The organism is Acinetobacter sp. YH01009, assembly GCF_013420765.1.
In the GTDB taxonomy this organism is placed as follows: Bacteria; Pseudomonadota; Gammaproteobacteria; order Pseudomonadales; family Moraxellaceae; genus Acinetobacter; species Acinetobacter amyesii.
In genome coordinates, this window is the sequence record NZ_VOYE01000022.1 from 1 (window position 1) to 43,782 (window position 43,782).

The 43,782-nt window shown below is 37.7% G+C and carries 38 protein-coding genes and 1 pseudogene; 11 read left to right on the top strand and 28 right to left on the bottom strand.

Translation table 11 applies throughout. From position 1 onward, the window contains the following. Positions 1–701: 701 nt before the first annotated feature. The gene (locus FTT76_RS16045; RefSeq protein ID WP_180008126.1) at positions 702–1,097 is read right to left on the bottom strand and encodes a hypothetical protein; all 396 of its coding nucleotides are present in this window, start codon (positions 1,095–1,097) and stop codon (positions 702–704) included. 265 nt (positions 1,098–1,362) lie between these two features. On the opposite strand from FTT76_RS16045, the gene yddG reads away from it, so the two are divergent. Further along, complete coding sequence (yddG, locus tag FTT76_RS16050) at positions 1,363–2,286, top strand: aromatic amino acid DMT transporter YddG (protein WP_180008125.1); 924 nt, start codon at positions 1,363–1,365, stop codon at positions 2,284–2,286. A 23-nt stretch (positions 2,287–2,309) separates the two neighbouring features. On the opposite strand, the gene FTT76_RS16055 is transcribed toward yddG, so the two are convergent. The 14 genes from FTT76_RS16055 to FTT76_RS16120 all read right to left on the bottom strand — a co-directional run bounded on the left by FTT76_RS16055 (position 2,310) and on the right by FTT76_RS16120 (position 20,705). Further along, complete coding sequence (locus tag FTT76_RS16055; RefSeq protein ID WP_180008124.1) at positions 2,310–3,608, bottom strand: MgtC/SapB family protein; 1,299 nt, start codon at positions 3,606–3,608, stop codon at positions 2,310–2,312. Positions 3,609–3,883: 275 nt separating this feature from the next. Beyond that, positions 3,884–4,771: a DMT family transporter gene (locus tag FTT76_RS16060; RefSeq protein WP_180008123.1), complete on the bottom strand. Its 888-nt coding sequence runs from the start codon at positions 4,769–4,771 to the stop codon at positions 3,884–3,886. Positions 4,772–5,012: 241 nt separating this feature from the next. Continuing rightward, positions 5,013–6,641, bottom strand: a complete 1,629-nt coding sequence (locus FTT76_RS16065) for a long-chain-fatty-acid--CoA ligase (RefSeq protein WP_180008122.1) — start codon at positions 6,639–6,641, stop codon at positions 5,013–5,015. A 403-nt stretch (positions 6,642–7,044) separates the two neighbouring features. Further along, a complete protein-coding gene (locus FTT76_RS16070; protein ID WP_306669436.1) occupies positions 7,045–7,791 on the bottom strand; it encodes an OmpA family protein in 747 nt (248 codons plus the stop codon). Between the two features lie 20 nt (positions 7,792–7,811). After that, entirely contained in the window at positions 7,812–8,771 is a 960-nt protein-coding gene (gene tagF / locus FTT76_RS16075) for a type VI secretion system-associated protein TagF (RefSeq protein WP_078190765.1), read from the bottom strand. A gap of 57 nt (positions 8,772–8,828) precedes the next feature. Continuing rightward, positions 8,829–12,659 carry a type VI secretion system membrane subunit TssM gene (gene tssM / locus FTT76_RS16080; RefSeq protein WP_180008120.1) on the bottom strand — a complete coding sequence of 1,277 codons (3,831 nt, stop codon included), beginning with the start codon at positions 12,657–12,659 and terminating at the stop codon, positions 8,829–8,831. A gap of 28 nt (positions 12,660–12,687) precedes the next feature. Further along, positions 12,688–14,133 carry a hypothetical protein gene (locus FTT76_RS16085; RefSeq protein ID WP_180008119.1) on the bottom strand — a complete coding sequence of 482 codons (1,446 nt, stop codon included), beginning with the start codon at positions 14,131–14,133 and terminating at the stop codon, positions 12,688–12,690. Positions 14,134–14,135: 2 nt separating this feature from the next. Further along, positions 14,136–15,128 (bottom strand): type VI secretion system baseplate subunit TssG, encoded by a 993-nt coding sequence (tssG, locus tag FTT76_RS16090; protein WP_180008118.1) that lies wholly within the window; start codon positions 15,126–15,128, stop codon positions 14,136–14,138. Continuing rightward, entirely contained in the window at positions 15,092–16,900 is a 1,809-nt protein-coding gene (gene tssF / locus FTT76_RS16095; protein ID WP_180008117.1) for a type VI secretion system baseplate subunit TssF, read from the bottom strand. Before tssF ends, tssG begins: the two co-directional genes overlap by 37 nt. A 15-nt stretch (positions 16,901–16,915) precedes the next feature. Beyond that, positions 16,916–17,392 carry a type VI secretion system baseplate subunit TssE gene (gene tssE, locus FTT76_RS16100; protein WP_078190770.1) on the bottom strand — a complete coding sequence of 159 codons (477 nt, stop codon included), beginning with the start codon at positions 17,390–17,392 and terminating at the stop codon, positions 16,916–16,918. Between the two features lie 70 nt (positions 17,393–17,462). Beyond that, positions 17,463–17,966 (bottom strand): type VI secretion system tube protein Hcp, encoded by a 504-nt coding sequence (locus FTT76_RS16105; protein ID WP_078190771.1) that lies wholly within the window; start codon positions 17,964–17,966, stop codon positions 17,463–17,465. Positions 17,967–18,013: 47 nt separating this feature from the next. Continuing rightward, complete coding sequence (tssC, locus tag FTT76_RS16110) at positions 18,014–19,498, bottom strand: type VI secretion system contractile sheath large subunit (RefSeq protein WP_180008116.1); 1,485 nt, start codon at positions 19,496–19,498, stop codon at positions 18,014–18,016. After that, a complete protein-coding gene (tssB, locus tag FTT76_RS16115) occupies positions 19,491–19,994 on the bottom strand; it encodes a type VI secretion system contractile sheath small subunit (RefSeq protein ID WP_180190631.1) in 504 nt (167 codons plus the stop codon). The genes tssC and tssB overlap by 8 nt, the downstream gene beginning before the upstream one ends. Before the next feature lie 15 nt (positions 19,995–20,009). Further along, entirely contained in the window at positions 20,010–20,705 is a 696-nt protein-coding gene (locus tag FTT76_RS16120; RefSeq protein WP_180008115.1) for a hypothetical protein, read from the bottom strand. 373 nt (positions 20,706–21,078) lie between these two features. Here FTT76_RS16120 and tssH point away from each other — a divergent pair, with 373 nt between their 5' ends. From tssH to FTT76_RS16150, 6 genes are read left to right on the top strand one after another with little or no spacing between them, the layout of a single operon-like run. After that, complete coding sequence (gene tssH / locus FTT76_RS16125; protein WP_180008114.1) at positions 21,079–23,751, top strand: type VI secretion system ATPase TssH; 2,673 nt, start codon at positions 21,079–21,081, stop codon at positions 23,749–23,751. A gap of 19 nt (positions 23,752–23,770) precedes the next feature. Next, a complete protein-coding gene (tssA, locus tag FTT76_RS16130; protein ID WP_180008113.1) occupies positions 23,771–24,901 on the top strand; it encodes a type VI secretion system protein TssA in 1,131 nt (376 codons plus the stop codon). 5 nt (positions 24,902–24,906) lie between these two features. Then, a complete protein-coding gene (gene tssK / locus FTT76_RS16135) occupies positions 24,907–26,271 on the top strand; it encodes a type VI secretion system baseplate subunit TssK (RefSeq protein WP_168379484.1) in 1,365 nt (454 codons plus the stop codon). 9 nt (positions 26,272–26,280) lie between these two features. Next, on the top strand, positions 26,281–27,084 hold the full coding sequence (gene icmH, locus FTT76_RS16140) for a type IVB secretion system protein IcmH/DotU (protein WP_168379485.1): 804 nt from the start codon (positions 26,281–26,283) through the stop codon (positions 27,082–27,084). 12 nt (positions 27,085–27,096) lie between these two features. Next, positions 27,097–27,768, top strand: a complete 672-nt coding sequence (locus tag FTT76_RS16145) for a hypothetical protein (protein ID WP_168379486.1) — start codon at positions 27,097–27,099, stop codon at positions 27,766–27,768. Beyond that, positions 27,765–28,721, top strand: coding sequence for a M15 family metallopeptidase (locus FTT76_RS16150; RefSeq protein WP_180008112.1), 957 nt, complete (start codon positions 27,765–27,767; stop codon positions 28,719–28,721). Before FTT76_RS16145 ends, FTT76_RS16150 begins: the two co-directional genes overlap by 4 nt. A gap of 45 nt (positions 28,722–28,766) precedes the next feature. On the opposite strand, the gene FTT76_RS16155 is transcribed toward FTT76_RS16150, so the two are convergent. The 9 genes from FTT76_RS16155 to FTT76_RS16195 all read right to left on the bottom strand — a co-directional run bounded on the left by FTT76_RS16155 (position 28,767) and on the right by FTT76_RS16195 (position 34,210). Further along, complete coding sequence (locus FTT76_RS16155) at positions 28,767–29,528, bottom strand: alpha/beta fold hydrolase (RefSeq protein ID WP_180008111.1); 762 nt, start codon at positions 29,526–29,528, stop codon at positions 28,767–28,769. 176 nt (positions 29,529–29,704) lie between these two features. Further along, the gene (locus FTT76_RS16160) at positions 29,705–30,589 is read right to left on the bottom strand and encodes an MBL fold metallo-hydrolase (RefSeq protein WP_180190632.1); all 885 of its coding nucleotides are present in this window, start codon (positions 30,587–30,589) and stop codon (positions 29,705–29,707) included. Further along, the gene (locus FTT76_RS16165) at positions 30,589–31,008 is read right to left on the bottom strand and encodes a DUF6691 family protein (protein ID WP_180008166.1); all 420 of its coding nucleotides are present in this window, start codon (positions 31,006–31,008) and stop codon (positions 30,589–30,591) included. The genes FTT76_RS16160 and FTT76_RS16165 overlap by 1 nt, the downstream gene beginning before the upstream one ends. Positions 31,009–31,010: 2 nt before the next feature. Beyond that, the gene (locus FTT76_RS16170) at positions 31,011–31,424 is read right to left on the bottom strand and encodes a YeeE/YedE family protein (protein WP_180005525.1); all 414 of its coding nucleotides are present in this window, start codon (positions 31,422–31,424) and stop codon (positions 31,011–31,013) included. Between the two features lie 241 nt (positions 31,425–31,665). Then, the gene (locus FTT76_RS16175; protein WP_180008109.1) at positions 31,666–31,911 is read right to left on the bottom strand and encodes a hypothetical protein; all 246 of its coding nucleotides are present in this window, start codon (positions 31,909–31,911) and stop codon (positions 31,666–31,668) included. 40 nt (positions 31,912–31,951) lie between these two features. Continuing rightward, on the bottom strand, positions 31,952–32,683 hold the full coding sequence (locus FTT76_RS16180) for a zeta toxin family protein (protein WP_180008164.1): 732 nt from the start codon (positions 32,681–32,683) through the stop codon (positions 31,952–31,954). 27 nt (positions 32,684–32,710) lie between these two features. After that, positions 32,711–32,971 (bottom strand): hypothetical protein, encoded by a 261-nt coding sequence (locus tag FTT76_RS16185; RefSeq protein WP_078193376.1) that lies wholly within the window; start codon positions 32,969–32,971, stop codon positions 32,711–32,713. Positions 32,972–33,445: 474 nt separating this feature from the next. Continuing rightward, positions 33,446–33,838, bottom strand: a complete 393-nt coding sequence (locus FTT76_RS16190) for a hypothetical protein (protein ID WP_180008108.1) — start codon at positions 33,836–33,838, stop codon at positions 33,446–33,448. A gap of 3 nt (positions 33,839–33,841) precedes the next feature. Next, positions 33,842–34,210, bottom strand: coding sequence for a hypothetical protein (locus tag FTT76_RS16195; protein ID WP_180008107.1), 369 nt, complete (start codon positions 34,208–34,210; stop codon positions 33,842–33,844). Between the two features lie 1,118 nt (positions 34,211–35,328). On the opposite strand from FTT76_RS16195, the gene aroQ reads away from it, so the two are divergent. Genes aroQ through accC form a run of 3 tightly spaced genes read left to right on the top strand, consistent with a single transcriptional unit; the run spans position 35,329 to position 37,595 of the window. Beyond that, the gene (gene aroQ / locus FTT76_RS16200) at positions 35,329–35,784 is read left to right on the top strand and encodes a type II 3-dehydroquinate dehydratase (RefSeq protein WP_078190789.1); all 456 of its coding nucleotides are present in this window, start codon (positions 35,329–35,331) and stop codon (positions 35,782–35,784) included. Between the two features lie 15 nt (positions 35,785–35,799). Beyond that, on the top strand, positions 35,800–36,216 hold the full coding sequence (gene accB / locus FTT76_RS16205; RefSeq protein WP_078190790.1) for an acetyl-CoA carboxylase biotin carboxyl carrier protein: 417 nt from the start codon (positions 35,800–35,802) through the stop codon (positions 36,214–36,216). 17 nt (positions 36,217–36,233) lie between these two features. Further along, entirely contained in the window at positions 36,234–37,595 is a 1,362-nt protein-coding gene (gene accC / locus FTT76_RS16210) for an acetyl-CoA carboxylase biotin carboxylase subunit (RefSeq protein WP_078190791.1), read from the top strand. A gap of 71 nt (positions 37,596–37,666) precedes the next feature. Here the strand turns inward: accC and FTT76_RS16215 are convergent, their stop codons facing one another. After that, complete coding sequence (locus FTT76_RS16215; protein WP_078190792.1) at positions 37,667–38,149, bottom strand: hypothetical protein; 483 nt, start codon at positions 38,147–38,149, stop codon at positions 37,667–37,669. 251 nt (positions 38,150–38,400) lie between these two features. Between FTT76_RS16215 and FTT76_RS16220 the strand changes: the two genes are divergently transcribed. Then, positions 38,401–39,831: a GGDEF domain-containing protein gene (locus FTT76_RS16220; protein WP_180008106.1), complete on the top strand. Its 1,431-nt coding sequence runs from the start codon at positions 38,401–38,403 to the stop codon at positions 39,829–39,831. 24 nt (positions 39,832–39,855) lie between these two features. Here the strand turns inward: FTT76_RS16220 and FTT76_RS16225 are convergent, their stop codons facing one another. The 3 genes and pseudogenes from FTT76_RS16225 to FTT76_RS16235 form a co-directional block, all read right to left on the bottom strand. After that, positions 39,856–41,016, bottom strand: coding sequence for an MFS transporter (locus FTT76_RS16225; protein WP_180008105.1), 1,161 nt, complete (start codon positions 41,014–41,016; stop codon positions 39,856–39,858). 246 nt (positions 41,017–41,262) lie between these two features. Continuing rightward, entirely contained in the window at positions 41,263–43,233 is a 1,971-nt protein-coding gene (locus FTT76_RS16230) for a choline BCCT transporter BetT (RefSeq protein ID WP_180008104.1), read from the bottom strand. 433 nt (positions 43,234–43,666) lie between these two features. After that, positions 43,667–43,782: pseudogene (locus tag FTT76_RS16235) on the bottom strand (IS5/IS1182 family transposase); the annotation flags it as partial.

Sequence of the window (43,782 nt, forward strand, 5' to 3'; positions counted from 1 at the left end):
TGAGGATCAGAAAGCTTGTTTGAATCGATGTATTTCATCCGCAGATTATGCACGAATGCTAAGAAATCCGGAGTGCAAATATTAACCAAAAAGAAGATCGTTTTTTGATTTATGAAAGAGATCTAATAAGATTGGCTAGCAATTGATTAATCCATGCTTTGGAGAAAATAAAAGATTTTGATTAGGCCCACCTCATATCCAAGTAAGTTACTTAATTTTTAGTGACTTATGGTGGTCTGCCTTAAGAATCTTTATGCAATAGAGCCATAAACGAGCAAAACTCTACAAAATATTAAAAAAAATATTTACTTATAATTTTTAAATTTTACTCTTCACTCAACAATGCAATATATTGAAAATAAATAAATTACAAAAATATAGATAAACCTAATATAATATTCATAAACTTCAGTTTCTTTTTTTATCTTTCCGATCAACAAATAACTCCCATTATAAATTAGATCAACAAAGATAATAAAAAAAACTACTGCACCAATAAAACTCCAGAAACCTATCCCAAAAAAGTAATACTTTATTAAAAAAATCAAAAATTCAATAATAAAAAAAATAGCTATAATTAGCCTTTTACAATCGTGATAAACTCTAATTACAAATTTATCCATTATTGTTCCTTTTTAAACTATCGATCCATCTCATTACGAACTGCATCATTATTTACTTCTTCAGTAGACATCAATTATTTAATACACATTGCGGCGGTAATGACCTGCTTTACGCAGTGTATGCAGTTGTTCAATGCCCAGTATCTCTTGCAAAGTGGCATCTACCGCTTTGGCCATATTCAAACTGCCGCAGATATAGAGACAAGCCCCTTGCTCTAGCCAATCAATCAATTCAGCTTTTTTTACAACTAGGACATCTTGCACATACTTTTCAGCAAATCCATCACGAGAAAATACCCGATCGATTTCTGCAATTTTACCTTGGTTTTGTAATTCATGCAGTTCATCAGCAAAAATTGCATCGAAAGCTTGTTGACGCTCACCATAAATTAACCAGTTTTGACAGTGCTCTTTTGCGACACGTTGCTTAAGATGTGAAAGCAAACCCGCCATTCCTGAGCCATTGCCAATCATAATTGCCGACTTAACGCCCTCTGCTAAGTGAAAATTTGGATTCGCACGAATATAGGCATGAATACATTGTCCAAGTTTTAAATCGTGCGTTAATAAGCCAGAATCTAAACCTAGTTCATCGCCATGCTGCTCTTGACGTACGACGAGCTCTAAATCTTTTTAATTAAATAGAGTTTGATAATTTCACGCTTATACTAAACGACTGAATAAAGACTATAATAAAAATTAAAAATTCATTCGCCATTTGCGAAATCTTCGAGCAATCATGTCCAAAAATCTTGCAACGCTGATTGGATTCAGTGCAATCTTACAATGGTCTTCTATTGTTGGTTTACTTAAGAAAATTAGTTTCAGTATTGGCCCTGATCTTGCTGTGCTCTTTATGTATACCTTGAGCGCAATTATTCTATTGCTCTTATTTAAAATTCCAAACCTTAAACTGGTTCCGCGCCAATTTTTGATATACGCCACCCTTTTATTTGTGATTTATGAGTTGTGTTTTTCGTATGCCATTGCTTTGGCTCAAACAGCTCAACAAGCGATTGAAATCAGTTTGGTCAATTATTTATGGCCGAGTCTGACAATTGCCGCGTTAATATTATTTAAAGAATTAAAATTTAACTTTTTCGTAATCATTGGTTTAGCCATTAGTTTGGGCGGCATTATTTTAATCCAAACTGGTAACGGAAGTTTTAACTGGTCTACAGTCTTTACCAACATTCAGTCCAATCCCTTTAGCTATTTTCTTGCTTTTATGGGCGCGAGTTTATGGTCACTCTATTGTGTGATTACACGTAAATACAGTCATGGGCATAACCCTATTTCATTCTTTTTCGTCGTGATCACCATTGTGCTATGGCTAAAAATGTTGATATTTCACGGTATCCCGCGAATGCCTGCCGTAGACTTACATACCGGTAAGTATATGTTAATCGTGTCCATCGTGACCGCATTGGGTTATGCAGCGTGGAATGTAGGTATTATAAAAGGCAATATTACGATATTGGTAACTTTATCGTATTTTAGTCCGATTTTTTCTTCGGTTATTTCAATGTTTATATTACAGACACCACTGAGTTTAAGTTTTTGGCATGGTGCCATTTTGGTGACATTAGGTTCGCTGGTATGTTGGATTTCAACCAGTTGGCCACAAATTAAAGCCAGATTAATGCAATTGCGCCATGAATAATAAGAAGCAGTCACTTGGCTCATTTATCTTAAACTGAATAGCAAAACCGCGATTAGGCACAGCATATGAAGTAACTGTGTTGGTGCAAAATATAGAAAATATTTCCAGCCACCTGTGAGAAATGCATTCACACATTTTGAAATCGCATGGGCTGATAATCCAATCACCACAGCATAAACCAATGTTAAATTGTCGATATTACCTTGCATCACCACGGTTGCCATAGCTGCATGGACTTCAAAGAGTGATGCTAATAATGTCCCTAAAATTAAGCCTTTATCACCTAAAGCGAGATTTAATCCATAAACAAGTGCTTGGATCAAAGTAAGCGTGATGGCAATGATTGCCGCCTGTTTTAAGCTAAACATTCGACTATCAGTATTTTCTAACGGCACTGTTTCATTCGCCTCTACACGAAGCATTTCAGGTTCTGACTCTTTATTATGCTGAACTTGAGATGAGCCATAAATCAGATATAACGCAGTAAGGACCAATATCAAGATGCCGACGATACTTGGTATAACTAATATTTTAAACCAAGCAAAACTCACCCCAAGGACAATGATCAAAAGTTGAACCAATGTCGCAACACATGAAAAAAGTCCTGCCCCTGCATTACTTTTGGCACTGGCTTTTCCTGCTCGCACTTCCATGCCTAAGCTTGCGATTGTTGCTGTGCTCGACACAAAACCTGATGCCAAGGCCGATAAGATAATCGCTTTATCAGAAGATAGAAGCCGCTTGGCGATGTGCGCTAATGACTGCACCACCAAGATCAATATCAGTAATTTTAAAATCACATAGGGATTTAATACAGAACCCCAATAGGCCTGATTCGGCGTTAAAGGTAAGGCAATTAGGATCAATGCCAGTAAAAATACACCATCTCTTAACTCATAGTCTTTGATCCAATGTGCTGCAAAATGATGTAAGCCTTTTTTTCCAACTAATATGAGGGTCAACACCACAGCCAAACACGCAGCCAATGGAATATTAAATACACAAGCAGCGCCGATTAAATAGGTCATAACAAAAGCTAGTTCTGTGGTTGTGCCAATATCTTGTTTTTGCTGGCTTAATCCATAATAGCTAAACACACTGACGACAATTGCACCGATTACACCAACAGCTAAATGGATTAAAAAACACAATGCTCCAAACAGCGCACAAATGGTAAATGAGCGTAAACCGGCAAAGCTCTGTTCACTGTCCAAATTGTTGTTACGTTGACGCTCCAAACCGATGAGCAATCCACAGCCTAAAGCCGAAGCTAAAATAGTTAACAACGCTGGGAAGGATAATGTTTGTATGAGTATTTCCAAATTTAAGCCCTCCCATCAATACATTGTTTATTTTGGCAATATAAATAAAAAATAATATAAAAATTTAACGCTAAAATTTGAAAAAAACATATAAATTGAACAACTTGAGAATTTTCAATCATGTTCAAAGTTTAGTCATACTTTAAATCATAAACAATTCCATGATAAATATCCTAGTGGACATCAAATATTTCTCATCTTTTAATTAAAAAAAATATTCGAAAATCTGACTTAAATTCGGACTTTTTTACCTTCATGTCTGTTTAAAGCACACATTAAGCCCAAATCACCATAATCGCCGCAATCACCACTAGGGCTAAACCCCAATGATCAGTTCTTGCGAGTTTTTCCTTAAAGAAATAGGCAGAGATTAAGAGGCTAAATAATATTTCGATTTGACCTAGGGTTTTGACAATCGCAACCGTTTGCATACTCATAGCAGTAAACCAGCCCAAGGATGCTAGAAAGCTACAGACACTAACGCGAAAGGTCAGACCTACTCTCTCCCACATGGCAATGAGCGTTTTACGGCTAAATAGACTGAGGTACAACAGCATAATCACACATTGAAAGCCAATTACACTCAACAACACCCACGCCGCACGATGCAAAGTCGGTAAATCACTTAGCTCTAAACTGGCTTCACGAACCAATAAAGAGGTAATTGCAAAACTTAATCCACTTCCTACACCGATGCATAAAGTTGGCAGAGATAATTTTTGTCGTTGAGAACCTTTGCTTAAAAGAAAAACGGCAACACTACCAACCAAAACACCAATCCAACCAAATAAACTTAAATGTTCACTTAAGAAAATCACTCCAACAATGGCCGCAAAGATCGCTTCACTTTTCGCTAAACCGACGCCGATGGCATAATTCTTTTGTTTAAAAAGCAACACCATTAAAATCGTCGCTAAAATTTGACTTAGCCCTGCAATCACCACATAAACCCAAAACATAGGTGTAAATGTGGTCACCTGAGTCACAGGCTGTTGCTGGTACAACACGAACAAATAAATACAGGCAAATGGGAGCCCAAAAATAAACCGTGCAAGGGTGACACCATACACATCAACAGTGGTACTGAGTTGCTTTTGAAATGCATTGCGCCATGACTGCATAAAAGCAGCCATTAAAGTGAATAAGATCCAAACTGGAAACATAAGAAAGGTGGTTTAACGGTGGATGCCTCATCAATTTACGCTTTTATTGAATTGAATGCGACCCAACACGGCTAGATTATTCATTGAACTTGGTTATAGATTCGTTGAAAAAAATTTATTTAAAAACCTGATATTAAGAACTTGGTATGTATCGAAAGGTAAGTTTTTATAAAAAAATGCAAAGGCATATCACCTTTGCATTTTGCACTTTACCAACATTTAGTTAGCGACTTACGTTAAGTTAGCTTTCAAGTAGTACAGCACCAAATTGCTCACGTAGATCTTTTTTCAGCATTTTACCTGTTCCACTCAAAGGAATAGCATCCACGAAAATCACTTTATCTGGCACCTGCCATTTAGCGACTTTATCTGCATAGTAATCCAAAATTTCTGTATCAGATAAATCGACATCTGGCTTTTTAATCGCAATCAATACAGGACGCTCATCCCATTTCGGATGGGTCGCTGCAATCACTGCCGCCATTGCAATTTTAGGATGTCCCATAGCTAAATTTTCTAACTCAACAGAAGAAATCCATTCGCCGCCCGATTTGATCAAATCTTTTGAACGGTCACTAATTTTTAAGAAACCATCTTCATTCAGCGTAGCAATATCCCCGGTATCAAACCAACCATCTGAGGTTAATGCGGACTCTGTTTTGCCAAAGTAATTGCCAATAATCCAATGCCCTTGGATTTGTAAATTACCTGTCGTTTCACCATCACGTGCAACTTCATATGTACCGCTTTCTTCATCGGTAATACGTAAATCGACCCCAAATGGTGGACGACCTTGTGACAAACGCACTTGTAATTGTTCTTCTTCAGATAATAACAAATGTTTGGCTTTAAACTGGTTTGAAGAACCTAATGGACTGGTTTCGGTCATGCCCCAAGCATGAATCGTTTCACAGTTAAATTGCTCTTTAAACACTTTCAACATCGCAGGTGGGCAAGCAGATCCACCAACCACATTACGCACTAAACTTTCGAGCTGACTACCTGCTTGTTGCGCAGCATTGATTAAACCCTGCCAAATCGTTGGAACACCCAATGCAACGGATACTTTATAGTCATCAATCATTTGCGTCAGGCTTGCTCCATCTAAACCTGGGCCTGGCAGCACTAAGGTGCAACCCACCATAGCCGCAGCATATGGCGTACCCCATGCATTGACATGGAACATCGGCACAACAGGCATCATAATATCTCGCGCTGAGATATTTAATGAATCTGGCATACAAATCGCATAACTGTGTAAGACTGTTGAACGATGACTATACAACACACCTTTAGGATTGCCTGTGGTACCCGAGGTATAACATAAAGAACTAGCCGATAATTCATCTAATTCTGGCCATGTATAGTCTGCAGATTGCCCCGCGATAAGTTCGTCATAAAATTTAACATCTGGCACAGCTTCGACAATCGCTGCATCTGGTGCATCTAAGCAAATAAAGTGCTCAACAGATTTTAATAAAGGTTTTACTGCTTTGATTAAAGGCAAAAAAGTTTTATCAAATAACATGACACGATCAGATGCATCATTGATGATAAAAATTAATTGTTCAGGAAATAAACGTGGATTAATGGTGTGACATACATAACCACTACCTGAAATAGCGTACCAAGACTCTAAGTGACGATGGTTATTCCAAGCGATGGTCGCAACACGATCCCCTAAATTTAAACCGAGTGATGCAAGAACATTGGCAAATCGTTTTGAATTTTTATGGACTTCACCCCAAGTGGTTTTCGTAATCGTCGAGTCTGTATTTTTTGAAATGACTAAACTATCCGCATGATAGCGACCCGCATGTTCAATCATGCTACTAATCAAAAGCGGTTTAAACATCATATTACCAAGCATTCTTTGCTCCCACATTCATCCATATTGAGTTGTTGTTTTTCCGCACTGTCCTGCAGATTTTTTAAAACTTTGCACCATGTCAAAAGTGATTATTCTTTATCGACAAGGTTAAAGCAGTAGATATGAAACGCATATCCAAAACTGATTCTTATGTTTTAACCTTAATTGATTTTAGAATCCACTGTTTTATTGCTCAAAATATGAATGCTTTAGTGGTATAAAATGCAAAAATTAAAGCTTTAGACCTATTCAAAATATAGTCTTATTTAGTTATAACATTGCTGCTTTAAAAATGTCGTTTTCAGTTATCAAATAATCGACTGAGTCAATTGGCATAAAAAAACCCAGTCTAGATACACTGGGTTCATTCATTGCATTAGCCGTTGCAGTTAAGTTGAAAAAGTTACAGTACTTCAAACTCAATACGACGGTTTTTCTTACGGCCTTCAGGCGTAGCATTGTCTGCTACAGGCTTATTTGAGCCCATCCCTTCAGTACTTAAGTTCGCCGCTGCAATATTTTTTGAAATCAGGTAGTTTTTAACTGCATTAGCACGTTCTTGGCTTAAACTTAAGTTTTTCTCAGGATTCCCCGAGCTGTCTGTGTGACCAATAATTCGTACTTTTTTCCCACCGACGCGATTCAGTGCGACAACCATTTCATCTAAGATCTGTACCCCAGATGGCGCTAAAATAGCACTTCCCGATTCAAATTCGATAATACGATTACGTAAAGCCGCATCAATAATAGCCTGTTCAGCCTGATTGACAGAAAGCTGTGCATTGAAACGAAAAGGTGCTGTGACCAAAGACTGAAACTTGGTGGTCGTTGGTTGGATATCATTTTGATTTGACATCTTGCCACTTAAATCGACTTGCGTTCCGCGTACAGAGAGTTTCCCCTGTTTTACTTTTTTTAAGTCATCATTAATCATTTGGCTTACGCTATTGCCCCAACCATTGGGTGCTGTAACCGCTCGAACCTGAATTTTATCAACCACATTTGCCTGACCATAGGTCAAATAGGCTTTATTTAATATTTCTTGCTTGGTTGCTTCATTCGGTACAGCACCTTCAATCACAATAGGCTCTGCCCAAAGCAAAGTCGAACAACCTAAAATGTACACACTCGCAAGAAATTTGGGCAACATTGGTAAGATTCTTTGCATCATTATTCTTCTATAAAAGTCTGTCTAAAAAGTTTAATGCCATGAATAAGGCTGATCTGGCGCTCACTCAAAGACTGTTCCAAAACGGCTAAGCCTGCATTTTGTTCAAGATAAGGATCAATCCAACTAGCATCAATCAAGGAAACCCAATGATCACTTTGCATGTTTTGGGTAAATACATCACTCAGCGCTGTAATATCAGCGCCTTGAAAACCAAACAGTAAAACTGGCGAATCACTGTGTAGGATGCCAATGAGTAATTCAGCATCTTGGTTTTCGACAAAGCGACTAATTAAATTGACCCAAAAAGCCGCAATTTCATAACAGTAACTAATATTATTGATCGGTAAGATCAACACTTTATTCAACCGAGACGTGCCCTGATGAATAATCGGTTGTAGCAGCAAACCGAGACCAATCATGCTTTGCGCCAACTGATAAGGCGTAAAATTCAATAAACGTGCAAATGAATGCAACGTATGATGCTCATAAAAAGAAGAGGTTTCTTCTGTCCCGAACACTTGAATTTCGTTATTCAGTTTGCCTAATTTATCGAGCAAAATATCGGGATCGCGAATAGAACGCATCACTCGGTTACGCTGATATAAGTCAATTAAGGTTTGTTTATAACGATAAGGTGCATACAAAATATTATCGAAAGGATCATCGATTTCTAGCAGATGAGCGAGCACCATTGGAAATTGACGCTTTGAACTGTCTTCACTGCTAATCAAATTGGCAACCAAAAAACGCTTATCTTTTGGACTGGCAATAAAGAAATCTAATGAAGGCAGTGAGTTATACGCTGCATTAAAATTGTCTGAACGCATAGCGAACTCAAGCGCCTCCGTGATCCACTGATCGATTAACTGAATCAGTGAATATTGTTCACGGCTCTTTAAGAAGTCACCACGAGCTGGACATTTCCCATAATACAGCGGTGTCGTTCTCACTTCATACATTGTCACACTCCTTGTTCTTTTGCACGAATGCCACCGCTCTCATTTTTAAATTCATCATCATGGTGTTGCTGTTCCTTGTACAACACTCATCGGTGAAGTCGCTGGCGCTACAGGCGCTTGTCCTGCAGGCATCGTTTGCGCTGCGACGACACGAACACCTTTATTCGTCACCACTTGATCAACAAGAGTCATACCTGAATAGCCTGAACCTGTAGTTGGGCCAGATGCGTTACCACTGATTAAACGGAAGTTCACTTTAACAAACACTTTTGGATTTTGTTTGCTACGCCACACCATTTCAAATGAATTACCATTTTGTGTACGCTGAGCGCCTTCAACCAATCGGTTAATACCATATTCACCCGGCTCATCAAAAATCGTATGCGTTTGACCTTCCAAGTCAATTGCAGTAATACGTGCACCCGGAATTGCCCCTTTATTTGGCCAAACGAAGTTCACCCATTGCTGAACACCGTTTTCATACACCATACGCTGACCATCAATATCAATGGTATATGAAAGCAACTGTGTATTTTCTAATGGGAAGAACTGGAAGTTCGATTGATTGGTTGCCGCAGGTGCTGCTTGACTCAATTCCCCTGTAGCAACGCCATTACTTGGCGCAACATAGCGTTGGAAATTCGCTACGAATTGTGGATTTAAACCAATGCCCAAATCTTTCCATGTTTTCGTGGTTAAGGTATAGCCACGACGAATCACTAATGGATCTAAATATTCTTTTACAAAGCGAGCGATACTTCCGTTTTCACCAAAAATTTGGCTAATTTCATTACTGGTCGCTTGTAAAGTGGCATTACTGTTAAATGGATATTTAGGTGCAAGATTGGTTGTAAAAGGTTGATACGCCTGCATTGCCCACAACTTATTAATTTCGTTTTGAGCTGGGATCAGTAATACTTCAAATGACTGGGTCACTGGCTGCATAAAGAGTTTTTGAATCAACTGCTGATCTAATTCATTCAGACCCACAGACATTTTTTCATCCACAAATTTTTGCGTGCTATTAAAGACAGAGCTTTGATCATTGATGGTTTGTTTCACCAATGTCATGCTTGCAGGCCCCATATCACCGCCACTCTTCAAGTCATTGAACTTACTGCGCACTTGACTCAAAGACAACATGTATTCATCTAAAATAGATTTGTTTTGCTGATCATCACGTTTACGAACCAGTTGATAGAACACATCAAACTCTTTTGCGATAACACCTTGACCGGCTTTAGAAGCAACTTGCTGTGCCTGCTGCGCATCATCACGGCTGAGAACTTTACGTTTAAACCACGCAATAAAGCCTTTCTGAGGTGCAGCCAGTTCTGCTTGAACAATTGGATTATCCCAGCTGGTTTCTTTCGCTATACGGTCGACCACTTTACGAATTGGCGAATTTTCAGGTTCACCTAAAATATCGATAAAACGTGACTGCTGAGCAACATCAGCACCCTTGCCATAATGTACTGCATTTAAGAATTTACGCCATTCAGCGATATATTCCTGCTTATAAAGTTCGGTTAACTGTTTACTGATCTGGTCTGGACTACCACTAAACGTCAGGTCATCAGAGCGATTGGTATTGAGTACCCAATCTTGAGTATCCGTCGGATTATTCGCAGCTTGGTTAATCGCATCTTTTACATAATCATTCCAAGCTTGGTAAGTAAAAATACCCGGCAAGGCATAACTACCCAACATGCTGTTTTGGCCTGTTTCACCTAATATTTGCTTCACTGTCACCGCAGGGAAACGTACCGAACCACGCATTTTAATTTCATTATAAACGCGGTCGCGTGCAGGAATACCCATGGTAACAGCCGTCAATAATTGACGTGTTTGATCAACCAATAAAGGATCAGATTCCATTTGCGGGAACGCAGGATCAGCAGCTAAAGTCATCGCATAAGATAAAACTTGTTCTGCTTTTTGAATCATTTCCCCACGTGGCATTTGACCACGATTTGAATCTAACCATGAACGCCAGAAACGAGTAACTTGGTCACTCAAATGGCTCGATTCCATATATTTATGATTGCTCATCATCAAATACGCCTTCAGTGCATTGTAGGCATCCTGAGGATTAGTATCCGATGGTTCTAAATAGGGCTGATTTGATTTCACAGCTTGAGTGATTTGCACATTGACGTGATTTTCTTTCAACGTCGCTTCATTGGCTTTAACGCGCTGTAAGTACTGCGCCATATTTTGCTGAGATGGTGCCAATACAATTTGTTGAATACCTCGTAAATACTCAACTTTGAGTTTTTCACGAATCTTATTCCCTTGGTATAAACCAAAGCTGTATTTTAATGGACGATCTTCATCAAAATGATCGAGTTGTTGTAAATGCCCTTGTAATATCAGTAATGCATCCAATTGAGTTGAAAGTTCACTTCCGCTACGGCTTTCCATTTGCACAACTTTATCTAGGTCTGCCTGAACTTCCGCCACGAGTTGTTGGTTATTACGATACGACCAAACCCACAACCCAAGCACCACAGCAACCAATAACAATGCAGCAATAAATGCCATAAAGCGCTGACGTTTACGTGCAGGATTAATATGTTGTTTAACCAGATTTTTATCTTTTAAAATGACGGTTGAAAATAGTCCTTTTAAGAAATAACCATGATCTTGCGAAACAGAATTCGTAGGAATGCCAAACTCACTATCCGTACTTTTCACCAAATGAAAATCTTCAGCGATTTGCTCGGTCATTGGACTTTCAATCACACCTTCTTGCAACGCACTGGTGAAATAGAACCCACGGAATACTGGTTTAAACTGATAAGGGTTGTCTTGAAACAACGTACCAATAAACGTTTTTAACACTGGCTTTAAACTTTTAAACTCAAGTGGAAATGTCATTACACTTGGAGAAATATTTTGCGAATGACGACGACTCAAGTGCGTAGTACTGACGCTCTTCAAACCATCATATAAAATTGAATAATGCTTTTCGAACATCTCAACAGCATGTTCGGATGAGTCTGGATCATAAGGTAGCGTTGCACCCCAAACTTGATCAAATTCATCCTTATCATAACAATCAAAAAATTCTGTAAAGCCAGCAATCAAATCCATTTTTGAAAAAACGATATACACTGGCGCAAAAATTTCTAAACGTTCCGTCAAATCCTGTATACGTGCGCGTAAGTTTTTGGCTAATTTGATTGATTTTTCAGGACTTTGACTAACAAGCTCCGCCACAGAAACAATCACGATTAAACCGTTAATTGGTGCTTTAGAACGGTTTTTCTTTAGAATATTTAAAAAGCCTAACCATTCTGAATGGTCTTCGGCATAAACTGAATATCGACCTGCGGTATCGAGTAACACACCATCTGTAGAGAAAAACCAATCGCAGTTACGAGTACCACTTAGACCTGCCGACACCATTTTCTGATGAGTTTCTTCAAATGGAAATCTAAGACCAGAATTATAAATCGCTGAACTTTTACCCGCTGCTGGGTTACCAATCACCATGTACCAAGGTAATTCATATAGGGCTGCATTCCCCTTTTTGTCGCCGAGTTTTGATTTACGGATAAGTTGAATCGAGTCTTTCATTTGCTGATTGATCAGCGCAAGTTCTTCTTTATTTTTTTGTTTACCGTATTCAGCTTCATTATCCTTGGCAATCGCCTCAGCAAGTTCTTCGCCTTGCTGTTTATGACGATAATGCTGTACTAATTCATATATACCCCACAGAATTAATCCGAGAATATAAACAGCAACCACAATGTAAAAAGTCTTTTGCGGAATCGAATTATGCATAGCCACAATGGCCACAAAAAATGACAAAGCCACCATCGCTTTAGGATTGGTGACGTACTGCCAAACATAACCGAGGATCGTATAAAATAGTGTGTTCACAATGTTCTCAATTTCGTCTTAATTCTAATTAAACAGTTTCTTGTTCAAGTTCATCTTCTACTGAAAATGCTTGAATAAAAGCAAATGTCGATTCTTGGTCTGTGCTATAAATCATGGCAGTTAACTCTTCTGGCAAGTGCATACCCAACATGAATCCAAAAATTTTTGCCAATTGCTGGGTATTTCCAAGATTCTGTTTTGTATATAAAAAATGATAGGTTTCAATCGCGGTTTCATTAAATTTATACTGTAATTTTTTCACCACTTTCATATCCGTTGCATCATCTAACATCAATAAAAAGGGTTGTTCTTGATCATACTGATCTAAATTATTCAGTGCTTTAAGCTCTAAATGACGTTTCAACTCAGGCTCATGTGCCACCACTTGTAGCACTTTATTTGGAGTTAAACCTCGAACTTGAACGTCTGAAGCAGCCAAACACCAACTCGATGCAAACTCTGCAGCAATGTATTTTTCTTGTAACCACATCTTTTCATCAATCCATTCTTGGTCGATTTCAGAGTCAGCATTCAGAATCAAACTGACTTCAAACTTTTGTTTTGAAATCATCTCTAAAATGCTTAACCATTCTGAATAAGCGACTTGAGTGCCGATAAAATGTGGCTCGATATGAATTTGTTCGGGAATGATCGAAAATCCGTCAGAAAGATACTGCTGAATAATCTGGGCATAATCATCATTCCATTGATGAATCAAATTATCAGCAAGCAAAATATGGACATTTAAACGATTTAAACGTGAAACTTGCTGTGCATTGTTCGCCAAATGTTCTGGATGTTCATCTTGCGTATAATCTGGATCCACCCAACCCGGATGCATACGGTACTGATATGCCAATTCACTATCATAAAAGAGTGCTGATTGCTTCAGATGCTCAGCAATTAAAAATAGACTTTCAACGTGTTGCTCTAGTTGTTGCTGAATAAGTGACTGGATTCGTTTTTCACGCATGGTGATGGCACTATATTCATCATCTGCTTCTTCACTAGTAAGTTCATCTAAATCTTTAATTCGAAATGAAAGAACAGGCAAACCGTATGCATTGAATAATTTATCATCGAGTTCAGGACTTTTGAATTGTTGAATATCTTGGATAATTTGTTCGTTTTCACCAAAACTATGCCAAGCCGCTGAAGAATAAACATTTAAACGAAATTGCTGTACATCGACAGGCTTTGGTTTTGCTTGTTCAATGGCCTCAAGTTGTTGTTGCTCAGCTTGTTCTTCTGCACGTTTTTCAGCTTCAAGTTTTTTTTCTTTTTGATGTTGAATGCCCTTGTAAAGCAAATAAGGCGACAAAATAATTGCACATAAAGCGACAGGAAGAAGTAGAAAATAGGTGACCAGATCAAAAGCTGTCGGGTCATAGCCTGTATCTCGCCAGTAAAAAATCACGAAAGCAGTACACAAAATAAAAAGCGTACTAAAAGTTCCAATTATTAATTTCAGCATTATTATAAATTCCCCATTAAGGCATAACAGGTTTCTGTATTATCGACCTGTTTATTCGGCTGTAAAAATGCTCCCTGAGCTAAACCAATTCCGCTCAAAGAATTTAAACACACCGGTTTTATTTCTTCTTTTTGTAAAATTAAGCGCACATCCACCATTAATGTTGGACTGCACCAAGTTTGAATCATTTGTTTTAATTTTAGGCTGCGTGCCTGATTCGGTAAAAATGTTAAATAATCTTCATGATTTAAAGGTCCAATCACGATTTCAATTTTTTCGTCAATCTGTTGAATCTTCTCACCACAAAAAGTATTCAGCCCCAATAAGCTCGGCTGAGATCCACCTAAACATATTCTCTGATCTTCTTCAAATACAAAAGTTTCAGGGATAAATTCTCGAATATCAAATTTCTGCTTAAAGATACAATTCAGCATGGTTTTTAATGCATAAGCTGTATTGTTTTGCCCCTGCATTAAACCTGAGAATTCAGCAAAATAATCATCTAAATCTGGCTGATCATGCTGGCTACTGATATAACCATTTAATGCATGTAAAATATCAAGATAGTGATTATCCTGCTCGATTTCATAACGAATAGGTAAATGATAATTTAAACTGGCATCAACATAATGTGCTGTTAATTTATGATTAAACAGCCCTAAAAACTTTTGTGTTTCGTGTCGCTGATGTCGCCCGCTGAGCTTAATCTTATTGGTATAGCTATAAGGTAATGCACCTTGAATACCCGTTAAACCCACCATTAAATTTGTCAGTTCAACTTTCTCATCGTTGAACTCTAAACTTTCAATTTCAGTGTTCGGGAAGTTCAAATTAAGTGAACTATTAAACTCAAAGTCATTGGCCCAATGGACTTGAGCTGCTCCATAAGGTGCATGTCTTAACAAACGAGTAGCTTGAACAAACTCGTAGGCTTTCGGTTCTTGGAAAAGTCCGTCAATTACAGAGCTTTCTTGCCACCAACGTTCTGCACGCATTGGTATAACTCCTGTTGACTATTTGCATCAAAAACCGAGACATCGACAAAGCTGTTCATATTGACTTTTAAATTAAAGATATGTGCCAGTAATTGACTAAATATATACAGGCTATGTCCTCTAAATATATCCGCATCGATATCGAGCTGTACTTTTAAACCTCTGACAAATAAGGGAAACGGTTTACTATCCACAAGTTTCTGCGTGGTAGAAAACTGAATATTTTTTATGGAGTCGATAATAATTTGGTTTTCTTTCGATTTAGGTAAATTATACAATTCCAAAAGTTCTTTAATATGAGAGACCGCATCGCCTTTCATTAAAGACATATTATTCAAAGATAAATGTGAAATGACCCGCCACTGTTCTTGTTTATTTTGCTCAAAATAATACGGTAACGACGGTCGTTTGAGCATCAGAGCACGACGTGCCAAATTACTATCATTCAGAGTTAATGCATTTTGATCTTTATTATAACTTTCGTAAGGTAACTCACGATTACTACATAGTAGTTCAGTACTAATAAAATCGGACTGAGTGCTATGTGGGTCTAAAGCACGAGATATGATTGAATAGTTTAATTCCTGATGTTTATTCTTCATCTGCTGCGGATTTAAACTATAAAAAAACTGGACTTTATCCTGATGATAATGACTCATTGCAAAAAAAGGCAGTACCGGATAATACACTTCATCTTGGTTACTTTTTTCACGCACCATATTCATTTTTAAAATGCTATAGGCTTGAAAATATTCAGGATGGTGTGCATCTGTCACCAATGGATATTCCATTCGCTTATGATTAATCTTTTGCGGCTCTGCTTGTTTATTGAAAAGATTAACAATTGGTGTAGCAAACAATTTAAAATTTGCAGCATTTAATTCAGAATAATTTCGAATCGCTGCTTGATCATTTAAATTGAGTTTAAAGTGCATTTGAACATCAAATTCACTATGTTCTAAACTTAAAAACTTAATGAAATCTAAATTTAGATTTAACAAATTGAATTTTTCAGGAACACAAAAATATTCCATCAGTAAACGATATGCATGATGCGTATGTTGATCGATAGGTAGAACACTTTGAACTTCTTCAAAGCCCATAATTTCAAATGGATTGGCAATATCAAAAATGTGCTGCCCTACACGAATCGAAAAACTTGTAGTGGATTTAAAAATACTATCCAAAACCTGCAAAGGAAAATTAGAAATAGCGTCTAAAAAGATCGGCAAAGTTTCATTTTTGAGTAAAGCGTGCTTATTCGAAAAAATTTCAAATCCTAAGCTCAATGTGGCATTTTGATTTAAATGCATATGTGCCGATGGATGAGTTTTGAAATTGAGCTGTTTTAATTGAATCGGTAATAATGTGACTTCTTGTACCGTCTGATATTCACATTGAACACCGCGCGTACTTTTGGCTTTTAGACTGGTCGCCTTTGGAATAACGTGTCGATCTGTTAATTGCTTAATTTTATTTATATCTTCGAAGCTCACCACAGAACATGCAGGAAATGGTTTTAAATATTGAGGAAACATCACCTCAAAAATTGAACGGGTAAAAACGTCATAACTATCTGCAAGTTTTTTATCAATCCGTGCAGAAATTAGAGAAAATGCTTGAATTAAACGCTCAATATGCGGGTCATCTATTTGTTCTTGGTTTAAAGACAAACGCTGGGCGATTTTGGGGTATTTACTGGCAAACTCACGGGACTGTTGTCCAAATTCCTGTAGTTGTTTTTCGTAATACGGTAACAGCTCTTCAATCACAGATAACCCACTTCATTAAGCTCTTGGAGAAATAACATATTGTTGTGTTGTTGGTTTTAATAAGGCATCAAAAATAACTGGTTCGTATAAAGGATGAATATTTAAATATGCCTGAATACTTAAACATAGTGCCCCCATATTATGACCATCCATGAGCATTTCGACTCGAATCTGTTTTAAACGCGGTTCATGTGCAGCAATCGATTGCTCAATTGACTGGCAAATTTTGTCGCGATCCGATGGATTTGCTGTCGATAAGCCCACAAAATCGATAATGCCAAATTGCAAAATAGATTTTTTTGCTAATGGAAAGTCATCAATCAGTTCATCTAACTTTGCCACCCGACTATTGAGGAGATCCTCTAAATCCGAAGCAACAGATTCACGAAGTTCTTGCAAAGACAGACCTTGAGTCTGCTGAGCATCTGCTGGTAATAAGCGGTCAAATAATGTCGTTCTAAAACCATAAGGATAAAGCTGATCGAGATTCATATCTTCTTATAAATATTTAAAAAAATGAAAATAGAGGCTACCCAAGTAAGCCTCTATCTGAATCCATCTATTACGCTGCGTATGAAGCAGTGTTGTTAGATAATGACCACTTCTTAGTAACAGCACCTTTCGCAGTACCGTTAATATCTTGTTGGTTATATGTCCACTCTACTGCAGCATATTTCAAACCAAATGATTCGTGTGGAACACCTTCATCATTTACAGTTGGTGTCACGCTAGAAACCAACACATGTTTCAGTTTGATTTGAAGATATTTAATGCGTTTGTCGCCATTCGCACGGTAAAAATCAATTTGAACTTCATCAAATGTATAACCTGCTGAACATGCTTCCCAAAGTTTAGGGCTTGTCGCATCTAAATCTTTAACAAAAACCATGTCAGAATGTTCTACACGTTCTGCGGTGTGACCACCCACACTTGAAGAAGTCGCAGATTTAGGTTGACGGATGTTATGCGTCCAAGAGTTAACTTCTAACCAACTCTTGTGCTCTGCATCACGAGATTCGCCGTCTACTTTGTACTTACCACGAAATTGAATGTATATATCTTTCATTGTTCTGAATACCTATTTATTTAAAGTTATTATAGTGTTGACCCAAATTAATTTGAGGACTGAGGTAACTCGGTCACAAGTCGTAATGAAACAGACAACTCATCCAACTGGAAATGTGGTCTTAAGAAAACCACAGATTTGTAGTGACCAGGCAAAGCTGGATTTTCTACAACTTTTACAGAAGCTTCACGCAATGGATACTGAGCTTTAGCTTCTTGAGATGCACCATCATCGAGTAATACATATTGCGATAACCATTCATTTAAGAAGGTCTCAACATTACCAGCTGATGCAAAACTACCCACTTTGTCACGCATCATTGCTTTTAAATAATGTGCAATACGTGAAACTGCCATGATGTATTGGATCTGGCTAGACAATGCAGAGTTTGCATTTGCCGAATCGCTGTCATATTTTTTAGGTTTTTGCGTCGATTGCGCACCGAAAAATGCTGCATAATCCGTATTTTTGCAGTGTACCAACGGAATAAAACCAAGGTCACTCAGTTCTTTTTCACGACGGTCAGTAATGGCAATTTCAGTTGGGCATTTAAAGACCACTTCGCCATCATTGGTTTTGAACGTATGGACAGGCAAGCCTTCAACTAAACCACCACCTTCTACACCACGAATCGCAGCACACCAACCATGCATATCAAATGCATTGGTTAAACGCGTACCAAAGGCATAAGCCGCGTTCATCCATAAATATTCATTATGATTTTCACCTGAAACTTCTTCAACGAAGTTAAATCCTTCAGTGGCAATGCCTTCTTTTGGATCATATGGCAAACGACCCAATACACGTGGCATTGTCAACGCAACATAACGTGCATCGTCACTTTCACGGAATGAACGCCATTGTACATATTCTGCTGTTTCAAAGATTTTAGATACATCACGCGGACGATCAATATCAGTAAAAGACTCTAATCCCAACATATTCGGACTAGCAGCCGAAATAAACGGTGCATGTGCAGCCGCAGCGACATGTGAAATTTGCTCAAGCAAATACATATCAGATGGAGTACGGTCAAACTCAAAGTCACCAATCAATGTTGCATAAGGCGCACCACCGAATGATCCATATTCTTCTTCATAGATTTTTTTGAACAACGTGCTTTGGTCAAAATCGGTCGCACCTTGGAAATCTTTAATCAATTCTTTTTTCGTCGTATTTAACATACGAATTTTTGTTAAAGAATTTGAAGGTGTTTCTTGGCAGAAATAATACAAACCACGCCATGTCGATTCAATTTTTTGAAATTCAGCATGGTGCATGATTTTACTTAACTGAGATGAAATCAACGCATCAATTTCAGCAATACGCTTATCAATTGATAAAGTCATATTGTCTGAAACGGTGATGGTACCTGCCATCACTTCTTTAGCAAGTTCACCAATCAAACTTTTTGCACGATCATGTTCTTGATCTGTACGCGCGATACGACTTTGTTCGACAATTGAATCTAAAAGTGAATATTCTTCGGTTGCTTCAACGTTTGCAGCAGTTGCAGTATTATAATTACTCATTTTCTGCCTCCACGCTCAACTTACGAATTTGATCAGTGTTATGTAACACTTCATCCAATAAATCTTCTAAGCGTTCATTATTTGAAATTTTATTACGCAAGTCAGACAGACGCTCGCGCGCAGCAACTAACTTTTGTAGTGGATCAACCTGTTGTACAACTTGCTCAGGAGTAAAATCGGCCATGCTCTTAAATGTAAGATCTACCGACATTTTTCCACCGTCTTCAGTCAAGGTATTTTCAACTTGAAAATTAGCACGTGGCACTAAAGACTCCATGACTTCATCAATATTATCTAAATCAACATTAATGAATTTCTTGTCTTTTAATTTGGTTTTCTCTACTTCAGATGCCGCTGAGAAATCACCTAACACCCCTACAACGAATGGTAATTCTTTAATTTCTTTACCGTCGCCAACTTCAACATCGTAAGTCAATTGAACACGAGGAGGACGAATTCGTTGAAGTTTTTTCTGTACACTTTCACGTTTTGCCATGAGTGCTTTTCCTTGTTATTTATTTTTTAATGTATCGAAAGGTGAACCACTGGCAGCAGGTTTTTTCGCTGTAGTCTGCGTTTTTGCTGTCGTGGTAGTTTTCTTTTTGCTTGCTGCTGTAGTCGTTTGTTTAGACTTGGTAGACGCTGTATTGGTTCGTTTTTTAGCTGGTGTTGTCTGTTTAGATTTCACATTGCTCGAAGATTCTGTACTTTTTTCACGAACATCTGCTGCAGCAGACGTAGATTTATCAATCGTCGGCTGAATATAACGAATATTATCCGACAACACTTTGGCAGGAGAATAGGTCTGTTCATCTAGAGTACGATTTTCATTACTCCGCATATGATTCAGCGCATTATAAGAAATAGCGATACCTGCTAAAAAAGTGACATCAGTAAGTTCAGGCGACTGATAGTTCTTTTCTCGCAGCAGATTGACCGCTTGCAATGCTTTTAAATTGTAACCATTAGCTTGATATTTTTTGGCAATATCTACAAAAATTTCATTTTTTAAGTTCTCATTTTTCTTATTTTTTTTGTCACATAACTGATTATAAAAACCAATAATCTCTGGATCTGTATCACCTACTGCCAGTGGATAATCCTTTAAACAGGATTTTTTCACAGATGCCACTTTATCTTTTGCAAAAACGGTTTGTGTTAAACTGGCTGCTAAAATTATAGGTAATAAAACACTAAATTTATTCAAAATTGCCTCTGTATTTCTACGTGCTAAAACTTAATTTATGTGGAGAAATCACCGCTTATTTTCCCGTGGGTTTTCTCTTCATTTATCAAAATTAAAAATATGCTGCAGATTTAACAAAAAATAAGCACATAGAGTCAATACAAAAATGTGCCAAATACTCCAAAGTTTGTCGACTATTTGTTTTTTTTTGTTTCATTTTATAAAAAAATCTTTTTCCTTTTTTTATTTAGTCTGTATTATATCGCCTAAAGCAAGACACTAATAATATATAAGGTGTTGATTTTAAAGTTTTTATTTTTATAGCAAGAAAAAAGAGATCACAGTCAAACTTGTAAAATTTCGTACTGTGGATTCTAAATTTGATGAGTTATTTATGAATAATTTAAAAGTTTTAATTACTAAACTTTCACCTCACGCCCGCATTTCACTCGAAAAGTCAGCCAATACATGTATTTCACAGCAAAATTATGAAATCGAAATTGAACATTTTTTACTCGAATTATTAACCTATAACAATAAAAATGACCTTCAAATACTCTTAGAAAAATACAAAGTTTCTACAGATGGTTTGGCAGATGACCTCAAAGAAAGTATCGCTCAACTGCCTAAAGGAAATACGCGTACCCCTATTTTTGCCCAATCTATTGTACGCTTACTTGAACAAGCTTGGTTATTAGCTTCTGCTGAACAAAATCCACAAATTCGTAGTGGTCATTTACTTGTCGCACTGCTGACCGCACCAGATTTATACCAAATTGCGGCAAGAGCCTCTTCCCTTTTCGATTTATTACCTATCGATACGATTAAGCATAAATTTTTAGATCTTTGTTTGAAGAGCATTGAAAATGAAGATTTAACAACTGCATCATCAGATGAAAAATCAACAGCTCAAACGAATCCAACAACACTAGTTAAAACACCAGCTCTAGACCAGTACACCATTAATTTAACGGAAAAAGCCAAAAATGGCGGTATAGACCCAGTGATTGGTCGTGAATTTGAAATTCGTTTAATGTTGGACATTTTGATGCGTCGCCGTCAAAACAACCCGATTTTAACGGGTGAACCAGGTGTCGGTAAAACTGCTGTCGTTGAAGGTCTTGCATTAAAAATTGCAACCAGCCAAGTTCCAGATGCTTTGAAAAATGTCAGCATTCATACTTTAGATATGGGCTTACTACAAGCAGGTGCCAGTGTAAAAGGTGAATTTGAAAATCGCTTAAAACAAGTCATTCATGAAGTTCAAGCCTCTGCACATCCAATCATTTTATTTATTGATGAAGCACACACGTTGATTGGTGCGGGTGGTCAAGCAGGTCAAAATGATGCTGCAAACCTATTAAAACCTGCACTAGCGCGTGGTGAGTTAAGAACCATTGCCGCAACGACATGGGCTGAATATAAGCAGTATTTTGAAAAAGATGCCGCATTGAGTCGACGCTTCCAAGTGATTCAAGTTGATGAACCAACTGAGGAAGTCGCAATCGATATGCTGCGTGCCATGATTCCAGTGATGGCAAAACATTTCAATTTACAAATTGATGATGAAGCTATCGTGACTGCAGTCCATGCATCACACCGTTATATCACGGGCCGTCAATTGCCTGATAAAGCGATTAGTGTCTTAGATACAGCTTCTGCGCGTGTTGCGTTAACGCAAAATGCACAACCAGTAAAATTGGATCAACTTCAAGCTCAATTACATAATTTGAAGCTTGAATTGGCGATTCTTGAAAATGAACATAAGAATATTCCGATTCACCACGAACGCATTGAAAGTGTAAAAACACAAATATCCGCGCTTGAACAGGAGATTCAGTCAACAGAAACGCAGTGGAAAAAAGAACTCGAAATCGTTCAACAGATTAAAACGCTTGAACAAGAGTCCGAGCAAAAACCAGAAAATATTGAAACTTTAAGCAATATTCGTAACCAACTGGCAACTTTACAAGGTCAAACGCCGCTGGTTTTTGAACGTGTAAATGCTCAAATTATTAATGAAATCATTTCAGACTGGACCGGCATCCCTGTTGGTAAAATGGTGAATGATGAAATTCAGCAAATTTTGAAGCTTGAAGCACAGTTAGAACAACGTGTGATGGGTCAAGATTATGCACTGCATCAACTGGTACAAGGCATTAAAACCTCTAAGGCAAAATTGGAAGATCCAAATAAACCTCAAGGCGTTTTCATGCTGGTTGGCCCAAGTGGTGTGGGTAAAACCGAAACTGCACTCGCGTTAGCAAACGAGTTATATGGTGGTGAGTCACATTTAATCACCATTAACATGTCTGAGTATCAAGAAGCACATACCGTCTCGTCTTTAAAAGGCGCTCCTCCGGGCTATGTCGGTTATGGCCAAGGCGGCGTATTAACCGAAGCAGTTCGCCGTAACCCATATAGTGTGGTTTTACTCGATGAGATTGAAAAAGCACACAGCGATGTTCAAGAGCTATTCTACCAAGTATTCGATAAAGGTACTTTGGAAGATGGCGAAGGTCGTGTCATTGACTTTAAAAATACTACGATCTTATTGACTTCAAATGCAGGCTCTAGTGCCATTATGCAGGCCTGTTTAAATCAGCCAGTAGAAGAATGGCCGTCAGCAGAAGAACTTTTAGATGTATTAAAACCAGCTTTATATAAACAATTTAAGCCGGCATTTTTAGGTCGTATGCGTATTGTGCCGTATTTTCCTTTACACGATGATCTGCTCGTACGCATTATTCAGCATAAATTAGGAAAAATCACCGCGCGTATTGAAAAACAATATGCTACGCAAACACGTTATACCGATGATTTAGTTGAATTATTATTAAGCCGTTGTACTGAGGTCGATAGTGGTGCGCGTAATGTCGATAACATTTTAAATGCGACGGTCTTGCCTGCTTTAGCCACTGAATTACTCATGGCAATGAGCGAGCAAAAGATTCCATCGATCATTGAAATCGATGTCAAAGACGATGAAATTATTTATGTTTTAGATCCTAAAAGTAAACCTGCGAAAAAACGCAGCAGCAAAAAGACCAAAACCTTAGAAGCATAAGTTAGGAACGATGTAGAATATGAGTTTAGAGCTCGACGCTTTATTGCAACCGATTACGGATGATTTACCTTGCGGTCATGATTTTTCATTTTCAAATGATTTTCATGCAATTAAAAAAGCTAAAACACAAGATGACCCGCTCTTGGATCAAGGCGACTGGATCGCAGAACCTAAACAGGCAGATTGGGGCTTTGTGCACCAAAAATCGTCAGATCTACTTCGCGAACAAACTAAAGATATTCGCTTATATGGTTGGTTGCTTGAAGCGTGGACTCACATTCATGGTTTTGAAGGGATTGCCAAAGGGATTGAACTTACACAAAAAAGTTTGCAAGACTTTTGGCTGCAGCTTCATCCTGAAATTGAAGATGATGACCTTGATCAACGTCTAGGTTTATTACAAGGGATAATTAATCAAATCCCAACATTAATTAAATCAGTTTCAATCGTTTATGGCGCGGCAGCTTATTCCCTATCCGACTATGATCGACTACTTCATGTTCAAAACCAAAGACGTAAATCCAACCATGAAGATGATGATCAAGAAGAGTCTTTTAATGGTATGGAACAGTTTGAACATGCCTTGTTCAATACGTCAAAATCAATTCAATACCAGTATTACCAACAGTTTTTAGATATTTTAAACCATTGGGAAAACTTAAAAACGACTCTTGATGATTTGATGGGTTTAGATGCGCCAAGCTTTGCTGGCATTGACTCTCAAATCGAAATGATTCACTTGAGCTTAAAAAAAATCTATAAAGCAGATGCTTTTATCAATTCATCGAGCGCTGAACAGGTTCAATCAAATTCTCCAATTGAAAGCCAGACACTTTCCACTGTAACTTCCGTGCAGAATGATATGCAAATAATACAACAACAGCATACACAGCAATTTAAACCTCAAGTGCAAAATCATCTTGAAAATCGTGAACAAGCCATGAAAGTCTTGCAAGATATTGCTGACTATTTTCAAGTGAATGAGCCGCATAGCCCTGTCAGTTATATGCTGCAAAAAACCATTAAATGGTCACAAATGCCACTGCATGAATGGTTAACTCATGTGATTAAGGATGAAAACCCTCTTGAAGCTGTACAAGAAATGTTAGGTGTTCAGCAACAAAGTAATGAATCGAATAGCGACTGGTAAAAACAATGTTTAAAGCAGAAAAAATTTTATGGGGTGAAGGATTATTTTTACGCCCACAACACTTTCAATTACAAGATGCTTATCATGAACAGCGTTTAAACCATACGGTTCGCGCAACGATACCGTTCGCTTATGGTATTCAAAGTTTAATTTTTGATGAATCGCAACTCAGTACCAACACATTAGCTTTGAATAAAGTTGAAATGATTTGGCAAGATGGCGAGATTTATCAAGCACCTGCACAAGACTTATTACCTGAGCCTGTACTACTTGATTCATTAAATTTACGCGGTGAAATGCAAATTTATTTAGCATTACCAATCGTTCAACCGAATAAACGAAACGTCAATTTTGAAGAAAATACCCAATCGAGTCGCTATCATTCACATTTGACTGAAACTCATGATTTGTTTACAGATGCAACGGCTGCTGAAATTACCTTATTACGCCGCCGTGCAGAGTTCAAAATCTTTGAATTAGGCCAAGAACCACAGCACAATCTTGATGGTTTTCTTTATATGCCAATAGGCCGCATCAAGCGCCAAAGCTCTGGTAATTTTGTTTTAGATTATCAATTTATCCCACCAATATTACATATTAGTTCGTGTGATTCGCTGATTACTGGGCTTAAACGAACGCTCAATATTATCAAAGCTAAAATTAAAACCATTCAATCGAATAATCGTGAAAACGAACAAAAGTTAATTGAATTCCGTTCAGGTGATATCGTGTCATTTTGGTTGGTTAATGCGCTAAATACTGCGCATGCGACCTTAAATCATTTATTGCAATATCCACTGATTCATCCTGAACGTTTGTATTTTGAATTATTGCGTCTGACAGGTTCCTTGCTCACCTTCTCGACAGCTTACGAAGTAGATCAGCTTCCACAGTATCAACATCATAATTTGCAAGAAAGTTTTACTCAATTAGATGTGATTTTACGTGAGTTGCTCGATACGATTATTTCAAATCGATATATCAGTATTAACTTGAAAGAAACCCGTCAATCCTACTGGGTGGGCAGTCTTGAAAGTGATAAAATTACTCGTGATTCTCGCCTGTATTTAGCTGTTTCAAGTAGCGTGATGCCTACACATGACATTATTTCTTATGTACCGCTGCGCTTTAAAGTCGGCAATACTGTCGATGTTGAACAGCGAGTCATGGCGGCATTACCGGCTGTGCCATTGCAACATATGATGCAAGTGCCAACAGCAATTCCGGTACGTTCAGGTGTGAGTTATTTTGAAGTTGAGCCAAATAATGATTTGTATCAACGTATGCTTGATTCTGAATCCATCTGCGTTTACATACCAGCTGGCTTCCAAGATATCTCGATTGAACTTATTGCTGTGATGAATGGTTAAGGAGCAATCATGAATATTTCAAATAATGCCCCTTCACTTTTTGACGACGGTCAAATAGGATTAGGCTCTTCAAAACCAAGTGCTGAACCGACAATCAACAGTTCAACCAATTTAGTTGATCTACTGCATGATGGGTTTTACATTGTTTTCTTACTCAAAAATCAATATGTTCCATCCAGCCCTGAAAGTTTCAGGACAAAAATTATGGATCTATTAAACCGATTTGAAAGCCAAGCCCGTAAGCTTCAATTCAGCAATGAAGATATCACGGACGCAAAATATGCCTATTGTGCTTTATTAGATGAAACCATTGTCACCCAACAAGATGCACGCTTTTTTGATTTACAAAACAATTGGATGATGAATCCACTGCAATTAAGTCTTTTTGGTTCACAGCTAGCAGGTTATCGTTTTTTTGAAAATTTAGAGCAAATTCGTTCTAAAAATAAAGATCGATTAGCTGCACTTGAAGTTTATCATTACTGCATGCTCCTTGGTTTTCATGGTAAATACCGCCTTGAATCGATTGAAATGCTCAATTCACTCGTTGCACGTGTCGGCGATGAAATTGATTATATGAAAGGTAAAAAGGCGTTTTCGCCTTTCGCGGCATTACCGGATCAAATTAAAAACATTATTCACCGTGAATTACCATTTTTTTGGATCATTATCTTTTGGGCTTTGTTTGCTGTATTAGCATTTGGTGGACTGAGATATATGTTATCTAGCCAAAATAATCAGGCGTTATCACAATATCAAAACGTCATAACTGCCCCATCGGAACAGGCTTATATCACCATTCATTTACCATAAGACTTAGACACCATGGCAAACGAAAAATCGAATAACGTTAGAATTTTACAGTCGACTCAAAAAAATAATTTACCGCCTTTAGCTCATGCTGCTATCGGCTTTCTTGTTGGTGCAGCGGTGATTATTGTTGTTGGCCTGGGATATTTTTATCTAAATTCTGACGATCAGCCTACAAATGCAGAAATGACTACTTCTGCCCCAACTGAAGATAAAGCTGAAACTGAGGCATCCGCTGTACCTCGTCAAAACGAAAATGAGCAAGCTTCAGCTGAAAAAGCGCAGCAAACCGTTCATGCAACTGAAGAAAAAGATCCGGATAATGACTTATATTCGAATGATTTAGCTACTGCTTTCAATCATGGTAACACGGCTAAGGCAACTCAGCCTGTTCAAGCTGTGGCGAATAACCGTTCACCTTTTGAAATTACCCAACCGCAGCGCCCTGTTGTAGCTGCTACAACAACCGTTAAATCACATATTCCAAATACTATAGCGAAACCAAAAGCTTCGCCAACAACGGCCAAGGTGACCAAGCCTACAGAGCCATCTACGAAAGTAGTGAAAGAAGATGAGCACTTCGAAGAACCGATGGGCGGAACGCAAATTTCTGAAACCAAACGTCCAAAAGTGGTTGCTGCAACAAGCACTGCCAATGCGACTGTGAGCGCTACAGTTTCTCCATGATCATTTTTTTGGTTAGTTGTTTCTTTGTCTTAGCACTGGTGACAGTGCTTTGTTTTTCTTATGAACTCAGAATTAAAGTTCAGGATTTTTTCTTTCAAATCATTCCACAAAGTAAAAAAAGAATTCAGCACGCCAAAAATTTTGCTTATGAACTGAACTATGCAGCAGCACCACAACAGATTCAATCACACTGGCATTTACAACAATGGTGGATTTTATTTGCAGGCTTCTTACTGTTTGCCAGTATTTTATTATTTGCTTTTACTCGCCCGATTACTGCAAGCAAAGTTGAAGCGGATTATTTACGTAAAGTCGATCCACAAATTTACGCCATGCTCGATGGACAGGTTTTAGATGCGCCTCCTGAAGTCGAAGAATATCTTGTTCAAGAAGCAATCGCTGAAGAAGCGGCAATGATTGAGCAGCCATCTGTTATGGCTTCAAGCTTTAACCCAGAAGTTCAAGATATCCATACGCATTCATACTCTACAGATGTGCCTTCAGCAGATCGTAAATGGCATAAAATGAACCCACGTTATAAGCAGCGTTTATTGATGGTGTTCAAAATCATGCGTGAACAACATGGTTATGAAATGGTTTTGCTTGAAGGTTATCGTAGTCCAGAGCGTCAAAATAATTTAGCCACCAATAAAAATACCACTCGTGCGCGTGGTTTCCAAAGTTATCATCAGTTTGGTTTAGCAGCCGATGTCGCCTTTAAACGCAATGGCAAAGTGGTCATTACTGAGCGAGATCCTTGGGCTATGCGTGGTTATCAACTTTATGGTCAAGCCGCTGAGTCTGTCGGTTTAACATGGGGTGGACGCTGGAAATCTATTCAAGATTATGGTCATACAGAATATCGTATGCCAGGCCTGAAAAAAACTGCAGAGATGGCGGCATTACTCACCTCTGAAGGTCAGCTTCAAGCCAATAACATTTCGATTGAGTAGTATTTCGATGTTGTGCCTGCAAAATATAATTGAAGGCACACCGTATTAATCTAAATAATTTTGTATTTGCTCTATAACTTCAGTTGTTTTTTCTGCATGTAACCAATGGCCTGCACCTTCTATTTCTACAATTTTCGCATGTGGAAATTGTTGTTCTATCGTATTGGTATGTTCCACTTTTGAAATATAAGGTGACTCTCCACCTTTGATGAACAATACAGGCTGTTGCCAAGTATTTTCAATATTTTCCCAACCAATAATCTGGTCATATTGTTTATACAACGCATCTACATTAAACAACCATTGTCCTTTGCTAAAAGACTTGAGCAGAAACTGTATCACCATATCGAAATGAATATACTCACGCATAATTTCAACCGCTTGTTGTCTAGATTGAATTTGTGCATTTTGTACAGCGATCAAAGCTTTAAATATTTCATCATGATGACGTTCTTGATATGCAAAGGGCGCGATATCCAGTACAACAAGTTGCACTACCCGCTCTGAGATTAAAGCCAATTGCATTGCGACCTTTCCTCCCATGGAATGGCCAATCACTGAAAACTTATCGATGCCAATTACATCTAATGTCTCAAGTACATCGTTTGCCATTTCACGATAATTCATTTCTGTACTTTGAGGTGATTTACCATGATTTCGTAAATCGAGCTGAATCACTGAATGTGAATTTTGAAAAGCTCTGGCAAGCATCCCTAAGTTGCTCAGGCTGCCAAATAAACCGTGAATAAAGACTAGTGGATGCGTTTCGCCTTCTAATTTTTGATGATATTCGTAATTTAGGATCATTTCTGAATACTATGTTAAATTGGCATTATGATGCCTAGTTGATGGAATGAAATCAAATGACAGTTAAAAAATTATTAGTCTTACTTAGGCTATTTGTATGTGGCAAATACTTAATTTGCTTAGGCTATTTTACAAATGAAATAGCCAACCGCAATCAACCTAAAAGATCTTTGTCTTTAATTTGCAGATTTAAAGTGATTAAAAGGAATTTTTAAATAGCGAATACCATTCCCTTCTGGTTTTGGAAATTTACCTGCATCCATATTGATTTGTATTGCAGGTAAAATCAGTTTTGGCATAGCCAAATTTGCATCACGCTGAGTTCGCATTGTGACAAAATCTTCTTTTTTCGTACCAACGTGAATATGAATATTCTGCTCCTTTTGTGCATGTACACTGCTTTCACAGCAGTATTCTGACCGATTTTCTGGTAAATAGTCATGACATAAAAACAAGCGCATTTCAGGTGCTAACTGATAAATCTTTTGTACTGAATCGAATAATACTGCTGCACTGCCCTTGGGAAAATCACAGCGTGCTGTGCCATAATCAGGCATAAATAAGGTATCACCGACAAACACAGCATCATCACCAACCACATAGCTCAGACAAGCAGGTGTGTGTCCAGGCGTTGGAATGTTATACGCATTTAACTCGCCGATTTTAAATGCTTCATGATCTGCAAATAAATAATCAAAAGACTGATGTGAATTAAAATATTTCACATCAAAATTATAAATGGCACTGAATGTTTCCTGCACAATCTTGATGTTATGGCTCATCGCAATTTTGCCACCAAGAACCTGTTTTAAATATTGTGATGCCGTTAAGTGATCTGCGTGCACATGCGTTTCTAAAATCCATTCTACGCTTAGGCTATTTTCTTGAATATAGCGAACAATCAAATCTGCATGCTTCGTTTGAGTAGTTGTAGAAGCAGCATCATAATCCAATACACTGTCTATAATCGCACATCGTTTTGTTTGTAGATCAGATACCACATAACTGAATGTATTGGTATTTTCATCAAAAAAAGGTTGTACCTGTGCACGCTTTGACATTAATTTGCTCCCGCAAATTTTCGATGTAGATAGACGCCTGCAAACATCGCCACAACAAAATAAATTGCTTGATAGTAGCCAAGTCCAATCAAAGTAAAGGCTGGCGCTGGACAGATTCCTGCAATTCCCCAACCTATTCCAAAGATAACACTCCCCATGATGAGTTTTGCATCAATTTGATTATTACTCGGTAATTCAATCGCCGTCCCATCAAAGGTTGTCGGTTTTGATTGACGAACGGCCATTTGAAATGGAATAAATGCAACTGCAATGGCTCCCATCATCACAAAAGCTAAACTCGCATCCCACTGCCCTGTTATATCAAGGAAACTTAAGACCTTTTCTGGATTAGACATGCCAGAAATCATTAAACCTAATGAGAAAATTCCACCAAAAATAAAAGCCAATATATTTTTCATCATTAAGCTCCGATTACATGTCTCATTACATAAACTGTGATAATCCCTGCCAACATAAAACTAGCAGTTGCAACGAATGAACGCTTAGAAAGACGACTAATACCGCAAATGCCATGTCCGCTTGTACAACCGGAACCTAATCGCGTTCCGAATCCAACCAATACCCCGGCAATGATCATCATCCATGGGCTTGCATCCAGTTCAATTGTCACAGAGGTCATTTTCCCGTAGATAAAAGGCACAATAAAAAGTCCCGCTAAAAACCATATCGCAGGTGTTTTTAAAATCGTTTGAGGATTCAACATTTGCGCAATTAAACCACTGATACCGGCGATTCGACCATGTACGTATAGGTAGCCAACTGCGGCTAGGCCCAATAAGGTCCCGCCGAGAAAAGCGGTTAGAAATGGATGCATATTCATCAGCCACAAAAACAATATATGTTTTTATAATATGTTATTTAAAAAAAGATGCAAGCTCTCCAACCGAAATATTCGTTCTGACTTGCCTTTTCCTGATTGAAAAATTCAACGTTTCAAGAGTGTTTGATTAATTTATTTAGAAATAATTTATAAACTTGAAAAATCACGAAATATATCCTCGGAGATTTTTCAATAAAGGCTGTTTATTATGAAGTTAATTGAAATAATAGATAGTTTATAGATCAATACTGATATCGCTGAGTGCATCGCTCACCCACGTTAAAGCATCTGAACCCAATTCTATAATATTCGAACCAATTTCAGCTAAGTCGGTCAAATCTAGAGAAGATAAAGGATCAAATGATGAATTGTTTTTTTGCTGTTCTTGTTCAGCTTGCTGCTCAATGACTTGATCTAGATCCGTTTGATCTAATGGAGATGAGTTTGAATGTTGTTGTAATTCATTGTCTATATTTTGCATAGAGTTATCCTGTTGTTTTTTATATCACTTACGATTGATATTACTTCGGTTCAAACTCTTTGAGCACCTTATCTACAAACCACCACGGTAAACGCTGAATACCCGAATTCATCTTTAAAATTTCAGCTTGTTCAATTTCCGCAATGAAAGACGCATGCTGTCCATCGGCAGAGTTATCAAATAAATAACTTCGATCCGTTGCTTCTACCGCCTGCATTAACAAATCCATACTTCGATAATAACGTTCACGAATTTTTTGTTCTGGCACGCCATGTCCACCCGTTTTCACTCGGTACTGAACACGTGAAATATTGATAACAGGATCAATAGTGGAAACATAATATAGATAGGTTCGAAAGCCTTTTCTTTTTGCTTCGCGTAGAAATTCCACCTTTGAAATATGGGACATCACCGTTTCAAACGTAAAACTAATTTTTAACTCTAAAAACTGCAAACGGATGTAATCAATAATTCTTGCACAAAGATATGAATCAATCTGATCTGGATAAAATTCAATTTTCCAGGGATCTAATATCTGAGGTTTACGTGCTAATAGCGGAATAAAGTCTCCATCAGCGGGACGTTTTTTCGTATCGAGAAAGTTAATTAATGCTTCTGATTTTAAAGCGGGATGATAATCCAACAAATTGAGCCGGTGTGAATGTTTCAGTTGAGCTTCAAGTTCATCCGCGTTTAAATATGCCCCAATATGATGGGGCAATAAATATTCTTTAACTGTGCTTTTACCTGAACCATTTGGACCCGCGAACATTCTAATGCGAGGTAGTGGAGGCATGTATTAAACAATTTCCTCTGTTTTCTTTTTACGTTTTAAAATTTTTGGTAGATCATCCACTTGTACGAAGTCGGCTGATACATCTTTTATTTGTACTTCTTGACCATTTTGCAGACGTTGAACCAGTTGTAGACCTTTTACATAAACCACAGTGGATGACGCACTTGCTTGTTCAAAAGCATGGCGAAATGCATGGATAGCAAGGCTCGGGATCATATCGTCCTCATATTGGCTTGCTTTCATTACTGAAGTATAAGCTGTCATGTAACAACTCCTCAAACATCAAAAATAATGTGTTCAATCATCTTATCATACTCGCAATATTTGTCTATTTATCCATCAGTCATCCTGAGAAGAAATTGATAAAAATTCAAAATGCTTAAATCATTTAATTTTTCACAAAAAAATAGCCACTTATTCAGTGGCCAAAAGAGAACGACATCAACAAGTTGATGTATTAGTACTGACCTATGCAACAGGACCAGGGATGTTTGTTGCATATAAATCGTTCTAACCTAATCATAATAATGTGATGGACTTATCATTTTAAGCATATTTTATATCATTTTCTGACAATCTACATTTTCAACTTCTAAGATTATTAGAAACTGCACCTATAGTGAATAATGCTGTAATAATTTTGAAATATTAGACCATTTCGAATTATGAAAAATAGAACAAAATGAAAGAAAGTTAGACTAGAGCCCAAAAGTTTTAGAAGAGAAATTTAAACCTAAATTATTTTGTAGGACTCGAACAAAATGCACTTTCGTTTAAGCCAGATGACTGCATACTCTGTTGCTGTTGTTGTAAGTAGTGCTGTGAAGCCACTCGCATTAGATTGGCCATTTCAAGAGCTGAGTTTTGCTGAGAAATTTCTAAAATCTGTCGATATGCATTCAATCTTAAACAAAATGCTTGAGTTTGCTGCTGACCCGTTGCAGTAGATGCAGGGTCATCTAAAATGGCTTTGGTTGAATTAATTTGCTCAGTATATGCTTTTATCTGAGCATTATATTCAGCTTGAGTCAGTTGTGGAGTAACCGCTTCTTTCACATTTGCATGTATTACAGAAGCAGTAAACACAGAGAAAATAAAGACATAAAGTTTATACATCAATGGAGAATGCATAAACTAAGCCTCATCACCTTCTTTCCAGACATCTTCATAATCATCAGCATCGATCATAAAACGATAGCCTATATCCAAAGCTAAATACGGTAGCACTTCAGGCACGACATCTTGCAGTTTACGCACAGTCATTGTTTCAAAGTTATCTGCGCCTTCAAGCTCACCACCATAAATATACCAACTGACATTTTCATCACCTTCTGCAGGCTTACGAATACCAACAATTGGATCTTTATTTAAGGTATGAACAGCCACAGCAATTACATCATCGCCCTGCACTTCTACATATGTAGAACCCACTTCTTCACATAAAAGTTTCTGTTCTGCAATCAGTTCTGCCAAAGGTGATGAATTTTGCGTATGTTTTGCCATGTCTGTTCTCAGGCCATATAGGTTTTCGGGCATTCTACCGTGAATTACACTTATATAGATAAATTTTTTCCGAGCGAAAGCATTCGTGCCTTGTTTTATTAATTCATTTATAGCAAAAGACTCAATGCGGTAGATTCCACGTAAAAGTATAAACAAGAAGAAAGGAAACTTATTCAAGACATATACCGTTCAAACACAGAAATAGACGAATAAAAAATAGAATCAGCATGCAAAGAACAAGCTTCTTTACAACCACAGATTTAACTTTTGCCAATACCTGTACAAATTTGGACAAATACCCGATTTTCCAAACTTACATGATTTATGAAAGAAATCGTCAATGCCTTGCACGCTTCATACATTTAAAACACTGACTAGAAAATACACAGGATGGTTAATACGCTTATATATAGGTCTATAAAGTATGACGTAGCCACGCAATAAATGTTCATCATATCTAAAGCTGCCTACTTATAAGGAAATGCTCCCACAGAATATTCAATTCACTGAGGCAAACAAAATATCTAGCTTGAGCCCTCTCATTTATGAAAACATTTTATTGATTTAGAAATATGCTTTATAAACCATAAAAAATTAACTATCTTTTAATTTTTATATACTTAACACAAAAACTTGCTTTATTCTTTTAAATAACTCGATTGAAAACCGCGAGCAATTTAGATTCCTTTACACTCGAAATAAGTTAAACCTTAGAATTTTTTAAATCGCTGTATAAATACCATCTTTACGGCTATGCATGCTTAGGCTGTTCAACTGACGATCTATAAGGTGGATACACAAATCATCTCACCTTTCAGATCATTTGTGCTGGTTATTGCTAAACGCATGCACCACGATAAAGCAAGTTTACACAAAAGATATCAACAGTTTTAGCCAATTGGGTTTAAAATGATGTCGTACAATATAACGATAAAAATGTAATCTTTTAACATTGCCAATTCTTTGCAAAGTTCGCATTATATAACCCATTCTCGGCACATGCTTTTCACGTCATTTCAAAGAAATTATAAAAAAAATGTGGAATTTTATGCCATAATGAGCAAACTTTGCAGGTATCTTGCAAAGTAAATTTGCAACTTTTTATTGGAGCAGGCTGAATGAGCTCGACCATTTTGGTCATTCATGGACCGAATCTCAACTTACTGGGAAAACGTGAACCCGAAGTTTATGGCTATCTAACACTCGAAGATATCAACCAAAAACTGATTTCACAGGCTCAAAACGCTTCCATTTCTCTCGACACTTTCCAAAGTAATTGGGAAGGCGCTGTCGTCGACCGAATTCATCAAGCACAACAAGAAGGCGTTCAATTCATCATTATTAACCCAGCAGCCCTAACACATACTTCGGTTGCTGTGCGTGATGCCCTTCTTGGTGTAGCCATTCCGTTTATCGAAGTACATCTATCAAATGTCCACGCTCGCGAAGCATTTAGACATCACTCCTATCTATCTGATAAAGCCGTTGGCGTTATTTGTGGTTTAGGTGCAAAAGGTTATGCCGCTGCACTAGACTTCGCCATCGAAAAAATTCAACCAACTTCTCAATCTTAATTAGGAATACTGTTCATGGATATCCGTAAAATCAAGAAACTCATCGATTTGATGATTGAATCTGACTTACAGGCGATTGAAGTTAAAGAAGGCGATCAATCGATTGCTCTAACTCGTCGCAATCCAGTAGTTGCTGCCGCTGCGCCTGCAATGGCTGCGCCTGCCGCTGCACCTGCTGCACCTCGTTCACCACGTGGTGCTGTTGAGCCGTCTCCTATGGTTGGTGTGTTCTATGCTGCGCCAAACCCAGGTGAAGCACCATTTGTGAAAGTTGGTCAAACTGTATCTGCTGGTGAAACACTCGGTATCATCGAAGCAATGAAAATCATGAACCCAATTGAAGCAACTCAAAGCGGTGTGATTGAAGAAATTTTGGTTAAAAATGGCGAAGTGATCCAATTCGGTCAACCATTATTCCGCTATCGCGCTTAAGACCACGGGGAATCACAATGTTGCAAAAAGTTTTAATTGCAAACCGTGGTGAGATTGCGCTCCGCATCACCCGCGCTTGCAAAACTTTAGGAATTAAAACCGTAGGGATTTATTCCGATGCCGACAAAGACCTAATGCACTTACGCTTCTGTGACGAAGCAGTGTGCATTGGACCAGGTGCCAGCAGCGAAAGTTATCTCAATATCCCTGCCATTATTACAGCGGCTGAAATCACCGGTGCAGATGCCATCCATCCAGGTTATGGTTTCTTATCTGAAAACGCTGAGTTTGCTGAAATTGTAGAAAACTCAGGTTTTATCTTTATCGGTCCGCGTCCTGAACACATTCGCTTAATGGGGAACAAAGTTTCTGCCATTATTGCGATGAAAAAAGCTGGTGTACCAACTGTTCCGGGTTGTGACCATGCTGTAACGATTCACAATGCATTGGCAGAAGCCAAAGAAATTGGCTTCCCATTGATCGTAAAAGCTGCTTCTGGTGGTGGTGGTCGTGGTATGCGTATCGTTGAACGTGTCGACACGCTTCTCGAATCTGTACAAGCTGCTCAACGTGATGCGGAAATGTGGTTTGGTGACGACACCGTTTATATGGAACGTTTCCTTCAAAAACCACGCCATGTCGAAGTGCAAGTTCTTGCAGATGGTAATGGCCATGCAATTCACCTTTATGATCGTGACTGTTCATTGCAACGTCGCCATCAAAAAGTGCTTGAAGAAGCGCCTGCACCGGGTTTACCTGAAGAAGCACGTGCGCATATTCTTGAAGCATGTGTAAATGCTTGTAAATTAATGCAATACCGTGGTGCGGGTACATTTGAGTTCTTATTTGAAGAAGGTGAATTCTTCTTTATTGAAATGAATACTCGTGTGCAAGTAGAACATCCTGTTACTGAGCAAGTAACTGGTGTAGATATTATCGAGCAACAATTACGCATTGCTGCTGGCTTAGGTTTGGATCTTCAACAAGAAGATATTCAACTTAAAGGTCATGCGATTGAATGTCGTATTAATGCAGAAGATCCATCTACATTTATGCCTTCACCGGGCAAAATCGATCATTTCTATGCACCGGGTGGCGCAGGTATCCGACTAGATTCTCATATCTATCAAGGATATAGCATCCCACCATACTATGATTCAATGATTGCAAAACTCATTGCGCATGGTAAAGATCGTGACACCTCTATTGCGCGTATGAAACAAGCTCTCGAAGAGATTATCTTAACTGGCGTGAAAACCAATATTCCGCTACATAAAGATTTGATTCTTCAAGATAAAAATTTCTGCGAACAAGCAATGGATATTCACTATCTTGAAAAGCATCTATTAAAGAAAGTCGAAGGACATGAAGATAAATAAATCTTCAGCGTCAAAAAAACCACTCAAATGAGTGGTTTTTTATTTTCATAATAAAAGGTCTATAATCATGCTTAAGGCAAAACTCGACGCAATGTCGCAAAACACTGCTGAGCCTGATCGTTGGCACAGAAATTAATAACCGATGGACTTTTCCACTTTACAAAGTACTGTGAAATTTCGCCGGTTTGATCTTGAATATTGCCCGAACAATCCATCTGATTATTGTCATATTTCACTTGCAAAATCAGTGCTGGAATTTGCACATTCGGATCTTGTGCAGGTTGATAGTCATACACCCCTGATGACCACTCTTCACCGCTTTTGATCACAACATCATTATTACTCTTAAAATTATAATATTCGACGCACTTTTTATTGGTCGGAATTTCCATGCCCCATAAGCCAACCAATTCAGAACGTGTTGTCACCCTAAAGCTATTCACCGCTTCAACTTGATTTTTAGCCTCTGAATTTTGAGTTGTATTCTTATTATCTGCCGCCATCACCAACGATGAACTCAACATGAGTAAAACTGTAAGATATGCTATTTTCATACATTTAATCAGTCATATAAATCATGCTCTTAAAGTAACACATTTTTTTACAAATCCGCGGTTTATCACATTTTCATAACAATCATTTTTCATCTTTATCCAGAAAATCAATCTTCGTTAACGAAACTACAAATCAGCTAAATGCCAAACAAATCACACTATTTACAATAAAATAATATAAAATCTTTTTTATCGTTTAATATACGAAAAAAACGAATTCTCCCATATTTAACCTAGGCTTACATAAGCTAATGAAACTGCATTCGAATAGTCTTGCTCCGCTTAATACACGCCACAGCATGGCTTTTGTCATAGTCGCTGCAGTTATTTTTTGCTGCTGCTTAGTCGGTATTTTCAGCCGCCCATTAAGCTATTTAGCGATTTTTTGGCCTGCGAATGCATTATTGTTAGCATTATTCTTAAGGTTTCCCAAACTCAGTAATCTGGGAGGATGGTTAGGTGCATTTACCGGCTATATGCTCCCAGATTTAGTGACAGGCAATTATTTCCAACTCACCCTATTTCTTACTTTTTCAAATTTAACCAACAGCATGGTATCGCTATTTTTTATGCGATATTTTCAGGTGAACTATCAAAACTATAATAAAGGTTTCACCTTTCTGACCATGATTGTCATCATCGCCTGTGGTGGATGCCTTGCGGGTGCACTTTTTGCTATTTTCACCGTGCCTTATATTCCCAATACGTTTATGTCGACCGATCGATTGTCGATTGATTTTGGTATGTGGTGGATTACCGAAATATTGAATGCGCTGATTATATTACCGCTTATTCTGTCTTTTCCTAAACTGGCCGATCTTAAACTTTATTTCAAAGATCGACGTCATCAAAGCTTTCAGATCAATAAAATATTTCCGGCAATTGCAGTTGTCTTCTGTGTATTTTTAACAGCCGTTTCTACAGGCCCAGGGGCAATTCTCTACCCTTTAGCGGCTCTAATTTGGGCAGCATTAACCTATCGATTATTTACCTTATCCCTAATTAATGCCGTGGTAATTTTAGCGACCTATTACAATTTAAATGCGTTCTACTTACACGATTCTTCATTAGCCTATTTATCGACAGCAATTTCAGTCCGTATCGGCCTAGCCATGCTGATTCTCTCGCCGTTGATTCTTTGTATTATTAGCCGAAATCGGCACGAACTTTATAAAGAGGTTTTATACCTTGCAAATCATGATAGTTTGACTCATGCGATGAATCGTCGATATTTTTTCGAGCAAGGTGAACTTTACCTACAAAACCAAATTCAGCTTAACTTTTCCATTATCATGATGGATATTGATCATTTTAAAAAATTAAATGATCAATATGGGCATTATGTCGGTGACCAAGTTTTACAAGAATTTTCGAGTATTGTGCGTAAGAATTTACGTGAAACTGATTTATTTGCACGAATTGGGGGAGAAGAGTTTAGTATATTACTCACGAACATTGCAGCACCTGAAGCTCAAGGTATTGCTGAGCGTATCCGAAAAGTCGTTGAAACTACGCCTATCATCATTGATGAACAAAATACGATTTATATTACGGTGAGTATGGGTCTGATTCATCAGTCTTTGCCCAATGCTCCAAGTTTGCAAAGTATGATAAATCAAGCCGATCAGGCCTTATATCAAGCCAAAGAGCTCGGCCGTAATCAGGTGATTTTAGTTCATTGAGATTTATCAAAATACTGAATTGTTTTAAGTTGGCTTTTGGATCGTTTTAGGCAAGCCCACGACCAAAAACATGGCAGGTATAACCGCCAGTCCTGCAATCATAAAAATAACGGGTCCCGAAAGCATGTCCCAATATCGACCTGCTAAAATACTGCCACTCGCAACACCTAAGCCCCACATGGTACTGTATAGCGCTTGACCACGCCCTTGTTGACTTGCGGTAAAATTTTGAAAAATGATTCGCATAGCGATTAAGTGGAATAATCCAAAACTAAAGGCATGAATCGTTTGCGCAGCAAATTGAGTGATAAACACCGTCGGATATAAGCCTACAATCAACCATCGCATCCCTGTTAGCCCCAAACAAATGAGCGCTAAGTTACGCCAAGAATATCGATTAAAAAAGACATTGGCATAGGCAAACATAATGATTTCCGCAATGACTCCGACAGACCATAAAAAACCGATTTGGCTCGTCGAAAAATCAGCCTGCATAAGGTAATTGCTATAAAAACTATAAAACGGTGCATGCGAAAAGAGCAGAAAAAATTCAATGATAAAAAAACTCGCTACAACTGGTCGTTTTAAGATAGGCCAAAGTGGTTCAAGTTTTTTCTGTGAAGATGGTGCAGTAGCGGGCTCTTTAATCGTAAATGACCAAATAAATGCGAGAAATGCAATGCATAACAACATGATAGGCAGCATTGAAACAGGTATTATTTCTAGCAAAGCCCCAATTCCAAATACCCCAACAATGAAGCCAACTGATCCCCATTTTCTGACTTTTCCATAAAGTTCTGCACGCCGCTCAGCTAACCAAAATAAAGTTACTCCTTCAAACTGAGCCAATATAGCATTTTGAAAGAAACTAAAAACCAGCATGAGTAATGCAACAGATTGAAAACTGTTGGGAATTATAAAAATCAGAAACCAAATACAGGCTTCCATCCATGTTGCGATTCGAACTAAAAGCATGCGCTTGCCGGATTTATCTGCAATCCAACCCCAAATAAACGGTGCAAAAAAACGTGTGACAATTGCAATCGAAGATAAAATACCTATTTCTTGATAATTAAACCCTTGATCCTCTAGATACAAACTCCAATACGGCATGAATGTACCCACTATTGAATAATAGAAAAAGTAGAATCCACCTAGTTTTGTTTGGATTGGAATGTTAAGCATCAAACTGTATTCCTTAGTATTTACAGTAAGTTATAAACTTTTCAGAGTTGTATGCTTTTGCATCTAAAAGGCTTGGTTAGGATATGACGAGTATACAAATTTATTTTAATTAAATTATTTCAAAATTTGTACAATTTTATCAAAATATCAAATTTCCTCATTATTCTATTTATTAAACAATATGTTATTTTTACTTATAAAACTCTCATATGTTAATAAAAACCGCCCATTTGGGCGGTTTTTTATCTATTGGCTCTTAGTTCGAACTAAATTTAAAAAATGCAGATGACGCTCATATTGATCAATGACATCTTGCAAGATATCTTCTTGCGTCCATTCGATGATGTCATAATTTTGACCACCTTCCCTCAAAAATACTTCAGCTTGATAATCTTGCGTAATTTCTCCTGAATCAATCATAAAGCTTGGTGTATTTTTTTCTTGGACAACTACTTGGTAGATAAAGTTAATCTCATCTTGATGGTTTACACGAAGCTGCAAGCCATCATCTATCGTGTTTACCGTCACATCTAAATGACGACGCTTAAACTCTTTCTGTAGATTTGAAAATGCCTGGCTTACCGTTGTATCAATATATTGTTCAACTTCTTCACGTGTATGCGGATAATGCATAATCAATCCTAAACGTTGCTGCCAACTTCTTGGATTATGAATTGCTCTAGGTGTAATACGCGCATCCTGTAATGCTTGCATCTTGGTTGCATCTAAATGTAGAGCCTTGACTAAGCCCCAGCAAATTAAAAGCATTACAAAAGTGAATGGTAATGCACTCAACATTGTTGCAGATTGCAAAGCACCTAAACCTCCTGCAAACAACAAAACAATCGCAAGAACAGCCATTAACGTTGTCCAAAACAATCGTTGCCATGTTGGGGAGTTCTCAGATTTAGCTGTTAAATAATCTGTAACAAGTGCACCAGAGTCCGCTGAAGTCACAAAAAATAGCATAACCAATATGGTCGCAACAAAACTCATAATGCCTGAGAATGGCAAAGTTCCTAAATACTCAAATAGCGCAACGGATGAGTCTCGTTGTACTGCAGAAATCAGTGAGGTATTCGCTTCGTTTAAGATGCTATAGAGTGCAGCGTTGCCCATCACTCCCATCCAGATCAGCGTGAAGCCTGTTGGTATAAGTAAAACACCTACAATAAACTCACGAATAGTACGTCCTTCAGACACACGCGCAATAAACATACCTACAAATGGCGACCATGAAATCCACCATGCCCAGTACATAATTGTCCAACCACCAATCCAACCATCAGATTGATAGGCATATAAATTAAAGGTCATGTTAAATAAGTTTGAAAAATACTGACCAGCATTTTGTATAGTCGCTTGCAATATAAATATTGTTGAACTAGCAAAAAATACAAATAATAAGAGGGTTAATGCTAAGCCTAAATTGATCTCTGATAATCGTTTAATACCCTTGTCTAAGCCCATAAATACGGACAAAGAGGCCATAGCCGTAACAATGACAATTAGAATTAGTTGCGTCGTCGTTGAATATTCAATCCTGAATAGATAATTCAGGCCGGAGTTAATTTGGGTTACACCAAAACCTAATGTCGTTGCGACACCAAATACAGTACCGATCGTCGCAAAGGTATCTACACCATCACCGATTGGACCATAGATTTTTTTTCCTATGAGAGGATATAACGCAGAGCGAATTTTTAGAGGTAGATTGTGTCTATAAGCAAAGTAAGCTAACGCTAAGCCAACGATGGTGTAGATTGCCCATGCATGAAGTCCCCAGTGGAAGAAGGTTACGCGCATGGCTTGCTGCGCTGATTGGATCGTTTCAGGATCACCAGTTGGAGGTGATACATAGTGCATCACTGGCTCCGCGACACCGAAAAACATTAAGCCAATACCCATACCAGCAGTAAATAACATAGCAAACCAGGAGCTATTACTATATTTTGGTTGGCTATGGTCTAAACCTAATTTAATTTTACCCATATTTGAACAGGCAATATAAATAAGCACTATTAGAAAAATGGCTACAGATAACACATAGAACCAACTGAATGAGTTTGTAACCCATTGATTTAGTTGTTTAGTAATTAGATCAAAAGCATTGGGAGCTAAAAATACAATGGCAATGAAAATGCCGATAATAACAACTGTGCTAATAAACACATTTGGATTCACATTGGAATACCATGACGGTTTCAATGAAGACATACCTTCCCTATTCCGTTTTATTTGTAAGACAGATCAAAATTGATCAAAGAGATATCCGCTAACTGCGGAAGAAACAGGCTTGTAAAGATGAGTGCTGGCGATTGTAATTTCGCTCTATACGATAAATATTAAAAATATTCATGTGCATAAATTGAAAATTAAAGGCTGACTCAATCTAAGCCACTGTTTAGAATGTGCACATGTTATCATATTTTTAGATACTAAATTAAATATTAAGCAATTTATTAAATTAAGAAAACGATCAATTTAATGTCTTCATTCTAAATTCATTATATTTATCAATATCATTTTTCTTAATTTCTTATAATTTTCCAATTAATACAAAATTCAAAAAACCACTTTTTGGTGGTTTTTTGAATATTTTTTTATCACTTATATAGGGTGTGTTGACATTTACAGCTGATAAATTGAGCTAAAGAGGCAACCATATAAATATACAAGCTAAAGCAACAGTGCTTTGATAGTTACGTTTTAGCTTATCGTATCTTGTGGCAATTCCTCTAAATTGTTTTAATCTACAAAATGCAT

Excerpts from the sequence above, each read along its gene's own strand:
- FTT76_RS16045 (WP_180008126.1), bottom strand. The coding sequence starts at position 1,097 with ATGATTGGCAATGGCTCAGGAATGGCGGGTTTGCTTTCACATCTTAAG.
- yddG (WP_180008125.1), top strand. The coding sequence starts at position 1,363 with ATGTCCAAAAATCTTGCAACGCTGATTGGATTCAGTGCAATCTTACAA.
- FTT76_RS16060 (WP_180008123.1), bottom strand. The coding sequence starts at position 4,771 with ATGTTTCCAGTTTGGATCTTATTCACTTTAATGGCTGCTTTTATGCAG.
- FTT76_RS16065 (WP_180008122.1), bottom strand. The coding sequence starts at position 6,641 with ATGCTTGGTAATATGATGTTTAAACCGCTTTTGATTAGTAGCATGATT.
- FTT76_RS16070 (WP_306669436.1), bottom strand. The coding sequence starts at position 7,791 with ATGTTGCCCAAATTTCTTGCGAGTGTGTACATTTTAGGTTGTTCGACT.
- tagF (WP_078190765.1), bottom strand. The coding sequence starts at position 8,771 with ATGTATGAAGTGAGAACGACACCGCTGTATTATGGGAAATGTCCAGCT.
- FTT76_RS16085 (WP_180008119.1), bottom strand. The coding sequence starts at position 14,133 with ATGCTGAAATTAATAATTGGAACTTTTAGTACGCTTTTTATTTTGTGT.
- tssG (WP_180008118.1), bottom strand. The coding sequence starts at position 15,128 with ATGCGTGCAGAACGTTGGTGGCAAGAAAGCTCTGTAATTGACGGACTT.
- tssE (WP_078190770.1), bottom strand. The coding sequence starts at position 17,392 with ATGAATCTCGATCAGCTTTATCCTTATGGTTTTAGAACGACATTATTT.
- FTT76_RS16105 (WP_078190771.1), bottom strand. The coding sequence starts at position 17,966 with ATGAAAGATATATACATTCAATTTCGTGGTAAGTACAAAGTAGACGGC.
- tssC (WP_180008116.1), bottom strand. The coding sequence starts at position 19,498 with ATGAGTAATTATAATACTGCAACTGCTGCAAACGTTGAAGCAACCGAA.
- tssB (WP_180190631.1), bottom strand. The coding sequence starts at position 19,994 with ATGGCAAAACGTGAAAGTGTACAGAAAAAACTTCAACGAATTCGTCCT.
- tssH (WP_180008114.1), top strand. The coding sequence starts at position 21,079 with ATGAATAATTTAAAAGTTTTAATTACTAAACTTTCACCTCACGCCCGC.
- tssA (WP_180008113.1), top strand. The coding sequence starts at position 23,771 with ATGAGTTTAGAGCTCGACGCTTTATTGCAACCGATTACGGATGATTTA.
- tssK (WP_168379484.1), top strand. The coding sequence starts at position 24,907 with ATGTTTAAAGCAGAAAAAATTTTATGGGGTGAAGGATTATTTTTACGC.
- icmH (WP_168379485.1), top strand. The coding sequence starts at position 26,281 with ATGAATATTTCAAATAATGCCCCTTCACTTTTTGACGACGGTCAAATA.
- FTT76_RS16145 (WP_168379486.1), top strand. The coding sequence starts at position 27,097 with ATGGCAAACGAAAAATCGAATAACGTTAGAATTTTACAGTCGACTCAA.
- FTT76_RS16150 (WP_180008112.1), top strand. The coding sequence starts at position 27,765 with ATGATCATTTTTTTGGTTAGTTGTTTCTTTGTCTTAGCACTGGTGACA.
- FTT76_RS16155 (WP_180008111.1), bottom strand. The coding sequence starts at position 29,528 with ATGATCCTAAATTACGAATATCATCAAAAATTAGAAGGCGAAACGCAT.
- FTT76_RS16160 (WP_180190632.1), bottom strand. The coding sequence starts at position 30,589 with ATGTCAAAGCGTGCACAGGTACAACCTTTTTTTGATGAAAATACCAAT.
- FTT76_RS16165 (WP_180008166.1), bottom strand. The coding sequence starts at position 31,008 with ATGAAAAATATATTGGCTTTTATTTTTGGTGGAATTTTCTCATTAGGT.
- FTT76_RS16170 (WP_180005525.1), bottom strand. The coding sequence starts at position 31,424 with ATGCATCCATTTCTAACCGCTTTTCTCGGCGGGACCTTATTGGGCCTA.
- FTT76_RS16175 (WP_180008109.1), bottom strand. The coding sequence starts at position 31,911 with ATGCAAAATATAGACAATGAATTACAACAACATTCAAACTCATCTCCA.
- FTT76_RS16180 (WP_180008164.1), bottom strand. The coding sequence starts at position 32,683 with ATGTTCGCGGGTCCAAATGGTTCAGGTAAAAGCACAGTTAAAGAATAT.
- FTT76_RS16185 (WP_078193376.1), bottom strand. The coding sequence starts at position 32,971 with ATGACAGCTTATACTTCAGTAATGAAAGCAAGCCAATATGAGGACGAT.
- FTT76_RS16190 (WP_180008108.1), bottom strand. The coding sequence starts at position 33,838 with ATGCATTCTCCATTGATGTATAAACTTTATGTCTTTATTTTCTCTGTG.
- FTT76_RS16195 (WP_180008107.1), bottom strand. The coding sequence starts at position 34,210 with ATGGCAAAACATACGCAAAATTCATCACCTTTGGCAGAACTGATTGCA.
- aroQ (WP_078190789.1), top strand. The coding sequence starts at position 35,329 with ATGAGCTCGACCATTTTGGTCATTCATGGACCGAATCTCAACTTACTG.
- accB (WP_078190790.1), top strand. The coding sequence starts at position 35,800 with ATGGATATCCGTAAAATCAAGAAACTCATCGATTTGATGATTGAATCT.
- accC (WP_078190791.1), top strand. The coding sequence starts at position 36,234 with ATGTTGCAAAAAGTTTTAATTGCAAACCGTGGTGAGATTGCGCTCCGC.
- FTT76_RS16215 (WP_078190792.1), bottom strand. The coding sequence starts at position 38,149 with ATGAAAATAGCATATCTTACAGTTTTACTCATGTTGAGTTCATCGTTG.
- FTT76_RS16220 (WP_180008106.1), top strand. The coding sequence starts at position 38,401 with ATGAAACTGCATTCGAATAGTCTTGCTCCGCTTAATACACGCCACAGC.
- FTT76_RS16225 (WP_180008105.1), bottom strand. The coding sequence starts at position 41,016 with ATGCTTAACATTCCAATCCAAACAAAACTAGGTGGATTCTACTTTTTC.
- FTT76_RS16230 (WP_180008104.1), bottom strand. The coding sequence starts at position 43,233 with ATGTCTTCATTGAAACCGTCATGGTATTCCAATGTGAATCCAAATGTG.